This window comes from Frankia sp. CeD (genome assembly GCF_000732115.1).
GTDB classification, from domain to species: Bacteria; Actinomycetota; Actinomycetes; order Frankiales; family Frankiaceae; genus Frankia; species Frankia casuarinae.
Genome location: NZ_JPGU01000003.1, coordinates 192,901 through 250,571, shown reverse-complemented (window position 1 = coordinate 250,571; position 57,671 = coordinate 192,901). Strand labels below are relative to the sequence as shown.

49 protein-coding genes, 3 tRNA genes and 2 pseudogenes (1 of these 54 running past the window's edge) are annotated in these 57,671 nt (G+C 69.8%); 35 read left to right on the top strand and 19 right to left on the bottom strand.

Annotation, left to right across the window (positions count from 1 at the left end; all coding sequences use genetic code 11):
• Together CED_RS03955 and CED_RS25000 are read left to right on the top strand one after the other, a co-directional pair.
• On the top strand, nucleotides 1–373 hold the 3' portion of the coding sequence (locus CED_RS03955; protein WP_023840726.1) for a TadE family protein. Its footprint begins 89 nt before the window's first position; only the last 373 of its 462 coding nucleotides appear in the window; its start codon lies beyond the left edge, outside the window; the stop codon is at nucleotides 371–373.
• Nucleotides 349–756 (top strand): annotated as a pseudogene (locus tag CED_RS25000) (Rv3654c family TadE-like protein); the annotation flags it as partial. The gene CED_RS03955 and the pseudogene CED_RS25000, both read left to right, overlap by 25 nt.
• 32 nt (nucleotides 757–788) lie before the next feature.
• Here CED_RS25000 and CED_RS24995 read toward each other — a convergent pair.
• Nucleotides 789–1,367 carry a hypothetical protein gene (locus tag CED_RS24995; RefSeq protein ID WP_165758241.1) on the bottom strand — a complete coding sequence of 193 codons (579 nt, stop codon included), beginning with the start codon at nucleotides 1,365–1,367 and terminating at the stop codon, nucleotides 789–791.
• A gap of 112 nt (nucleotides 1,368–1,479) precedes the next feature.
• Complete coding sequence (locus CED_RS03945) at nucleotides 1,480–3,894, bottom strand: DEAD/DEAH box helicase (RefSeq protein WP_011438655.1); 2,415 nt, start codon at nucleotides 3,892–3,894, stop codon at nucleotides 1,480–1,482.
• A gap of 327 nt (nucleotides 3,895–4,221) precedes the next feature.
• Here CED_RS03945 and CED_RS03940 point away from each other — a divergent pair, with 327 nt between their 5' ends.
• From CED_RS03940 to CED_RS03910, 7 genes are all read left to right on the top strand, one after another.
• The gene (locus CED_RS03940) at nucleotides 4,222–4,563 is read left to right on the top strand and encodes an STAS domain-containing protein (protein ID WP_011438656.1); all 342 of its coding nucleotides are present in this window, start codon (nucleotides 4,222–4,224) and stop codon (nucleotides 4,561–4,563) included.
• A gap of 38 nt (nucleotides 4,564–4,601) precedes the next feature.
• Nucleotides 4,602–5,132 carry an ATP-binding protein gene (locus tag CED_RS03935; protein WP_011438657.1) on the top strand — a complete coding sequence of 177 codons (531 nt, stop codon included), beginning with the start codon at nucleotides 4,602–4,604 and terminating at the stop codon, nucleotides 5,130–5,132.
• 517 nt (nucleotides 5,133–5,649) lie between these two features.
• Nucleotides 5,650–7,989 (top strand): sodium-translocating pyrophosphatase, encoded by a 2,340-nt coding sequence (locus CED_RS03930; RefSeq protein ID WP_035908693.1) that lies wholly within the window; start codon nucleotides 5,650–5,652, stop codon nucleotides 7,987–7,989.
• A gap of 457 nt (nucleotides 7,990–8,446) precedes the next feature.
• A complete protein-coding gene (topA, locus tag CED_RS03925) occupies nucleotides 8,447–11,596 on the top strand; it encodes a type I DNA topoisomerase (RefSeq protein WP_035908650.1) in 3,150 nt (1,049 codons plus the stop codon).
• A gap of 299 nt (nucleotides 11,597–11,895) precedes the next feature.
• Nucleotides 11,896–13,974 carry a dTMP kinase gene (gene tmk / locus CED_RS03920; RefSeq protein WP_330218945.1) on the top strand — a complete coding sequence of 693 codons (2,079 nt, stop codon included), beginning with the start codon at nucleotides 11,896–11,898 and terminating at the stop codon, nucleotides 13,972–13,974.
• A 42-nt stretch (nucleotides 13,975–14,016) separates the two neighbouring features.
• Nucleotides 14,017–15,261 (top strand): DNA polymerase III subunit delta', encoded by a 1,245-nt coding sequence (locus tag CED_RS03915; RefSeq protein ID WP_035908649.1) that lies wholly within the window; start codon nucleotides 14,017–14,019, stop codon nucleotides 15,259–15,261.
• Between the two features lie 159 nt (nucleotides 15,262–15,420).
• Nucleotides 15,421–16,368, top strand: a complete 948-nt coding sequence (locus tag CED_RS03910) for a regulatory iron-sulfur-containing complex subunit RicT (protein ID WP_035908692.1) — start codon at nucleotides 15,421–15,423, stop codon at nucleotides 16,366–16,368.
• Here CED_RS03910 and CED_RS03905 read toward each other — a convergent pair.
• Complete coding sequence (locus CED_RS03905; protein ID WP_011438663.1) at nucleotides 16,350–17,084, bottom strand: response regulator transcription factor; 735 nt, start codon at nucleotides 17,082–17,084, stop codon at nucleotides 16,350–16,352. The genes CED_RS03910 and CED_RS03905 overlap by 19 nt on opposite strands.
• Before the next feature lie 331 nt (nucleotides 17,085–17,415).
• Here CED_RS03905 and CED_RS03900 point away from each other — a divergent pair.
• Nucleotides 17,416–17,487: transfer RNA gene (locus CED_RS03900), tRNA-Thr, on the top strand.
• A 178-nt stretch (nucleotides 17,488–17,665) separates the two neighbouring features.
• Here CED_RS03900 and CED_RS03895 read toward each other — a convergent pair.
• Nucleotides 17,666–18,205, bottom strand: a complete 540-nt coding sequence (locus tag CED_RS03895) for an inorganic diphosphatase (RefSeq protein ID WP_035908648.1) — start codon at nucleotides 18,203–18,205, stop codon at nucleotides 17,666–17,668.
• An 83-nt stretch (nucleotides 18,206–18,288) separates the two neighbouring features.
• On the opposite strand from CED_RS03895, the gene CED_RS03890 reads away from it, so the two are divergent.
• The 6 genes from CED_RS03890 to folE all read left to right on the top strand — a co-directional run bounded on the left by CED_RS03890 (nucleotide 18,289) and on the right by folE (nucleotide 26,516).
• Nucleotides 18,289–18,741 (top strand): hypothetical protein, encoded by a 453-nt coding sequence (locus CED_RS03890; RefSeq protein WP_035908647.1) that lies wholly within the window; start codon nucleotides 18,289–18,291, stop codon nucleotides 18,739–18,741.
• Nucleotides 18,742–18,750: 9 nt separating this feature from the next.
• Entirely contained in the window at nucleotides 18,751–20,202 is a 1,452-nt protein-coding gene (dacB, locus tag CED_RS03885) for a D-alanyl-D-alanine carboxypeptidase/D-alanyl-D-alanine-endopeptidase (RefSeq protein ID WP_035908646.1), read from the top strand.
• A 94-nt stretch (nucleotides 20,203–20,296) separates the two neighbouring features.
• Nucleotides 20,297–21,418 carry a zinc-dependent metalloprotease gene (locus tag CED_RS03880; protein WP_035908645.1) on the top strand — a complete coding sequence of 374 codons (1,122 nt, stop codon included), beginning with the start codon at nucleotides 20,297–20,299 and terminating at the stop codon, nucleotides 21,416–21,418.
• An 82-nt stretch (nucleotides 21,419–21,500) separates the two neighbouring features.
• Entirely contained in the window at nucleotides 21,501–23,288 is a 1,788-nt protein-coding gene (gene hpt, locus CED_RS03875) for a hypoxanthine phosphoribosyltransferase (RefSeq protein ID WP_035908644.1), read from the top strand.
• A gap of 235 nt (nucleotides 23,289–23,523) precedes the next feature.
• Nucleotides 23,524–25,785, top strand: coding sequence for an ATP-dependent zinc metalloprotease FtsH (ftsH, locus tag CED_RS03870; RefSeq protein WP_035908643.1), 2,262 nt, complete (start codon nucleotides 23,524–23,526; stop codon nucleotides 25,783–25,785).
• The gene (folE, locus tag CED_RS03865; protein WP_035908691.1) at nucleotides 25,782–26,516 is read left to right on the top strand and encodes a GTP cyclohydrolase I FolE; all 735 of its coding nucleotides are present in this window, start codon (nucleotides 25,782–25,784) and stop codon (nucleotides 26,514–26,516) included. Before ftsH ends, folE begins: the two co-directional genes overlap by 4 nt.
• A gap of 16 nt (nucleotides 26,517–26,532) precedes the next feature.
• Here the strand turns inward: folE and hisG are convergent, their stop codons facing one another.
• Nucleotides 26,533–27,381 (bottom strand): ATP phosphoribosyltransferase, encoded by an 849-nt coding sequence (hisG, locus tag CED_RS03860; protein WP_035729385.1) that lies wholly within the window; start codon nucleotides 27,379–27,381, stop codon nucleotides 26,533–26,535.
• Between the two features lie 40 nt (nucleotides 27,382–27,421).
• The gene (locus CED_RS03855) at nucleotides 27,422–27,751 is read right to left on the bottom strand and encodes a phosphoribosyl-ATP diphosphatase (RefSeq protein WP_241882770.1); all 330 of its coding nucleotides are present in this window, start codon (nucleotides 27,749–27,751) and stop codon (nucleotides 27,422–27,424) included.
• A gap of 212 nt (nucleotides 27,752–27,963) precedes the next feature.
• Here CED_RS03855 and CED_RS03850 point away from each other — a divergent pair, with 212 nt between their 5' ends.
• From CED_RS03850 to CED_RS03840, 3 genes are all read left to right on the top strand, one after another.
• Nucleotides 27,964–28,758 carry a Cof-type HAD-IIB family hydrolase gene (locus tag CED_RS03850; RefSeq protein WP_011438672.1) on the top strand — a complete coding sequence of 265 codons (795 nt, stop codon included), beginning with the start codon at nucleotides 27,964–27,966 and terminating at the stop codon, nucleotides 28,756–28,758.
• 292 nt (nucleotides 28,759–29,050) lie between these two features.
• Nucleotides 29,051–30,619, top strand: coding sequence for a TldD/PmbA family protein (locus CED_RS03845; RefSeq protein WP_084680680.1), 1,569 nt, complete (start codon nucleotides 29,051–29,053; stop codon nucleotides 30,617–30,619).
• Nucleotides 30,616–32,166 (top strand): metallopeptidase TldD-related protein, encoded by a 1,551-nt coding sequence (locus CED_RS03840; RefSeq protein WP_084680679.1) that lies wholly within the window; start codon nucleotides 30,616–30,618, stop codon nucleotides 32,164–32,166. The genes CED_RS03845 and CED_RS03840 overlap by 4 nt, the downstream gene beginning before the upstream one ends.
• A 128-nt stretch (nucleotides 32,167–32,294) precedes the next feature.
• Here CED_RS03840 and CED_RS03835 read toward each other — a convergent pair whose 3' ends face one another.
• On the bottom strand, nucleotides 32,295–32,867 hold the full coding sequence (locus tag CED_RS03835; protein ID WP_035908641.1) for a bacterial proteasome activator family protein: 573 nt from the start codon (nucleotides 32,865–32,867) through the stop codon (nucleotides 32,295–32,297).
• Between the two features lie 81 nt (nucleotides 32,868–32,948).
• Nucleotides 32,949–33,941, bottom strand: coding sequence for an NAD(P)H-quinone oxidoreductase (locus CED_RS03830; RefSeq protein ID WP_084588325.1), 993 nt, complete (start codon nucleotides 33,939–33,941; stop codon nucleotides 32,949–32,951).
• Nucleotides 33,942–34,855: 914 nt separating this feature from the next.
• Here CED_RS03830 and CED_RS03820 point away from each other — a divergent pair.
• The 4 genes from CED_RS03820 (at nucleotide 34,856) to CED_RS03805 (ending at nucleotide 38,485) form a co-directional block, all read left to right on the top strand.
• A complete protein-coding gene (locus CED_RS03820) occupies nucleotides 34,856–35,635 on the top strand; it encodes a SigE family RNA polymerase sigma factor (protein ID WP_235186874.1) in 780 nt (259 codons plus the stop codon).
• A 658-nt stretch (nucleotides 35,636–36,293) separates the two neighbouring features.
• On the top strand, nucleotides 36,294–37,226 hold the full coding sequence (locus tag CED_RS03815; RefSeq protein ID WP_023840741.1) for a hypothetical protein: 933 nt from the start codon (nucleotides 36,294–36,296) through the stop codon (nucleotides 37,224–37,226).
• Nucleotides 37,227–37,628: 402 nt separating this feature from the next.
• A complete protein-coding gene (locus CED_RS03810) occupies nucleotides 37,629–38,063 on the top strand; it encodes a hypothetical protein (RefSeq protein ID WP_049761022.1) in 435 nt (144 codons plus the stop codon).
• Complete coding sequence (locus tag CED_RS03805; protein ID WP_084680678.1) at nucleotides 38,063–38,485, top strand: DUF3817 domain-containing protein; 423 nt, start codon at nucleotides 38,063–38,065, stop codon at nucleotides 38,483–38,485. The genes CED_RS03810 and CED_RS03805 overlap by 1 nt, the downstream gene beginning before the upstream one ends.
• A gap of 46 nt (nucleotides 38,486–38,531) precedes the next feature.
• On the opposite strand, the gene CED_RS03800 is transcribed toward CED_RS03805, so the two are convergent.
• Entirely contained in the window at nucleotides 38,532–39,122 is a 591-nt protein-coding gene (locus tag CED_RS03800) for a hypothetical protein (RefSeq protein ID WP_035908688.1), read from the bottom strand.
• 958 nt (nucleotides 39,123–40,080) lie between these two features.
• Here CED_RS03800 and CED_RS23370 point away from each other — a divergent pair.
• Nucleotides 40,081–40,227, top strand: a complete 147-nt coding sequence (locus CED_RS23370; RefSeq protein ID WP_198030930.1) for a hypothetical protein — start codon at nucleotides 40,081–40,083, stop codon at nucleotides 40,225–40,227.
• Between the two features lie 568 nt (nucleotides 40,228–40,795).
• Here CED_RS23370 and CED_RS03795 read toward each other — a convergent pair.
• A tRNA-Ser gene (locus CED_RS03795) sits at nucleotides 40,796–40,884 on the bottom strand.
• Nucleotides 40,885–40,989: 105 nt separating this feature from the next.
• Nucleotides 40,990–41,133, bottom strand: a complete 144-nt coding sequence (locus tag CED_RS24990) for a hypothetical protein (RefSeq protein ID WP_165758285.1) — start codon at nucleotides 41,131–41,133, stop codon at nucleotides 40,990–40,992.
• Between the two features lie 310 nt (nucleotides 41,134–41,443).
• Between CED_RS24990 and CED_RS03790 the strand changes: the two genes are divergently transcribed.
• The 5 genes from CED_RS03790 (at nucleotide 41,444) to CED_RS03770 (ending at nucleotide 45,861) form a co-directional block, all read left to right on the top strand.
• Nucleotides 41,444–42,994 carry an ATP-binding protein gene (locus CED_RS03790; RefSeq protein WP_035908640.1) on the top strand — a complete coding sequence of 517 codons (1,551 nt, stop codon included), beginning with the start codon at nucleotides 41,444–41,446 and terminating at the stop codon, nucleotides 42,992–42,994.
• Nucleotides 42,995–42,997: 3 nt separating this feature from the next.
• A complete protein-coding gene (locus CED_RS03785; RefSeq protein ID WP_035908639.1) occupies nucleotides 42,998–43,408 on the top strand; it encodes a roadblock/LC7 domain-containing protein in 411 nt (136 codons plus the stop codon).
• Entirely contained in the window at nucleotides 43,405–43,779 is a 375-nt protein-coding gene (locus CED_RS03780) for a DUF742 domain-containing protein (RefSeq protein WP_011438686.1), read from the top strand. Before CED_RS03785 ends, CED_RS03780 begins: the two co-directional genes overlap by 4 nt.
• Nucleotides 43,760–44,404, top strand: coding sequence for an ATP/GTP-binding protein (locus CED_RS03775; protein WP_011438687.1), 645 nt, complete (start codon nucleotides 43,760–43,762; stop codon nucleotides 44,402–44,404). Before CED_RS03780 ends, CED_RS03775 begins: the two co-directional genes overlap by 20 nt.
• 2 nt (nucleotides 44,405–44,406) lie before the next feature.
• Nucleotides 44,407–45,861: a cytochrome P450 gene (locus CED_RS03770; RefSeq protein ID WP_035908638.1), complete on the top strand. Its 1,455-nt coding sequence runs from the start codon at nucleotides 44,407–44,409 to the stop codon at nucleotides 45,859–45,861.
• An 81-nt stretch (nucleotides 45,862–45,942) separates the two neighbouring features.
• On the opposite strand, the gene CED_RS03765 is transcribed toward CED_RS03770, so the two are convergent.
• From CED_RS03765 to CED_RS03755, 3 genes are all read right to left on the bottom strand, one after another.
• Nucleotides 45,943–46,923: a terpene synthase family protein gene (locus CED_RS03765; RefSeq protein WP_023840686.1), complete on the bottom strand. Its 981-nt coding sequence runs from the start codon at nucleotides 46,921–46,923 to the stop codon at nucleotides 45,943–45,945.
• 298 nt (nucleotides 46,924–47,221) lie between these two features.
• Nucleotides 47,222–47,647, bottom strand: coding sequence for a type II toxin-antitoxin system VapC family toxin (locus CED_RS03760; RefSeq protein ID WP_011438690.1), 426 nt, complete (start codon nucleotides 47,645–47,647; stop codon nucleotides 47,222–47,224).
• Nucleotides 47,644–47,877: a type II toxin-antitoxin system Phd/YefM family antitoxin gene (locus tag CED_RS03755; protein ID WP_011438691.1), complete on the bottom strand. Its 234-nt coding sequence runs from the start codon at nucleotides 47,875–47,877 to the stop codon at nucleotides 47,644–47,646. The genes CED_RS03760 and CED_RS03755 overlap by 4 nt, the downstream gene beginning before the upstream one ends.
• A 312-nt stretch (nucleotides 47,878–48,189) precedes the next feature.
• Here CED_RS03755 and CED_RS03750 point away from each other — a divergent pair, with 312 nt between their 5' ends.
• The 5 genes and pseudogenes from CED_RS03750 (at nucleotide 48,190) to CED_RS03735 (ending at nucleotide 50,091) form a co-directional block, all read left to right on the top strand.
• Nucleotides 48,190–48,399 (top strand): negative regulator of replication initiation SeqA, encoded by a 210-nt coding sequence (locus CED_RS03750; RefSeq protein ID WP_023840683.1) that lies wholly within the window; start codon nucleotides 48,190–48,192, stop codon nucleotides 48,397–48,399.
• Between the two features lie 13 nt (nucleotides 48,400–48,412).
• Nucleotides 48,413–48,838, top strand: a pseudogene (locus tag CED_RS22120) (hypothetical protein); the annotation flags it as partial.
• Nucleotides 48,839–48,868: 30 nt separating this feature from the next.
• On the top strand, nucleotides 48,869–49,000 hold the full coding sequence (locus tag CED_RS25725) for a hypothetical protein (protein WP_255353866.1): 132 nt from the start codon (nucleotides 48,869–48,871) through the stop codon (nucleotides 48,998–49,000).
• 174 nt (nucleotides 49,001–49,174) lie between these two features.
• Nucleotides 49,175–49,247: transfer RNA gene (locus CED_RS03740), tRNA-Lys, on the top strand.
• 397 nt (nucleotides 49,248–49,644) lie between these two features.
• Nucleotides 49,645–50,091 carry a hypothetical protein gene (locus tag CED_RS03735; protein ID WP_023840681.1) on the top strand — a complete coding sequence of 149 codons (447 nt, stop codon included), beginning with the start codon at nucleotides 49,645–49,647 and terminating at the stop codon, nucleotides 50,089–50,091.
• Between the two features lie 159 nt (nucleotides 50,092–50,250).
• On the opposite strand, the gene CED_RS03730 is transcribed toward CED_RS03735, so the two are convergent.
• The 4 genes from CED_RS03730 to CED_RS03710 form a co-directional block, all read right to left on the bottom strand.
• A complete protein-coding gene (locus CED_RS03730) occupies nucleotides 50,251–51,012 on the bottom strand; it encodes an ABC transporter permease (RefSeq protein ID WP_035908636.1) in 762 nt (253 codons plus the stop codon).
• Nucleotides 51,009–52,115, bottom strand: a complete 1,107-nt coding sequence (locus CED_RS03725) for an ABC transporter ATP-binding protein (protein ID WP_035908635.1) — start codon at nucleotides 52,113–52,115, stop codon at nucleotides 51,009–51,011. The genes CED_RS03730 and CED_RS03725 overlap by 4 nt, the downstream gene beginning before the upstream one ends.
• 427 nt (nucleotides 52,116–52,542) lie before the next feature.
• The gene (locus CED_RS03715; RefSeq protein WP_035908633.1) at nucleotides 52,543–53,409 is read right to left on the bottom strand and encodes an LLM class F420-dependent oxidoreductase; all 867 of its coding nucleotides are present in this window, start codon (nucleotides 53,407–53,409) and stop codon (nucleotides 52,543–52,545) included.
• A 167-nt stretch (nucleotides 53,410–53,576) separates the two neighbouring features.
• The gene (locus tag CED_RS03710) at nucleotides 53,577–54,467 is read right to left on the bottom strand and encodes a class II glutamine amidotransferase (RefSeq protein ID WP_035908632.1); all 891 of its coding nucleotides are present in this window, start codon (nucleotides 54,465–54,467) and stop codon (nucleotides 53,577–53,579) included.
• 758 nt (nucleotides 54,468–55,225) lie between these two features.
• On the opposite strand from CED_RS03710, the gene CED_RS03705 reads away from it, so the two are divergent.
• Nucleotides 55,226–56,569 carry a glycosyltransferase family 4 protein gene (locus CED_RS03705; RefSeq protein WP_035908631.1) on the top strand — a complete coding sequence of 448 codons (1,344 nt, stop codon included), beginning with the start codon at nucleotides 55,226–55,228 and terminating at the stop codon, nucleotides 56,567–56,569.
• Between the two features lie 37 nt (nucleotides 56,570–56,606).
• On the opposite strand, the gene CED_RS03700 is transcribed toward CED_RS03705, so the two are convergent.
• Nucleotides 56,607–57,605 (bottom strand): PIG-L deacetylase family protein, encoded by a 999-nt coding sequence (locus CED_RS03700; protein ID WP_232234820.1) that lies wholly within the window; start codon nucleotides 57,603–57,605, stop codon nucleotides 56,607–56,609.
• Nucleotides 57,606–57,671: the final 66 nt, after the last annotated feature.

The following is a 57,671-nucleotide window of genomic DNA, read 5'->3' as shown; positions in this document are numbered from 1 at the left end:
CGCCGAGCTCGCGATTGGCCTGCCCTCACTGTTCGTCGTCTTCTTCCTGGCTGCCTGGATGCTCGGTGCCGTCGCGGCCCAGACCCGATGCGCCGACGCGGCACGCATCGGCGCCCGCCTGGCCGCCAGGGGGGAGCCGGATTCGGCCGTGCACACCATGGTGATCCAGGCGGCACCCGTCGGCTCCACCGTGACGCTGCACCGCGGCGCGGGTCGGCTCGAGGTACAGGTGTCGGTGCACGTCGGTGGCATCGGCGTCAGCCGGCTGGTTCCCGGCATCGAGGTGGCGGCGCGGGCCGTCACCCCCGTCGAGGCGACGGTCGATCTTCCGTCCGATGCCCCCACCGGATGCCCGGCCCGGATGGTGCCGTGAGCGGGGCGCGCCGGCTGAGGACGCTGCCGACCGTCAAGCCGGGGGTAGCGCCGTCCGTCGCGGCCCCCGATGCGGGGTCCGCGACGGTATGGCTGCTGGCCGTCCTGTTCGCGCTGCTCTCGCTGGTGAGCGTCGCGTTCACCGTGACGGTGATCAGCGCGGTCCGGCAGCGGGCCGCTGGAGCGGCGGATCTCGCCGCCCTCGCGGCCGCTGCGATGCCGCCCGCCGACCAGCGGACGGTGTGCGCGCGGGCCGACGAGGTCAGCGCAGCCAACGGGGCGCGGCTGGCAGCCTGCCGGGTCGACGGCAACGCCGTCGAGGTGACGGTCCTCGCGCGCCTACCGGCGGTACTCGGCCCGCTCCCGGAGCTGTCCGCCCGCGCCCGTGCCGGGCCGTGGGGAGGAGCGGAGGGTGTCTACTTCCCGGTCGGCGTGGACGACCCGGTTCCGGAACGGACGCCCTCGCGAGGTTGGGCGGCGCCGCTCGCCGCATCACCGCCACTGTCACGGCGCCGCAGATCAGCGACGCGGGCGACGATCCGGTCGCCCCGGTGGGGATGGGTGATGATCTGGCCCGAGGACGCCGCGGTGGGGACGGCCGCGGGCATCGGAGCGGCCGCCGGGCGCGCCTCGGGCGGGGCCGTCCGGGTTCGCGCCCCGCCGGTGGCGGCTTCGACGGACCGGGGGCCGCCGGTGGCGGGCGCGGGCGGAGCGGCCGGCGCGGCCGGCGCGGAACGCACCAGCGCCTCCATCTCCCGGGCGCGCTGGCGTTCCATCCGGTGGCGGCGGCGATCCCGCGCGAGGCCCTGCAGGAAGAGCTGCACGCCGGCCGCTACCAGCACTCCCGTGGCCAGGCCGAGGACGAACAGGCCCCAGGTGTCGAACGAGAGTATCTGTCCCATGATCAGGACTTCGGTGTGACCGCTGTTCTCCAACACGAGATCCGCGGTGAGAACTCCAGCCACCAGCAACAGCACGACACCGACGGTTACCACCGAGACCTCCAGAACCATGGACGTTGGTATAAACGACGGAGAAAAGCCGATCTGGTCGACATACCCGGGTCCGGTCGCGGGGGAACCACGCCGCGGCGAAGTGGTCACGGGGCTAGCCGATCATGGCGGTCACCGCGGCGAGGAGCCGCCAGGCAGCCGCCTTGTCGAGCGGCTCATTGCCATTTCCGCATTTGGGCGACTGGACGCACGACGGGCAGCCCGCCGGGCACTCACACGCTTCGATCGCGTCCCGGGTCGCAGCCAGCCAGGCACCGATTCGGAGGAATCCCCGTTCAGCGAAACCCGCCCCGCCGGCGTGTCCGTCGTAGACGAAGACGCTGGTGCGTTCGGTGTCCGGATGGAGCGCGGTCGAGACACCGCCGATATCCCAACGGTCACAGGTCGCGAACAGCGGGAGCAGACCGATCGCCGCGTGTTCGGCGGCGTGGACGGCACCGGGGACATCCGCAGGCTCGATCGCGGCTCGGGCAAGCAGGTCGTCGGACAGCGTGTACCAGACGGCCCGGGTCCGCAGCTGACGCGGCGGCAGATCGAGAGGCTCCTGCCCGAGTACCTCGCCCGTCGCGATCAGCCGCCGCTGGTATCCGACGACCTGGCTGGTGACCTCGACCACGCCGAGGTGCACCTCCACGTCGGGCAGCACCCGGGATCGCGACGACTCCACCACCCTGATGTCGGTGTGGTCACGCGCGGTGGTCGTCCATTCCGGCGCCGACTCGCATACGAACGCGACGGATTCCTCGAGGTCGAGGTCCTCGACCACGAAGCTCGATCCCTGGTGGAGATAGACCGCGCCAGCGTGCACCGTCGTGTGCGAGGTCGCGGCGTCCACGGTGCCCAGAAGCCGACCGGTCCGCGCTTCGACGATGCGAACCGGTGGTCCTCCCGCCCCTCGGATGTCCACATCCGGCCGGGCCCGTTGCGTCCAGAACCAGCCCGTGGGCCGGCGGCGCAGCCGGCCTCGGCGGACCAGGTCGTTGACGGCGAACGCAGCGGTCGGTCCGAACAACGCCAGATCCGCCTCGGTCAGCGCCAGCTCGGCCGCGGCGCACTCCAGGTGCGGAGCGAGCACGTAGGGATTGTCGGGGTCGAAGACGCTGGCCTCCACCGGCCGTCCGAAGACGGCTTCGGGATGATGCACCAGGTAGGTGTCAAGCGGATCGTCCCGGGCGACCAGCACGGCCAGCGATCGCCGGCCATCCCGCCCGGCGCGTCCGGCCTGCTGCCAGAGCGAGGCGAGCGTGCCGGGAAAACCGGCGGTGACGGTGGCGTCCAGCCCGCTGATGTCCACCCCGAGCTCGAGTGCCGACGTCGCGGCCGCCCCGAGCAGGGCGCCCGAGCGGAGATCCTCCTCCAGGGCCCGTCGCTCCTCCGGCAGGTAGCCGGCCCGATACGCCGCCACCCGGTCGGCGAGGTCTGCGGCGATCCGACCGAGTTCGCGGCGGGCGGTCACCGCCACCACCTCGGCGGCCCGTCGCGAGCGGACAAAGACCAGGGTGCGCACACCGTCCGCGACGAGGTCCGTCAGCAGGTCCGCGGACTCGGCGGTCACCGACCGGCGGACGGGGGCGCCGTTCTCGCCCGGGCCGGGCGCGGAGGTCGGGTCCTCCCGGTCCGGCGAGCTCTGCCCGGTCGTGAGCAGCGGAGGTTCGTAGAGCACGAAGTCCAGTGGCCCCCGCGGAGATCCGTCAACGTCGACCACCTCGACCTCCACGCCGGTGAGCCGTGCGGCCGAGACCCCGGGATCGGCGACGGTCGCGGACGCGAGCAGGAACACCGGATCGGTCCCGTAGCGCGCGCAGATCCGCCGCAGCCGGCGGATCACCGCGGCCACGTGTGCGCCGAACACCCCTCGGTAGCCGTGGCACTCGTCGACGACGACGTAACGCAGGCCGCGCAGGAACTGGGTCCACCGCCGGTGGAAGGGCAGGATGCCACGGTGGAGCATGTCGGGGTTGGTCAGGACCAGGCCGGCATGCGCCCGGACCCAGTCCCGTTCGGCCGCCGGCGTGTCCCCGTCGAACGCGGCGGCCCGGATACCGGTGAGCCGCAGCGACCGCACGGCTCTGAGCTGGTCGTGGGCCAGCGCCTTCGTGGGCGCCAGGTAGAGTGCCCGGGCACCGGGCTCGGCGAGCAGCCGGGACAGCACCGGCATCAGATAGCCAAGCGACTTACCCGAGGCCGTGCCGGTCGCCAGCACCACGCTGCGCCCGGCGTATGCGGCCTCGGCGGCAGCCGCCTGGTGGCTCCAGGGGCTCGCGATCCCGGCGGCCGTCCACCGTCCCCGCAGGACCGGATCGATCCAGTCCGGCCATGGCGCCGGGCAGCCGTCCCGAGCCGGGACACGCTCGATGTGCGTCATGCACCGCGCTCGTCGCACGTCGCGGCGCAGCCCGGCAAGGACCGTGTCCGCGCCGTCGACATCCACCGGCGAGCCCACGACGATCGAGGATATGCGTCTCGACGCGGTCACGGCGCCCCTCAGCCGGACGAACCCCCCGAACATCGCCCTCTCGGGCCCCCGGGCCCCCGGGCCGGGGATCATCTCGGCGTGGCTACGGACAGCGAGGCCGATGACAAGACGACAGGCGGACCACGGAGTGNCCCCGNGGGACCAGCTGCGCCNAAACCGCCGATGCAGTCGGTCGACCCCCACACGAGCGCCAAGATCGGGGATACATTTCATCAGACGTCATCAGCCGGCGATGCCGCAACACCGGACCCGCGATCTGTGTCGCGGCACACCGGATTGATCCTCCTCGTGGGAGGGTAATGGCGCCGTGATGTCGGTCGCCCGAAGCACGGGACGGCCGGAGGCACACAAGGAGGATCCGTGGACCTGTCCCTCACGACACGCCAGGAAGGCAACCACACGGTCGTGGTGGTGGGCGGCGAGATCGACGTCTACACCGCGCCGAAGCTTCGCGAGCAGCTCATCGATCTCGTGTCCGGGGGGTCATACCACCTCGTCGTCGACATGGAAGGCGTCGAGTTCCTCGATTCGACGGGCCTCGGGGTCCTCGTCGGCGGGCTCAAGCGGGTGCGTGCGCACGAGGGTTCGCTGCGTCTGGTCTGCACTCAGGAGCGCATCCTGAAGATTTTCCGGATCACCGGCCTGACCAAGGTCTTCCCCATCCACTCCTCCATCGAGGAAGCCCTTGCCGCCAGCGACTGAGCCGGACATCACTCTTTCGCGAAAGGCAGGCCCGCCGTATGCCCACCGTTGAGCTGCGGTTCGCTGCACTGAACGGGCACGTTCGTACCGCCAGGATGATCGCGACGGCGGTCAGCCGGCGCGCGGGAGTTCCGGTCAGCGCGGCCGACGAGATCAAACTTGCGGTGACGGAGGCATGCACCCGAGCGGTGCGCGTCAACCGCAGGCATGCGCCGCAGGCCCCGGTGCATGTCGCGCTCACCGATGGCGCCGATTCCTTCACCATCACGGTGGCCGACTGCGGCCGGACCGGAGACGAGGTCGCCCCCGGTCCGGACGGTGGCCTCGTCACCGCGACCACCCTGCTCGAACTCGGATCCGAGTCGACTCAGCCGCCGGGTTGGGCGGAACCGGCGGACGACGATCCCTCGGCGGACAACTCTGGTTTCCCACCGGGGCTCGGACTCGCCCTCATCGAGGGACTCGTCGACGAGATCGAGATCAGGCGTGGCCCCGACGGCGTGGGTACGGTTGTCGCGATGACCTGGCACACCGGCGCCACATCGGACCCCTGCGAATCCGCGGTGTAGGACCTCTCCGGTCTCCCTGCCTGGGCCCGGCGACTGTTCCAGCCTCCGACCGTGCCGCCATGTGCCCCGCGCCAGGTTCCGAAGGTGGGGCACATGGAACCTGACATGGAGGTGGAGCCACGGCGCCAGTCTGCCATGTCAGTAACAGCACGAGCGATCTTTTTATGCCGAATATTCCTGAATCGATCCGTTTCCGGATTATCGCCGGGGCGGTGAGAGGTACCCGAGAGCACGCGACCCGGGCCGCCGCTGCTGAAAAACGAGCGCACGTCACAGACGTGTGGATAGACTCCGCCGCATCTCATGGACGGCTGATCCAACCATCCGTGATTCCCTTGGTGCTCCCCGTGAGACCGGTCAGATGCTTGGAAATGGGAAGAACCGACCGATCTCGCCCAAAGCGCCGCCGGATGCGGCGCGTGGCCGTGACCGTCTCGATGCCGTGGCGACCGCCGAAAGGGCGCCCGAGAGCACCGGCACCCTCACGGAGGGCGCACAGAGCAGACCGGGAGGAGCCATGTCCTCGATCCAAGCCCTACAGGCCGAGGGCTCTGGAATTGACCTTAGCGGCAGAGCCCTCGGCCTGGTCGCCGGTGTGGCGATAGTCGCAGCCCTCGCATTGCTTGTTGCCGGTTATCTGGTTCGTGAGGTATTGGCGGCGAGTCCAGGCACCCCGAGGATGGTGGAGGTCGGCCGGGCGGTCCAGGAGGGCGCCGCCGCCTATCTCAGACGGCAGTTCACCACACTCGCGGGATTCGTCGTCGTCATCCCCTTCGTACTGCTGCTCCTGCCAGCCGAGAACACTGGAGCGAAGATCGGTCGGTCGATCTTCTTCGTGGTCGGTGCGATCTTCTCCGCGTTGGTCGGATTCGTCGGGATGTCGCTGGCGACCCGGGCCAACACCCGCACTGCCGCCGCCGCCATGACCCGAGGGGAACGAGCCGCCGTCCGCATCGCCTTCCGCACCGGGGGGGTGGTGGGGATGTTCACCGTCGGTCTCGGACTCCTGGGGGCGGCGGCCGTGGTCCTCGTCTTCCGGGACACCGCCCCCCAGGTCCTGGAGGGATTCGGATTCGGCGCCGCTCTGCTCGCGATGTTCATGCGAGTAGGCGGAGGGATCTTCACCAAGGCCGCCGATGTCGGGGCGGACCTGGTCGGCAAGGTGGAACAGGGGATTCCCGAGGATGATCCCCGCAACGCCGCGACGATCGCCGACAACGTCGGCGACAACGTCGGCGACTGCGCCGGCATGGCCGCCGACCTGTTCGAATCCTATGCGGTGACGCTCGTCGCGGCGCTGATTCTCGGGGTCGAGGCGTTCGGCGAACGCGGCCTGGTGTTCCCCCTGCTCATCCCGGCGGTCGGGGTTGTGACCGCGGTCATCGGAATCTTCGCGGTGTCGCCGCGGGCCGGTGACCGCACCGGAATGTCCGCCATCAACCGGGGTTTCTTCATCTCCGCGGTGGTGTCCGCGATCGGCGTCGTCGCCGTCTCACTGCTCTACCTCCCGACGAGCTTCGCCGATTTCCCCGGGATGCAGGGAAGCACCCAGTCCGGTAATCCACGAGTGATCGCGATCGGCGCGGTCCTGATCGGGATCGTGCTCGCCGCCGCCATTCAGCTGCTAACCGGGTATTTCACCGAGACCGGCCGCCGGCCGGTGCGGGACATCGCAAAGGCGTCGCTCACCGGACCAGCCACCAACATCCTCGCCGGAATCGGGGTGGGTCTGGAGTCGGCGGTCTATTCTTCGCTGCTCATCGGTGCCGCGATCTTTGGCGCCTACCTGCTCGGCTCCGGCAGCGTCACGATCGCGCTGTTCGCGGTGGCGCTGGCGGGGACCGGTCTGCTGACGACGGTGGGTGTCATCGTCTCGATGGACACCTTCGGGCCGGTGAGCGATAACGCACAGGGCATCGCCGAGATGTCCGGCGACATGGACGAGGCGGGNGCGGCCATCCTCACCTCGCTCGACGCCGTCGGCAACACCACCAANGCGATCACGAAGGGCATCGCGATCGCCACCGCGGTGCTCGCCGCCTCGGCGCTGTTCGGCTCGTTCACCGACACCGTCACGACGGCTCTCCGCGACGCCGGAGCGCTGCCCGAGGCGGGTCGGGGCATCGTTGGCGGCCTGAACATCGCCTACCCCGACGCGCTGGTCGGGCTCACCATAGGTGCGTCCGTGGTCTTCCTGTTCTCCGGGCTCGCGATCAATGCGGTGGGCCGCGCGGCCGGGCGGGTCGTCCTGGAGGTACGCAACCAGTTCCGGTCCAGGCCTGGAATCATGACCGGCGACGAGAAGCCGGATTACAGTGCGGTCGTCGACATCTGCACCCGCGATTCGCTCCGCGAACTGATTACACCGGGAACGCTGGCGGTTCTCGCCCCAATCGCGGTCGGTTTCGGCCTGGGATACCCGCCACTCGGTGCGTTCCTCGGCGGCGCCATCGCCGGCGGCGTGCTGATGGCCGTGTTCCTCGCGAACTCCGGCGGGGCCTGGGATAACGCGAAGAAGATGGTCGAGGACGGCCACCACGGCGGAAAAGGCTCGGAGGTCCACGCGGCCACGGTGATCGGCGATACCGTGGGAGATCCATTCAAGGACACCGCCGGCCCTTCGATCAACCCGCTGCTCAAGGTGATGAATCTGGTCAGCCTGCTGATCGCTCCGACGGTCGTAAAGTACTCGGTGGGCGCGGACGAGAACACGGGGCTGCGCANCGGTGTCGCCCTCGCCGCCCTCGCCGCCATCGCAGCCGTGATCATCATCTCCAGACGACGGAGCTCAATGATCAACGATGTGCCCGATATGACACAACCGACACCGGCTCCCAGCGAAAAGATCAACGCCTGACCCACATCGCTCCGCCACCGCCGACCCCCGCGGCTNGCACGAGGCCACGCGGGTCGGCGGCGCTGTTTCACACCGATGGAACCTCGAGAACCGATGGAACCTCGGAATCGGGATCGGGTACCGCCCGTGGGCCGGGTGATGCGCCAGCGGACCATCCGTGCCACCCACGTCGGATCGGGGAAGNAGTGGGTGAGCGTCGGGCTACGGTCGCCATACCCGGACGGGAGGATCCGCGAGACGGAATGGCGGCGTACGGTGCTGCGAGGCACCGCTCTCACTCCGACGGCCGCCGCCCGCACGACCACCGTCCGCCGGACACCCGCGCCGCCCCCGCCAGATCCAGTAACGCGCTCCGCCTCCGCAACATCCGCCATGTTCGAGACCTACGCTCCGTAGAAGCAACCTACGCTTTCGCCCCACAGAGCACTAAAACGAGCACGTCGCACCGAGGAGAGAAGTGCCAGCGCGCACGAAGACGACGACACGGGCGACCGCGCGGTCATCCGCACCGGTCGCCGAGCCCACCGAGGCCGGGCTCCCGCCGGAGACCGGCTCGAGCGAGGCATCGGCCGACGTACCCGCCGGCGCCACCAGCCGGACGGCGAACGGGCGAACGGAGGCTGGCCATTCGGCGAACGGCTCAGGCGGAGCCACCGGCGCCCACGGCAGCCGCGCCACCGGCTCCGGCCCGGGCAACCGCCTGGTGATCGTGGAATCGCCGGCGAAGGCGAAGACGATCGCCGGCTATCTCGGTCCGGGGTGGCAGGTCGAATCCAGTATCGGGCACATCCGTGACCTCCCGCGCAGTGCCGCCGATGTCCCGGCCGCGCACAAGGGCAAGCCGTGGGCTCGGCTCGGCGTCGACGTCGACAACGACTTCGAACCGCTCTACATCGTGACGCCGGACAAGAAACCGCAGGTCAGCAAGCTCAAGGCGCTCGTGAAAGACGCCAGCGAGCTCTACCTCGCGACGGACGAGGACCGCGAGGGCGAGGCCATCGCCTGGCATCTGCTCCAGACACTGAAGCCGACGGTGCCGGTCAAGCGGATGGTGTTCCACGAGATCACCCCCCAGGCGATCCAGCGGGCCGTCGACAATCCGCGCGATATCGACAAGAACCTGGTCAACGCTCAGGAAACGCGTCGCATCCTGGACCGTCTCTACGGCTACGAGGTCTCTCCCGTGCTGTGGAAGAAGGTCATGCCGAGGCTGTCGGCGGGCCGGGNCCAGAGCGTGGCGACCCGCATCCTGGTGGAGCGGGAACGTGCCCGGATGCGGTTCCACTCGGCGGAGTACTNGAACATCGAGGGCCTGTTCGGGGCGACCGTCGCCCGCCAGGCGTGGTCGGGCGCGGACGGCACACCGGGATCCGGGCCGGATGGACCCGGCGCCGGGTCCATCCGCGGCGACGGGGTCGAGAAGACCCCGCTCCCGGCAACCCTGATCGCCCTGAACGGCAACCGGATCGCGACGGGTCGTGACTTCTCCCCGACGGGGCAGCTCGTCTCCTCCGGGGTGACGCGGCTGGACGAGGCCACCGCCCGGTCGCTGGCCGAGCGGCTCGCCGACGCCGCATTCACGGTGCGCTCGGTGGAGACCAAGCCCTACCGCCGTTCGCCGTACCCACCGTTCATGACCTCGACGTTGCAGCAGGAGGCCGGCCGCAAACTGCGCTTCTCCAGCCAGCGCACGATGCAGGTGGCGCAGCGGCTGTACGAGAACGGCTACATCACCTACATGCGGACGGACTCGACGAACCTGTCCAAGACCGCCCTGACCGCGGCCCGCGCGCAGGCGGCGAGCCTGTACGGGCCGGAGTACGTGCCGGCACGCCCCCGCACGTACGCCAAGAAGGTCAAGAACGCGCAGGAGGCCCACGAGGCCATCCGACCCGCCGGGGACCACTTCCGGACCCCGGGTGAGGTTCGTGGCGAGCTCGACGTCGACTCCTACCGGCTCTACGAGCTGATCTGGCAGCGGACGGTGGCCAGCCAGATGGCGGACGCCCGCGGCACGAGCGCCACGATCCGGCTCGGCGCGACCTCGTCCGCTGGGGAGGACGCCGAGTTCTCGGCATCGGGGAAGGTCATCACCTTTCCCGGTTTCCTGCGCGCCTACGTCGAGGGCGCCGACGATCCAGACGCGGAACTGGAGGACCGGGAGCGGCGGCTGCCGGACGTACGGCAGGGCGACCCACTGACCACCCGCTCGCTGACCCCCCGCGGGCACACCACCAGTCCGCCGGCGCGCTTCACCGAGGCCAGCCTGGTCAAGACGCTCGAGGAGCTCGGGATCGGTCGGCCGTCCACCTACGCCTCGATCATCGGCACCATCCAGGACCGCGGCTACGTGTGGAAGAAGGGCTCGGCCCTGGTGCCGAGCTTCGTCGCGTTCGCCGTCGTCGGCCTGTTGGAGGACCACTTCACCCGGCTGGTCGACTACCGGTTCACCGCGACGATGGAGGACGACCTCGACGACATCGCCGCCGGCACGGCCGCCTCGACCGACTGGCTGACCCGCTTCTACTTCGGAACCGGCGACGGCACCGACCCGGCCGCCGACGGACTGAAGCACCTGGTNAATGAGCGGCTCGGAGAGATCGACGCCCGCGAGGTGAACTCGATCCCCCTCGGCGAGACCGACGACGGCACCCTGCTGGTCGTCCGGGTGGGCCGCTACGGCCCCTACGTCCAGCACGGGGAGCGCCGTGCCAGCGTGCCGGACGATCTCGCACCGGACGAACTCACCGTCGACAAAGCGCTGGGGCTGCTGGCCGCGCCCAGTGGCGACCGGATGCTGGGAATCGACCCGGCGTCGGGGGCGACCATCACGGCGAAGGCGGGTCGCTTCGGCCCCTACGTCACCACCGACACTGACCCGCCGCGCACGTCCAGTCTGCTGCGTGGCATGTCGTTGGAGACGCTGACCCTCGACGACGCCGTGCGGTTGCTCACCCTTCCGCGCATTCTGGGTGCGGGGGATGACGGGGAGGAGGTCACCGCCCAGAATGGCCGCTATGGCCCATACGTGAAGAAGGGTGCCGAAAGTCGGTCGTTGGAATCTGAGGATCAGTTGTTCACCGTGACCCTGGACGAGGCCTTGGCGCTGCTCTCCCAGCCCAAGGCCCGCGGTCGGCGCCAGGCCGCGCAGAGCCCGCCGCTGCGCGAGCTCGGGACCGACCCGGCCAGCGGCAAACCGATGGTGGTGCGGGAGGGCCGGTTCGGCCCCTACGTCACCGACGGTGAGACCAACGCCAGTCTGCGCAAGGGCGACACGGTCGAAACGATCACCGATGAGCGTGCCGCGGAGCTGCTGGCAGACCGTCGGGCCCGCGGACCGGCCACCGCGAAGCGTCCTGCCCGGGGCACCGCGAAAGCCGGCACCGCCAAGACCGGCCCGAAAACCACCAAGGCCAAGCCGGGTACGACGAAGTCCGGCACCGCGAAGTCCGGCACCGCGAAGTCCGGCACCGCGAAGTCCGGCACCGCGAAGACCGGCACCGCCAGGTCCAAGACCGCCCGGACGGTGACGGACGACGGCGGCGGCTCCGATGGCTCCGATGACTCCGGTAGCTCGTCGTCCAGTGGCACCCGCCGGACGGACTGATGGCGCTGCCGATCGGTAGGAGCCCTGGAGAACCTGGAGAAGCGGACGCGCCCCGGGTGGTTTCCGAGGTTACGGCGTTCACCATCGGCGACACGGAGACCACATCTGGTAACGCAGAGTCGTCCAATGTGACCGGCAGGTCCACCACCCCGGTCGAGACGTCCGGAGGAGACCCTGTGGCCACCGACCATGCAGCCGGATCTCGGGACGCCGGGCGGCGCCCACCCTGGCCCGTCCGGCGACCGCGGGTCCGCCGCTCGCCGAGCAGGCATCCGGTGACGACGGTTCCCTCGCCGCCAATGCCGTCCACCATCGCCGCCGGAGGCGACAGCGACATCCGGGCCGTCCTGCGGATCCCCGCGTTCCGCCGGATGTGGATTCAGCTCAGCCTGTCCAGCCTGGGTGACTGGATGGGTCTGCTGGCAACCACCGCACTGGTGACCCAGCTCCAGGAGAGCTTCTCCGGGCAGGCGTACGCCATCGGCTCGCTGCTGATCGTCCGGTTGATGCCGGCCCTGATCCTGGGCCCACTCGCCGGTGCCCTCGCCGACAGGCTGGACCGCCGGCTGACCATGGTCGTGACGGACGTCATGCGGTTCGGGCTGTTCATGTCGATCCCGATCATCGGGACGCTCAAGTGGCTGCTCATCGCATCGTTCCTGGTGGAGGCGGTCACCCTGGTGTGGGCGCCGGCGAAGGACGCGAGCGTCCCGCACCTGGTGCCCAAGGAGCGGCTCGCGGCCGCCAACACCCTCAGTCTGATCATGACCTACGGCACGGCCCCGATCGCCGCGACGATCTTCACGATGCTTGCGACGATCTCACGGACGCTCGGCTCCAGCGTGTCGTTCTTCCATGACTCCTCGGTCGACCTCGCGTTGTACTTCAACGCGGCGACGTTCCTCGGCTCGGCAATCGTGATCTGGGGACTGAAGGGCATCGGACGGGCCGCGCGGCCGGAGACCGGCCCCGAGCCCGGGTTCTTGGCCTCCATCACCGAGGGATGGCGCTACGTCGGCCAGGACAAACTGGTCCGCGGACTCGTCGTGGGCATCCTGGGCGGGTTCGCCGGCGCCGGCTGCGTCATCGCCCTCGGCCGGCTCTACGTCGAGATCCTGGGCGGCGGCGACTCCGCGTACGGGGTGCTCTTCGGCGCGGTGTTCGTCGGCCTCGCCGCCGGCATGGCCGCCGGTCCCAAGCTGCTCGGCGACTACAGTCGGACCCGCCTGTTCGGCGTCTGCGTGACCGGGGCGGGTATCACCCTGGTGATCGTCGCGATCATCCCGAACCTGGTCATCGCCTGCATCCTCGTGGTCGCGGTGGGGGCGTTCGCCGGCGTGGCCTGGGTGACCGGATACACCCTGCTCCAGGCCGAGGTCTCCGACGAGCTGCGGGGGCGCACCTTCGCCCTGGTGCAGTCGCTGGTCCGCATCGACCTGCTGCTCGTGCTCGCCGCCGCGCCCGGCCTGGTTGGCCTCATCGGCTCGCACAGGATCCATCTGTGGGGCGACATCAACGTCCGCGCGGACGGCGTCACCGCGGTCCTGCTCGCCGGCGGTCTGCTCGCCGTCGCGGTCGGCCTGTTCTCCTATCGGCAGATGGACGACCCGACCGGAGCCGCGGTCTGGCCCGAGCTGTGGAACGCGCTGCGCGGCCGGCGGCCGGCGGCCACACGNCCCCGCCGCACCGGCCTGTTCATCGCGATCGAGGGCATCGATGGCGCCGGCAAGAGCACACAGGTGGAGCTGCTACGAACGTGGCTCGCCTCCTCCGGCCGGGAGGTGGTGGTGACCTCCGAATCCGGCGGCACCGCGCTGGGAACGGGCCTGCGAGAACTGCTCCTCGACCCGACGGTACGGCTGCACCCCCGGACCGAGGCGCTGCTGACCGCGGCGGACCGCGCCGAACACGTCGCGCAGGTGATCGAACCCGCGCTGGCCCGGGGAGCGATCGTCATCACCGATCGTTACGTCGACTCGTTCATCGCCTTCCAGAGCGTGAGCCAGGCCCTCAGCACCGACGAGCTGTCCGTCCTCACCCAGTGGGCGACGCACGCGCTGCTTCCCGACGTCACGGTCCTGTTGGATCTGCCGGCCGAGATCGTCCTGCGCCGCGCGCGGATGACCGCGTATCCTGATCCGCCGCCGGGGCCGCCGGGGCCGCCGGGGCCGCCGGACGGCCCGGCCGAGGCGGACGACGCCGGGAAGTTGACCTTCCAGGGCCGGGTACGCGACACGTTCCGTCGGCTGGCGCAGAAGGAGCCCGATCGTTACCTTCCGCTAGACGCGACGCGGTCACCGGAGGAGATCCACGCCGAGATCCGCTCGTTCATGGCCAGCCGCATCGATCGGCCAGCCGTCCTGCTCGGTGTGCTCTGACCGACGCGCTCCGGACCGGCGTGGCTCGGGGATGATGGCCCGGTGACGGTCTGGGAGACGCTTGTCGGGCAGGACGCGGTGGTCGCGGCGCTGAGCGCCGCGGCGTCCGCCGCGAGTGCCGGGCTCGCGAGTGGAGGCGGCGCGCCGGCTGCCGCCCGTGCCGGGATGACGCACTCGTGGCTGTTCNCCGGACCCGCCGGGGCAGGTCACCAGGACGCGGCGCGCGCCTTCGCCGCAAGCCTCACCTGCGAGAACGAGCCGCCGGGCTGCGGCGAGTGCACCGGCTGCCACACCGTGCTCACCGACACGGCCACCGATCTGCGAACCGTGCAACCGGAGGGGCTCTCGCTCGGTGTGAAGGACGTGCGCGCGCTGGTACGCGACGCCGCCAGCGCCCCGACGGCCGGCCGCTGGCGCATCCTGCTGATCACCGATGCGGACCGGCTCACCGAGGCCGCGGCGAACGCCCTGCTGAAGGCCCTCGAGGAGCCGGCGGATCGGGCGGTGTTCCTGCTCTGCGCCCCCTCCGTGGAGGACGTGCTGCCCACCATCCGTTCCCGCTGCCGGACGGTCGCGCTACGGCTGCCCTCGGCCACGGACGTCCGCGACGCGCTGGTTCGCGAGGGAGTCAACGAGCAGGTCGCCGAGACGGCGGCGCGGGCTTCCCAGGGTCATCTGGCCCTGGCGCGCCGGCTCGCCTCGGATGAGCGGGTCCGGGCCAACCGGGCGGCGGTGTTGCGTATCCCGGCCCGGCTCGGCCGGGTCGGTGACTGCCTGGCCGCGGCGGCCGATCTGGTGAGCGCGGCGAACGCCGACGCGGAGGCCGCGAATGCGGAACGCGACGAGGTGGAGACCGAGGCGCTGAAAACCGCGCTCGGCGTCGGTGCCACGGCGGTCGGCGGGAAGTCCAGGTCCGCGCGGGCCCCGAAGGCGGGGGCCAAGGGCCGGACGATGGTGGTGCGGGGTGCCGCGGGGGCGCTCAAGGAGCTGGAGCGGACCCAGAAGAGCCGAGGTCGCCGCACCGTCCTCGATGCGCTGGATCGGGCCCTGGTGGACCTCGCGGGGCTGTACCGGGATGTCCTGGTCCAACAGCTCGGCGCCGGTGTCGACGCGATTCATCCTGATCACTGCGTCGAGGCCGCCGGATACGCCGCGGCCTGCACTCCGGAACAGACACTGCGCCGGCTGGAGGCTGTCCTCGCGACCCGGGCGTCACTGGCCAGAAATCCCGGCCTCGTCCCACTGCTCGCGGTGGAGTCGCTCACCCTCGCGCTGCGCGACACCTGACAACCGGCGACCGGCGACCGGCGACCGGCGGTGGGGACGAACCGGCGTAATGGCCTGTCTGGGCGGAAGGCCGGGCATATCCTGATCGCGACGCGGACATGCCCTTCGACCAGGTCCGCCCGGGCGGGACCCGGCGGGCGCAGGGAGGTGACCGGTCGGATGCCGATGATGTGCGCGGTGGCGTTCTCCCCACGGGGCAAGCTCTACTATGCCGATCCTGGTTCCTGCNGCCCCCGGGTCGGCGACCGGGTGCTCGTCCCCACCGAGGAGGGCCCCGAGGTCGCCACCTGCATGTGGGCGCCCCAGTGGGTCAGCGACGACATCGGCGACCTGCCGGTGCTCGTCGGGATGGCCGACGCGTCCGACATCCAGCGCGAGCAGGTCTCCCGGCGCCGACGCGCCCGGGCGCGTGTCGCGGCCCGCCGCCTGGCCCGTGAGCATGACCTGCCGATGAAGATCGTCGGTGTTGACCACGTGATGGCCACCGGCGGCTACACGGTCTACTTCAGCGCGGAAGGCCGCGTCGACTTCCGTGAACTGGTGCGGGATCTCAACCGGACGCTGGTGGCGCGGGTCCAGCTGCGGCAACTGTCCGCCCGCGACAGCGCCCGGGTCCAGGGCGGGATCGGTTCCTGCGGCCGCGACCTGTGCTGCGCCACTTTTCTCAACGACTTTGAGCCGGTGAGCCTGCGGATGGCCAAGGAGCAGAACCTCGCCCTCAATCCGATGCGCATCAGCGGGGCATGCGGCCGGCTGATGTGCTGCCTGCGTTACGAACATCCCCTCTACGAGGAGTTCGCCGAAGCCGTGCCCGCGGTCGGAGACCGGGCGACGACCCCACACGGTGCGGGCCGGGTCGTGCGGCACGATGTTCCGCGTCAGCAGGTGGTCGTGGTTCTCGACGGCGGGGGCCGGACCTCGTGCGACCGCGCGGATGTCTGCGCCTCCCGGCGGGTCCACGACACCGCCCACCCCGGTGGCTTGGCGGGNTGCTCCCCCCCGGGCAGCACCTCTACAGCCGGCGGGGAAACGACGGCAGGAGGGGAAACGACGACAGGAGGGGAAACGACGGCCCTGCGGGAAGGACGTCACGGGTCGAAGCGGTAGCCCATCCCGCGCAGGGTCGTGACCAGCCGGCGCTGCGGTGGACGACCCTCGACCTTGGTTCGTACCCGCCGGACGTGCTCGGTGACGGTGGCGGGGTCCTGGAACCGCGTGCCCCACACCTGCTCGAGGAGTTCCTCCCGGCTGAAGACCCGCCGAGGATGCCGGGCGAGGAAGGCCAGCAGCTCGTACTCGCGCGCGGTCAGATCGATGCGCTCCCCGGCGACGGCGACCTCGCGGGCCCGCAGGTCGATGGAGACGTCTCCGTAGACGAGCGGGTCGCTGCCGTCCCCGGTGCGCTGCGGCGGCGGTTCCGCCGGCCGTCGGCGAAGCCGGGCGCGCACCCTGGCCACCAGTTCTCGCAGCGAGTAGGGCTTCACGACGTAGTCGTCCGCGCCCAACTCGAGGCCGACCACCCGGTCGACCTCCTCGGCCCGCCCGGTGAGCATGATCACCGGAACCTCGCTGGTCTGGCGGAGGCGGCTCAGGACGGCGAAGCCGTCCATCCTGGGCATCGCGACATCCAGCACCACCAGATCGATCTCGGTGGTCTGGAAGAGCCGAAGAGCGGCCTCGCCGTCNGCGGCCTCCAGCACCCGATAACCGAATCTCTCCAGGCTGCGCGCAAGTGCTATGCGAGATGCCTCATCGTCCTCAGCGACGAGGAGCGAGGCTCCTCGCGTCGTCGCTGCTGGTGCAGCGTCTCCGGCCCCGGTCATGGTGCGAAACCCTACGCATCCTCATCGGAACCACTGCGACCGGGGGTGGCGATTTACGGTGTTGCAGCNCCCAAAACTAACTAAATGTGACATAAAGAAGATAATTTGCCGACTCAGGGCCATTTTGACGACATAGCACATCCCTCGCCATGACAGCCTGAGACGGAGGCATNCCAGNCCGTGCCCGCCACTGGTGGCATCACCGTGGACGGCTGGGATCCGGGGCGACGGCGGGCATCTCGGCCCGCGAACAGCCACCGAACCACCGCCGGGTCGAGCCCGCCCACGCATCTGGCATACTCGACCCGGGCCAGTGCGGTCCTGGCCGTTCGCCGGAGTAGCTCAGTGGCAGAGCAATCGCCTCGTAAGCGATAGGTCGCGGGTTCAATCCCCGCCTCCGGCTCACTCCCCGATTCCGCTCGCACGATCATTACGCGCCAGGTANCCGTCATAGCCGGCACGTCCGGCCCGGCGGCGGGCCGGCTCCCGCCCCGGGCCCATCCCGTGGGTTCCTGAACCTGTCCCACCCCGCTTGGGACGTGGGACAGGTCGTCACGGATACCACAAGCCGGACGGAGGGATCAGGCCGACCTGGGTTCGGCCTCCTGGTCGTGCCCGTCCGCCTCCGCGGCCTCCGCCTCGCGCAGCCGCTTGATGGACGCCAGGATCTCCCGCTCAGCCTCCTTGCGGTCCACCCAGGATGCGCCCTCCACCGACTTACCGGGCTCGAGGTCCTTGTAGACCTCGAAGAAGTGCTGGATCTCCAACCGGTCGAACTCCGGCAGGTGCNGCAGATCCCGCAGGTGCTCCTGCCGGACGTCGGCCACCGGCACGCAGAGAACCTTGTCNTCCGGCCCCTTCTCGTCGGTCATCTCGAACATGCCGATCGTCCGGCACCGCACCAGGCAGCCCGGGAACGNCGGCTCCTCCAGCAGGACGAGGGCGTCCAGCGGATCACCGTCGCGCCCGAGGGTTCCCTCGATGAACCCGTAGTCCGACGGGTAGTGGGTGGAGGTGAACAGCATCCGGTCAAGCCGGATACGGCCGGTGTGGTGATCCATCTCGTACTTGTTGCGCTGCCCCTTGGGGATCTCGATGGTCACATCGAACTCAAGGTCCACTCCGCTCCCTGTCTCCTTCGTCTTCGCCCGGTCCGCACCGGAGCGATCGCCGTTTGTCACATGGTGCTCGTTCGAGCCGTACCGTGCTCGTGGCGCAGTACGTCGTGCTCGTGCCGTACGTCGTGCTCGTGGCGCAGTACGTCGTGCTCGTGCCGTACGTCGTGCTCTGCCAGGCGGTGGACGTGCTCCGCCCGGGGCGCGGGCCACCCACCCCAGTGACCACAACGAGGCGTCACACCCACGACGGCGCACCTAGTGTCGCGGACGCCGCCTCCCACCCGAACCACTCCCACCCGAACCGCACCGGCACCACCACGTTTCCACCGCCGGATCTCCCGGGCACCGAAACCATGCTGGGCACCGGCGACACGCCCGGTGGGGCCTTCTTCGTACCAGTGCCGCCCGCCGACACGACACCTCCGGTGTCCCGTCGCACCCTCGGTGTCCCGTCGCGGCGGGACACCGCCGGGCAGGCCGGCGGCGACGGATCCGGGTTCACCCGCCGCGCCGTCGCCGACCGCCCGCTGGTTGCGTAGTGTCGGTGAGTGACGTCAGCCGCACCGGTCGCCCGGGTAGGGGGGCTCACCGCCCTGGCCGGCGCGCTGCTCGCCGGGTCCCTGTCCGTCGGTCCCACCACCGGATCAGCCGCGGAACTCGCCGGCAGCGGGTCCGACCGCGCGGGCGCTGCGGTGCTCGGCGGTCTCGATTCGGCCGCGCCGATCCCGCAGCCCGCGGCGGTGGCGGCCCGCCTCGCCGGCCCGCTGGGTGATCCCGTTCTGGCGCGGCCCGCGGCCTTCGTCATAGACGCACAGTCGGGTCGGGTGCTCCTCGACGTCCGGTCCCGCATCCCCGTGGCACCGGCCTCCACGTTGAAAACCGCGGTCGCCACGGCCGCGTTGACCACCTTCCCCGACGACCGGCTGCGGACCACCGTGGTCTACAGCCCGCCCGCGGGCGGGAACGCCCGCACATCAGGCGGAACACTGTGGCTCGTCGGCGGCGGAGATCCGACCCTGACCGNCTCCACCGCGCCCGGCGGCTATCCGGCTCTGGCCCGGCTGAGCGATCTCGCCGCTCAGGTCCGGGCCGCGGGTATCACCTCGGCGGCTCGGGTGATCGGCGATGGAGGGCTGTTCGTCGGTCCGGACCGGGCACCGGGATGGCGCGACAACTACGTGACCGACGGGGACGTCGCCCCGGTCTCGGCGCTGGAGGTCGACGCCGGACGGTCGGCACCGGAAGCCGTCGGACCGCGCAGCCCCACCCCGGCCGCCGCCGCGACCACGGCCTTCGCCGCGGCGCTCATGACCGCCGGAGTATCCGTCGGATCGGTGGCCACCGGCCCGGCGGACCCGGCCGCACAACGGGTCGCGGCGGTCTACAGCCCGCCGGTGCGGGTCTTGGTCGAACGCATGCTCACCCAGTCAGACAACGATCTCGCCGAGAGCCTGGGACGGCTCGTCGCCCATCGGCGGGGCCTGCCCNCCTCGTTCACCNGCGCCNCCCGCGCGGTGAGGGACGTCCTCGCCGAGGCGGGCCTCCCCGTCGCAGGGATGGCACTGGCCGACGTGAGCGGCCTGTCCATCGCAAACCTGATCATGCCCATGACCCTTGTGGCCATCCTGCGCGCCGCCGTCCTCCCCGGTCGGCCGGCGCTGCGCACCATTCTCACGGGGCTGCCGGTAGCCGGGTTCTCCGGTACGCTAGGTGACCGCTACACCACTGGCGACACCGCCATCGGAGCGGGTGACGTCCGGGCGAAGACCGGCACTCTGCACAACGTCAGCAGCCTCGCGGGCCAGCTCGTCGACGCGGACGGCAGGCTGCTCCTCTTCGCGTTCCTCTCGCCCGCCGAGGAGGCGGGCAGCACCAAGGCCGCCCTCGACCGGGCCGCCGCGGCGCTCACCGGCTGCGGATGCACCCCGGCCCGGTCGACGACCGTGGCGATCCCACCGGCAGCATCGCGCCCACCGGCAGCATCGCGCCCACCGACCTGAGCAGGACCGTCGGCGCCCCGGCGCGTCCCATCCCGTTCTCGGCACGGTTCATGATCGGACCCAGACGACGGGCGAGCCCGGTACGCTCGGATTCGTGGACGCCGAGCTGGTCGACTGGGAACTCGCCGTGACGACGGCGAGGAAACTGGTTCGCCCCGGCCCGCAGATCTCGCGGGAGCAGGCCGGCGAGGTCGTCTCGGAGCTGCGGCGACTGGCCGTCGAGGCCGAGCGGCACGTCGAGGACTACACCCGGCTCACTCCCGCCGGGCCGGCCACCCCCATCACCGTGGTGGACCGGCTGGAGTGGGTCCGCTCCAACGTCGCCGGTCTGCGGGTGCTGACCTCCCCGTTGCTGGGCAAACTGTCCGAACAGCAGCGCGGCAACCTCGCCGCGGCGGTCGGTCGGCGGGTCACCGGGGTCCAGATCGGCACAGCCTTGGCCTATCTGGCCGGCAAGGTGCTGGGCCAGTACGAGGTCTTCCTCCCGCCGGAGGAGTACCAGGCCGGGAGGGACGATCCGGGTCCGCCCGACGTGCCGGGGTCGGTCGGGCGCCTCAGCCTGGTCGCGCCGAACATCGCGCACGCCGAGGCGGCCATGGGGGTCGTGCCGCGAGACTTCCGGATGTGGGTATGCCTGCACGAGCAGACCCATCGCAGTCAGTTCACCGCCGTGCCGTGGCTGCGGACCCACCTGGAGTCCGAGATCACCGCGTTCATTGAGGCCACGGACCTCGATCCGGACGTCCTCGCGGACCGCGTCCGCTCGGCGATGAGCGCGCTGCGCGGGGCGGTGTTCGACCGGGAGGCCGACAGCCCGAGCGTCGTGGAGGCGCTGCAGACCCCGGCCCAGCGAGCGGTTCTCGACCGCCTCCAGGCCATCATGACGTTGTTGGAGGGCCACGCCGACCAGGTGATGGACGCGGTGGGGCCGAAGATCGTACCCACCGTCGCCGACATCCGGACGAAGTTCGAGGGTCGCCGCGGCGGGGGATCGCCGATCGACCGGTTCGTCCGCCGGCTCCTCGGTCTCGATCTCAAGCTGCAGCAGTACCGCCAGGGCGGGGCGTTCGTGCGTGCGGTGGTCGCGCAGGCCGGGGTAACGGGTTTCAACACCGTCTGGGAGTCACCGGCGGCGCTGCCGACCCGCGCCGAGCTGGTCGANCCCNCCGCNTGGATGCAANGGGTCCNGGGCAGCCGCCCGCCGATCTCGGCGTGAGCACCATGGTCGTCGGGGCCGCGGGGGTCGTCGGGGCCGCCGACTCCCCGGGCTGTTCCACATCCGCCTTCCGGCCGACGCTGTGACCCCACCGATCGCCGGTGAGGACCACACCGGCCATGCCGGCGACGTCCGACCGGGCGATCCGGCTCCGCGCACGGTTCTCTCGTCGAGATCTCCCACTCCCGCGGTCGCGGCAGTCAGGCTGGCGGTTCGCCGCGCGGTCACCGACCTGCCACCCGGCGGACTAGTGCTGGTCGCCTGCTCCGGCGGCCCGGACTCCCTGGCGCTCGCCGCGGCCCTCGCGTTCGTCGCCCCCCGCCGCGCCCTGCGGGCCGGCATGGTCACGGTCGATCATGGCTGGGACACCGGCTCGACCGAACGGGCGGAGCGCGTCGCCCGCCAGGGTCGGGCCCTCGGCCTGGATCCGGTGGAGGTCCTGACCGAGCACACCGCTCGCTCCGAGGGGATCGCCCGACAGGCACGGCGGGCCGCGATCGCGGCGGCCGCCGACCGGCTCGGCGCCCNGGCGGNGCTTCTCGGCCNCACGCTGGACGACCAGGCCGAGACGGTGCTGCTGAGGCTCGCGCGGGGCGCGGGCGCCCGCTCCCTCGGGGGGATGTCGGCTGACGACGGCCTGCTTAGCCGGCCACTGCTCGGGATCCGCCGCGCGGACACCAGGGCCGCTTGCCTCGCCGAGGGGCTCGAGGTGNGGGATGACCCGACGAACCGGGACCCAGCGTTCACCCGGTCCCGGGTGCGTCACACGGTCCTGCCAGTGATGGAGACGGAGCTCGGCCCGGGCATCGCCGAGTCGCTGGCGCGCAGTGCCGATCTGCTGCGGGCCGACGCGGACGCCTTGGACGCCATGGCCGCCGAGGTCTACGGCAAGGTCGTCAGGGCTCGTGGCCGGCCGTGCACCGGCGAGGTCGCCTTCGACGTCGCCGCGCTGGCCGGGCTCACCGCGGCGGTCCGCGGTCGGCTGCTGCGCCGGGCGGCCATCGACGTCGGAGCGTCGGCCTCCGCGCTGCGCGCGGAGCACATCTGGGCGGTGGAGGAGCTGGTGACGCGGTGGCGCGGGCAGAAGCCGGTACCGCTTCCCACCGGCGTGCTTGCCCGGCGATGGGAGAACAGGGTCACGCTGACCGGGCCGGTGGTTCCTCCACCGCCGCCAGCCGGCCCCGCCGCCCGACGGTCGGATGCCGCCNGACGGTCGGATGCCGTCACCGCGCCACACATCAAGGAGGACGACCAGGTGAGTCAGACCGCGACGACGACCCCCGACACCGGAGGCGCCCATGACGGCCCCCGGCACAGCCCGCATCCCGACATCGCCGAGGTCCTGGTCAGCTCGGACGAGATCGCCGCGAAGATCGTTGAGCTCGCGGCCAGGGTGGACGCCGACTACGCCGGCCGGGAGATCCTGCTCGTGGGCGTGCTCAAGGGCGCCGTCATGGTCATGGCGGACCTGTCCCGCGCGCTGACGGTCCCGCTGACCATGGAGTTCATGGCGGTCTCCTCGTACGGGTCGTCAACCTCCTCGTCTGGGGTGGTGCGCATCCTCAAGGATCTGGACCGGTCGATCGAGGGCCGGGACGTCCTGGTGGTCGAGGACATCATCGACTCCGGGCTGACCCTGTCCTGGCTGCTGAAGAACCTGCGCTCACGCGGCCCCGCCTCGCTTGAGGTCCTGGCGCTCTTCCGTAAGCCCGAGGCTGTCACCGTGGATGTGGATGTCCGATATGTCGGCTTCGATCTTCCCGGCGCGTTCGTCGTCGGGTACGGCCTTGACTACTCGGAGTACTATCGAACCCTGCCGTTTGTCGGGACCCTCACGCCCGCGGCGATCGAGAGGGGCGCCCCGGCCTGAGCCCGCTGGCCTTCNGCCCGCTCGGATNCNCCCTCGGTCNCCGCATCCGCCACGAGCGAAACACCGAACACCATCAGACCGCCACGATCGGAACAGCGCGGGCCGCCGATCCGTTGGTCGGATGTACGCGCGGTGAGATGCGCGCACCGGCGGTACCCTCGGCACAAGGGAATCCCGATCGAGGGCAGCACACACGTCAGGAGGGTGGAGCGCTCGTGTCCGGNGCTCCAGACAGATGACTCCAAGAAGAATCTTCCGCGGCTGGGTGCCACTGCTGCTCCTGGTCCTGTTCGTGATCATTCTCACGACGGGCGTCCTCTCGGGTCCCAGTGAGTACGGCAAGCGAGACCTGAACTTCGTCCAGCAGCAGATCGACGAAGGCCAGGTGGCGAAGGCCAAGATCCAGGATTCGAAGCAGCTCATCCAGATCCAGACGAAGGACGGCCAGAAGTTCGAGTCGTCCTATGTCACCGAACAGGGTGTCGTCCTGGCGAACGAGCTCCGCAACAAGCGGGTCGCCTACGACGTCTCGGTCGACCGTGGAAACATCCTGGTCTCGCTCCTGCTGAACCTGCTGCCCGTACTGCTGGTCGTCCTTCTGCTGTTCTTTTTCATGAACCAGATGCAGGGCGGCGGTAACCGGGTCATGAACTTCGGCAAGTCCAAGGCGAAGCTGGTGAGCAAGGACACGCCGAAGACGACGTTCGCCGACGTGGCCGGTGCGGACGAGGCCATCGAGGAGCTCGAGGAGATCAAGGAGTTCCTCGAAAACCCGGGCAAGTTCCAGGCGATCGGAGCCAAGATTCCCAAGGGGGTCCTGCTCTACGGCCCGCCGGGAACCGGCAAGACGCTGCTGGCCCGGGCCGTCGCGGGTGAGGCCGGGGTGCCCTTCTACTCCATCTCGGGTTCCGACTTCGTCGAGATGTTCGTCGGTGTCGGCGCCAGCCGGGTTCGCGACCTGTTCGAACAGGCCAAGGCCAACGCGCCCGCCATCATCTTCGTTGACGAGATCGACGCCGTGGGCCGCCACCGCGGAGCGGGACTCGGCGGTGGCCACGACGAGCGGGAGCAGACGCTCAACCAGCTCCTGGTCGAGATGGACGGGTTCGACGTCAAGGGCGGGGTCATCCTCATCGCCGCGACGAACCGGCCCGACATCCTCGACCCGGCCCTGCTGCGGCCCGGCCGCTTCGACCGGCAGATCGTCGTGGATCGGCCGGACCTGCTCGGCCGCGAGGCCATCCTGCGGGTGCACGCCAAGGGCAAGCCGATCGGCCCGGACGCCGACATGATGGTCATCGCCCGGCGGACCCCCGGGTTCACCGGTGCCGATCTGGCCAACGTACTGAACGAGGCAGCCCTGCTGGCCGCCCGCTCCAACCTGAAATTCATCTCGTCGGCGCTGCTCGAGGAGTCCATCGACCGCGTGATGGCGGGACCGGAGCGCAAGACCCGCGCGATGAGCGACAAGGAGAAGAAGCGCATCGCTTACCACGAGGGCGGCCACGCCCTCGTGGCGCACGCGCTGCCCAACTCCGACCCGGTGCACAAGGTGACCATCCTGCCCCGGGGGCGCGCGCTCGGGTACACGATGCAGCTTCCCCTGGAGGACAAGTACCTCTCGACCCGCTCGGAGATGCTCGACCGCCTCGCCGTCCTGCTCGGCGGGCGCACCGCCGAGGAGCTGGTGTTCCACGACCCGACCACGGGGGCGAGCGACGACATCGAGAAGGCCACCCAGATCTCGCGAGCAATGATCACCCAGTACGGGATGAGCGACAAGCTCGGCGCGATCAAGTTCGGCACCGAGAACAGCGAGGTCTTCCTCGGCAAGGAGGTCGGCCACCAACGCGACTACTCCGAAGAGGTCGCCAGTGAGATCGACATCGAGGTGCGCCGGCTGATCGAGGCCGCACACGACGAGGCCTGGGAGATCCTGGTNACCTACCGGGACGTACTGGACAACCTCGTGTTGCGGCTGATGGACACCGAGACGCTGAGCAAGGACGAGGTCGCCGAGGTCTTCGCGACGGTCCAGAAACGCCCCGTGCGTGGCATCTACACCGGGGTGGGGCGTCGCGTCCCCTCCGACCGGCCACCGGTGCAGACCCCGGCCGAGCTCGGCCTGCTGACGGCGGATGTCGCCGACCTGGTGAACGACCCGGGCCACGGTAATGGTGCCGCCGGACGCGGACCGGGCGGCAACGGAACCGGGGGCAACAGGGCCGGCGGTCACGGTCAGCCCGCCGGCGTGCCGGGGGCACCAGCGGGCTCGGGCCCCGGGGTCGACCCGTCCGGTCCGGGCGGGGGCGTACCGCACGGCACGGATGTCGGTGGTCCGGGTGGGAATGGCAGCCCCGGGGGGCACGGTTATCCCCAGGGCCAGGGCACGCCGGCGCCCCCCGGAGGGGNGGGTCCGGCCCATGACGGGCCGAGGATCGCCAACCCGTGGGCCCCGCCAAGCTGGCCGAGCGACGACGAGAGGAGACGCCGTTGACGTCTTATTCCGACGAGGCGTCCACTGCCGCGGGCGAACGACGAAGTGAATCATCTCCCGCGGCGGAGGCCCCAGGAATGGACGGTTTCGGCATCCCGGACCCCGACGGCGACGGACCGGCTGCGTCANCCCTGGCGCCGGGCAATGGCAGGCCGCGGCAGGTCCGTCCCTTCGACCACGACCGAGTCGCACGCGCGGTTCGTGAGCTACTGATCGGGATCGGCGAGGACCCGGACCGCGAGGGTCTTCGCAAGACCCCGGACCGGGTCGCGCGGGCGTACCGGGAAGCCGTCGAGGGTCTTGGCCGGGATCCCTCCGAGGTCCTGACCACCGTCTTCGATGAGGGTCACGACGAGATGGTGCTGGTCCGCGACATCGATTTCTCATCGCTGTGCGAACATCATNTGGTCGTGTTCTCCGGCAAGGCGCACGTCGCCTACATCCCCAACAGCAAGGGCCAGATCACGGGCCTGTCGAAGCTTGCCCGGCTGGTCGACCTCTACTCCCGTCGTCCGCAGGTCCAGGAACGGCTGACCTCGCAGATCGCGGACGCCCTCGTCGAGGTGCTCGACCCGCGCGGAGTGATGGTCGTCATCGAGGCGGAGCACCTGTGCATGTCGATGCGCGGTGTGCGCAAGCCCGGGGCCACCACGGTGACATCCGCGGTGCGTGGCCAGTTCCTCAGCACCGCTACCCGCAACGAGGGCATGTCGCTCATCCTGCACAGGTAGCTCCGGGTGGCAGGGATTACAGGCGGCAGGCCTGAATCCCGGAGACGAGGATGCCCCGGGCACCCAGCTCCCAGAGGTCGTCCATCATGCGGTTGACCTCGGCGCGCAGCACCATCGCCCGCACCGCGACCCAGTCCTCGCGCTGCAACGGAGAGATCGTCGGGGACTCGTAGCCCGGCGTGATCTCGCATGCCTTGTCGAGCACGGCCGTCGGAACGTCGTAGTCCATCATCACGTACCGCCGGGCGACCAGAACCCCCTGGATCCGGCGCAGCAGACGCTCATGCGAAGGGGACAGGTCCGCGCCTCTCTTGGCGATCACGATGGCCTCCGAGCGCAGGACCGGCTCGCCGAGCAGCTCCAGACCCGCGGCCTTGAGCGTACGGCCGGTCTCGACCACGTCGGCGACCGCGTCCGCGACACCGAGCCGCACCGCCGTCTCGACCGCACCATCCAGAGTCACGATGTCACCCGGGGTGACCCCCCGGCCGGCAAGGTCGGCTCGGACCAGCGCGGGGAACGACGTCGCGATCCGCTTGCCGGCGAGCTCCGTGATGTCCGCGAGCGTCCCCTCCGGAGAGGCGTAACGAAACGTGGCGAACCCGTATCCAAGCGGAACGAGCTCCTCGGCGGCGGCACTGCTGTCGAGGAGGAGATCACGCCCGGTGATGCCAAGATCGAGACGACCCGACCCGACGTAGACAGCGATATCCCGAGGGCGCAGGAAGAAGAACTCGATGTCGTTCTCGACGTCGGCGATCACCAGCTCGCTCCCCTCGCGCCGCGCGAGGTAGCCGGCATCGGAGAGCAACTGACCGGAGGCGGCCGACAACGCCCCCTTGTTCGGAACCGCGATACGAAGCATCGTCACTACTCAGCGTCTACGAGAAAGGGCAGGACATCGATCACAGATGGGAGTATACGTCGTCCAGCGAAAGGCCTAGAGAAATCATCAGCAGCTGACTCCAGTAGAGCAACTGGGAGATCTCCTCGGCGGCCCTTCCCCGGCCTTCGTGCTCGGCCGCCATCCACGCTTCAGCGGCCTCCTCGACCAGTTTCTTGCCCAGATGGTGGACGCCCTGATCGAGCGCGGCGACAGTTCCCGAGCCGGGTGTCCGACGCCGCCATTTCTCGGCAAGCTCGACGAAGAGTTCGTCGAATGTTTTCAGGTTGGATACATTCGACGAATCGGATGCGCCGACGGATGGCACGGCGGACCGATCGGCAGGGAGCATGCTCGGCATGCTACCCGTCACCGGGCGGACAACCTCCGCGCCGCGGGCCCGCGGTGCGGAGCGGCACACGACGACCACAGACACGCGCTCCGCGGCCAGCCGGCAAGCCGATGCGACGGAGTCCCTGCACCGGAGTCCCTGCACCGGAGTCCCTGCACCGGAGTCCCTGCACCGGAGTCCCTGCACCGGCCGCCATGTTGCTGGTTGACTTGATGACTGTGCTTCCGCCCGCGATCGTCGCCACCGACCTGGACGGGACGCTGATCCGCAGCGACGGCACGGTGTCCGAACGCACCCGCGGGGCGTTGCGCCGGGTGGAACGCGCCGGGGCGACCGTGGTGTTCGTGACGGGACGACCCAGTCGGGTGATGGCCGGCGTCGTCGCCCAGACCGAGGTCTCCGGGCTCGCGATCTGCGCGAACGGCGCGCTGGTCTTCGATCTCGACTCCGGCGAGCCGGTCAGCCAGCGCTGTCTGGAATCGGCCACGGCCCTGCGGCTGGCGGCGGCGATCCGCGCCGCGGTTCCCGACGCGGTGTTCGCGGTCGAGAGCGGCGTGCGCTTCGGCCGGGAACCCGCCTTCGAGGCGATGTGGCCGGATCCCAAGGAGATCGTCGCGGAGTTCTCGGAGCTGCTGGGCGTCCTGCCGGCGACGAAACTGCTTGTCCGGCGGGGGGGCGCTCCGTTCACGGAAGTGTACGACGCCATCGTCGAACTCGCCGGGGTGGACGCCGTCGTCACAACCTCCAGCGCGGACCTTCTCGAGATCGCGGGGCCGGGGGTGTCGAAGGCGGTGGCACTGGCTGAACTCGCCGCCGGGCGGGGGGTGGTCGCCGCCGACGTCATCGCGTTCGGAGATATGCCGAACGATCTACCGATGTTCGCCTGGGCCGGATACGCGGTCGCCGTCGCGAATGCCCATCCCGAAGTACTGGCCGCCGCCGACGAGATCACCGTGTCGAATGATGAGGACGGGGTCGCGATCGTCCTGGAGCGGCTTTTCCCATAACCACGATGATCTTCCTGGGCATTCCGGTCCGTCCCGATCACGATCGGGCCGCATACCGGGCCGGATACTCTCCACGAATACCCTCCGGACGGTTCCCGGTCGACGACGGGGATTCCCGGTGGACCGCCGCGTTGATACCTGCCCGGCCGGATCCGGACACGCATCGCCTCCCGGTCTCGCGCTCCCAGCGCGTCCGCATGCACAGCGTCCGCATGCACAGCGTCCGCATGCCGCCCCGACACCCGGGCATGCCGCCCCGACACCCGTCGCACAGACGGGCCAGGATAGGGACATGGCACCCCTCGTCCAGGACTCGGCCTCATCCGGGCTGCCGGCTCACGAGATCGACGGCGAGTTCCTCGCGCTGCCGCGCACCGCACTCGCCGACGCGGCTCTGCAGACCGCACGTGATCTCGGCGCGACGCACGCCGACATCCGCGTCGAACGGCTCAAGGACTCCTCGCTGTCGTTCCGCGACGCCTCGCTGGAAAGTCGCCATGAAGGCGCGACGCTGGGCTTGGCTGTCCGGGTGGTGCACGGCGGCACCTGGGGTTTCGCCGCCGGCGTCGACCTGACGNCGGACGAGGCGGCGCGGCTGGCCCGCGAAGCCGTCGAGATGGNCCGAGTCGCCGCCCCGCTCAACTCCGAACCAGTCGAACTCGCCGCGGAACCGACCCACACCGACGCGGTCTGGGTCTCGGCCTACGCGACCGATCCGTTCGCGGTCGACGCCCGGGACCGGGTCGAACGGGTCGGCGGCCTGTGTCGGACGCTGTTCGCGGCGCACGATGTCGACCATGTCGACGGCCGGTTCAGCGCGGTGATGGAGAACAAGTACTACGCCGACCTGACCGGGACCACGACGACACAGCAACGGGTGCGGGTGATCTGCCAGATCGAGGCGACCCGGGTCGATCCCGCGGGCGGCTTCGAGTCGATGCGCNCGATCGCCCCGCCCGTCGGTCGAGGCTGGGAGTGGCTGGTGGCGGGCCCCGCGGCCGGCTGCTGGGACTGGGAGAGCGAGATCGATCTGATCCCGGGTCTGCTCGCCGAGAAGTCCAGGGCCTCCTCAGTCGAACCAGGGCCGTACGACCTGGTCATCGACCCGTCGAACCTGTGGCTGACGATCCACGNGTCGATCGGGCACGCCACCGAGCTCGACCGGGCGCTCGGCTACGAGGCCGCCTACGCCGGTACCTCCTTCGTCACCCTCGACCAGCTGGGCACGCTGCGGTACGGCTCCCCGGCGATGACCGTCACCGGGGACCGCACCGCCCTGCACGGGCTCGCGACCATCGGCTACGACGACGNGGGCGTGCAGACCCGCCGGTTCGACATCGTCCGCGACGGCCAGTTCGTCGGCTATCAGCTCGACCGGGCGATGGCGGCCCGCAATGCCGCCGTGCTCGGGGTCGACCGCTCCAATGGCTGCGCGTTCGCCGACTCCCCCGCCCATGTGCCGATCCAGCGGATGGCGAACGTCTCCCTGCTCCCGGCGCCCGGCGGCCCGTCGACCGAGGAGCTGATCAGCCGGGTCGACCGCGGCATCTACGTCGTCGGGGACAAGAGCTGGTCGATCGACATGCAGCGGTACAACTTCCAGTTCACCGGCCAGCGGTTTTACGAGATCCGCGCTGGTCGCATCGTCGGCCAGCTCCGCGACGTCNCCTACCAGGCGACGACGACCGACTTCTGGGGATCCCTGGAGGCCGTGGGAGGCCCCGAGACCTACGTGCTGGGCGGTGCGTTCAACTGCGGCAAGGGCCAACCCGGCCAGGTCGCGGCCGTCAGCCACGGCTGCCCGTCGGCTCTGTTCCGCGCCACCAACATTCTCAATGCTCGCCGAGAGGCCGGTCGATGAGCCGGCCGGCCGGACCGCAACCAGCCTCAGCCGACGGAGGAAGCACGGTGCGCGAGACCGCCCATGAGATCGTCGAACGCGCCCTGGGCCTGTCGAAGGCGGACGGCTGCGTAGTGATCGCCACCGAGTCCAGCGCGGTGAACCTGCGCTGGGCCAACAACACGTTGACGACCAACGGCGCCAGCCGGGATCGGTCGATCACCGTCATCAGCGTCATCGGCCGCTCGTTCGGGGTGCGGACGGCCTCCACCATCGACTCCCCCGGTTCCGGCGGCCACCCCACCGCGCGTCCCACCGACCTGCCGCATCCCACCGATGCCGACGGCCTCGCGGAACTCGTCCGCGCCGCCGAGGACGCGGCCCGGGACGCCGAGGATGCCGAGGACTACACGGACCTGCTCGGGCTGGACACGACGGACGTCGGCGCGGGTGCGGGGTCGGCGGGTGCGGGGTCGGCGGGTGCGGGGTCGGCGGGTGACGCGGCCGAGGCCTTCACCGATCCGGCCGCCCGGACCAGCACCACGGTGTTCGCCTCCTTCGCCCGGGACCTCGCGGAGGCGTTCGCCGCGGCGCGGGCGGGCGGGCGGCGGTTGTTCGGCTTCGCCGAGCACAATCTGACCACCACGTGGCTCGGGACGTCGACGGGGCTGCGGCTGCGGTACAGCCAGCCGACCGGCAGCGTGGAGTGGAACGCCAAGAGCGGCGTTCCCGGCGGCTCGGTCTGGCACGGCCAGTCGACCCGTGACTTCACCGACGTCGACGTCGCGGGTACCGACGCGGCGCTGCGCGACCGGCTGGCCTGGTGCGAACGGTCGCTGGAACTGCCGGCCGGCCGGTACGAGACGCTGCTGCCGCCCTCCGCGGTGGCGGATTTGATGATCTACATGTACTGGACGGCTGCCGGTCGGGACGCGGCCGAGGGCCGGACGGTCTTCAGCCGGGCCGGCGGCGGCACGCGTCTCGGCGAGGCGATCGGACCGGCGGGACTGCGGCTGGCCAGCGATCCGCACGACCCGGAACTCGCGACGACCCCCTTCGTGACCGCGCAGTCCTCCTCGTCGATGTCCAGCGTCTTCGACAACGGACTGGCGCTGAGGCCCACCGACTGGATCTCGGATGGCACCCTCGCCGCCCTCGTGGAGACCCGCGCGTCCGCCCGTGCCACCGGGGTCCCGACCACCCCGATGATCGACAATCTGATCCTGGACGGCGGAGGCTCCGCGTCGTTGCAGGAGATGATCGCCTCGACGAAACGCGGGCTCCTGCTCACCAGCCTGTGGTATATCCGCGAAGTCGATCCCGAGGTGCTCCTGCTCACCGGCCTCACCCGGGACGGGGTCTACCTGGTGGAGAACGGTGAGGTCACCGGGGCCGTCAACAACTTCCGCTTCAACGAGTCACCGGTCGACCTGCTCGGCCGCCTGGCCGAGATCGGCGCCACCACCCGCACCATGGCGCGGGAATGGGCGGACTGGTTCACGCTCACCCGCATGCCCGCGGTACGGATCCCCGACTTCAACATGTCCTCGGTCAGCCCGGCGAACTGACCGCCGGCCGGGCCGGGGGCATCGAACCATCGATGGTGAACCGCGAGCAGCCATGGCTCCCGGTTCACCATCGCGGGTCGATTCGGGGACGGGTCGATTCGGGGACGGGTCAATGAAAAACGGGTCAGTCAGAGGTAGGCCCCGCGGCCGANCGTCTCGCTGCCGGGCTGCTGCCCGCTCGGCAGGGCCCGTCGGCGCATCTCCTCGAGTTGAGCCTTGGCGGCCATCTGTTGGGCGAACAGCGCGGTCTGCAGGCCGTGGAACAGACCCTCGAGCCAGCCGACCAGTTGTGCCTGGGCGATTCGCAGCTCGGCGTCCGACGGCGTGCGCTCCTCGTCGAACGGCAGCGACAGCCGATCGAGTTCCGAGCGCAGGTCCGGGGCAAGCCCGTCGGAGAGCTCCTGGATGGAACTGCGGTGGATCTCGCGCAGCCGGACTCGGCTCGCGTCGTCCAGCGGGGCGGCCCGGACCTCCTCGAGCAGCTGTTTGATCATGGTACCGATGCGCATCACCTTGTCGGGCTGGGAGACCAGCGCGGCGATGGGGTTGCCGCCGTCCAGCTCCTCCGCGGCCTGCGGCGCCTGGCCACCGTCCGGGGCCAGCGGCCGCACCGGCCGGTCGGGTACCCCCGAGTCCGCGGTCTCGTGCAGCGCGCCGTCAGGCCCGACGACCACGACGCGGGGTTCCGGTTGATCCGTCATGCCCCCTATCCTGCCCCGTGATCCGCCTCCCACGGCACTGGCTTCGCCTCCACGGTCACGCCGGGTGTCACCCATCGAGGGTCATTCCGGGATCGTGAGTACCACCTTTCCGACATGTCCGAAATCAGCCACATGCTGGTGCGCCCGCGCGACCTCGGTGATCGACAGCNCCCGATCGATGNCCGGCCGGATCGCCCCCGCCTCGATCGCCGGCCAGAAGTCGCCGCGGACACCGGTCACGATGTCGGCCTTCTCCTCGACCGGCCGCCCGCGCAGCGACGCGGCGTGGACCGCCGCCCGCTTGGTGAGCAGGGCGCCGAGGTTGAGCTCCCCTTTCACCCCGCCCTGCAGGCCGATGACGACCAGACGGCCTCCCACGGCCAGCACGGCGACGTTGCGGGCGAGATACGCCGCACCCATGTTGTCGAGGATGACGTCCGCCCCATGGCCGTCGGTGGCCTCGCGGATCCTGGCGACGAAGTCGTCGTCACGGTAGGAGACCGCGATGTGGGCGCCGAGCTCCCGCACCCTGGCCAGTTTGGCCGCGGTGCCGGCGGTGGTCGCGACCAGCGCGTTCGGACGCAGCGCGCGGACCGCCTGGAGCGCGAAGGTCCCGATGCCGGACGCCCCGCCGTGCACGAGGAAGACCTCGCGGTCACGCAGACCGGCGATGCCGAACACCGTGGAGTACACCGTGCAGGCGACCTCGGGCAGAGCGGCCGCCGTGATGAGGTCGACCCCGGCCGGGACCGGCAGCACCTGGCCGACCGGCACGTTCACCCGACTCGCGTAGCCGCCCCCACTGAGCAGCGCGCACACCTCGGCCCCGACCTCAACCCGGTCCACGCCNGCGCCGAGAACCGCCACCCGCCCGGAGCACTCCATCCCGATGATCTCAGAGGCACCGGGCGGCGGCGGGTAGAAACCTTGCCGCTGGAGCAGGTCCGCGCGGTTCACCGCCGTCGCGACCACCTCCAGGGTAACCTCGCCCGGCCCCGGGGCAGGAGGGTCCGCCACCGTCGACCACGTCATGACCTCGGGCCCACCGGGCGCTTTCACCGTCACAGCATGCATCCGTCACACGCTACGGCTCCTCGGCACGCGATGCCGCGGCATCATCCGGCGTGCGGGCATGTTCATGCCGCGGCCGTACGGATGTTCCGGTGGGGTGGACGGACGCCGGCTCGGGCCTCAGACCGGCTCGGGCTCCGGTTGGGGTGCGCCGGGAACCGGCTCGGTGTACGGGGAGGGCTCGTGCGGAGCCGGCGGCAGGTCAGGAGCGTCGGGCAGGAGCGGGCCGGGATCATCCGGGATCGGGGTGTCCGGATCGAGCGGGGGCGGGGGACTCGGGCGATGGGGNCGGACGGCCTCGGGCATCACGACAGACGGGGCAACCAGACCAGACCGGGTAAACAGACCAGACCGGGCGGACAGGGCAGCCGGACCAGACAGGGCAGACATAGATTTCGCCGTACCCGGCGGGCGTCGCGGCGGAAACATCGTCCTAGCATCCCATGTCGGCGGCTCGTCCCTCGCCGCGGCCTGGTCGCCGGTCACCCCGCTGGACCGGCGTCGCGCATCCGTGCGCCGCCCCGTCATCGCGGCTGTCCCGTCCGGATCTCGGTTCATCGGCTCGCATCTCCGATCCTATGCCGTCAAGTCCTATGCCCCTATGTCCTATAATGTGGCTGCCTCGGCCGGTCCGAGACGGGTTTGCCCCCGTGGCCGATGTCAACGCGCGCCAGGACCATCACCATGTGTGGCCAGCCCGACATCATCGGACCGAGGGTAAAGCCACTGCTTCGAGCGTATTAACAGTGACCGCCCCACTCGGCATCCAGGTACCACGACGCATACCCGATCGAGTCGCTACCGTCATATGCATATCGCCCTGAACTCATGGTTCTCTGCAACCAGTGACAGACGACCACAGCATCGGCTGTCCGGCCGGCGCCGCGGACGCGCCGGCCTCGACGGGCCCGGGGAGCGTGCCAGTGGAAGCGGTCGCGGCCGACGACGAGCCCGAACATCCCCATACCCAGGCGGAGTTTCATGCCTTCTTCGAGAGACATCACCGCGAGCTGAGCCGGTTTGCGTATCTCCTGACCGGCGATCACGACGTCGCGGACGACATCACCGCGGACGCCCTGACGGCCGCCTGGTCCGCCTGGGACCGGGTCCGCTCCGCGGACCTTCCACTGGCGTATGTCCGGCGGATCGTCGCCAACCTGGCGGCCGACCGGGTCCGGAAGGTCGTCCGCGAGCGACGCGGGCTGCTCTTCCTTGGTCAGCGAGCCGACCAGTCGGCGCGGATACCCGATCTCCCCGCGGTCATGGATCTGCGCTCCGCGCTGATGACACTGCCGCCAGGCAAACGTGCCTGTGTCGTGCTCCGCTACGCCTTCGACCTGTCGGAGATCGAGACGGCNCGCACGCTGGGTATCTCTGTCGGCACGGTGAAGAGCCAGACCGCCAAGGGAGTCGCCGAACTGGAGCGGATTCTCCAGAACACCGAGCTGCCGCCGGCCGGTGCCGCGGAGGTGGCGAGGCCACAGGTATCGTCCGGTCGGCCGGGCACATCACGCGGCGCCACATCCCGATCGGGCAGTTCCCGGATGAATGGCTCCCGGTCGGGCTCGGGTCGCCTGGGACGGCGGCGGGGCAGTGGTCAGTCCGGCAANCCGGCGGGNCCGAGCCCGTCGGCGTTCGCCCGCCTCGGCCGCGTCAAGCTATGGCCCTGGTGGCAGCAGCGAGTCGGCGAGGCATAGATGACGCAGAAGGCGCCCGGGGTTCCAGGAGCTCGATCATGATGCGCAGGGTGGCGCGGCAGCGCGGCGCGGCGAGCCTCCGGCCGATTGCCGTCCCTCCACTCCGGAGACGGGTGACCGCGTGATCAGCGACCACGGAACAGGCGACCGCGAAACCAGCAGCCCGAGCGCGGATGGTCGAGGGTCAGCCGATCGCGTCGGCGAGTTCCGCGGCGGCGACGGTCATGGCGGCGGCCTGGGGGAGCTTCCGTTCCCCGACCGACTCCGCGGCATGCTGAGCGCCGAGATGGGCCGGCACCACCCCGACTCCGATCGCATCCGCGGACGTGTCGCGGCAGCGGTCGATGCTCCCCTGAGCAGCACGATCATCCGCCCCCTCGGCCCGATCGGACCTGTCGGCCCGAGCGGTCCACTCAGCGCTAACGGACCACTCAGACCGCTTGGTTCGATCGGCTCCGGCACCCGGACCGGGGATGGGCGGATCATCACCCGGCAGCACCGCCTGGGCCGTACCGTCGCGAAGACCCCATCGAGCCGACGGCGCCGATCCAGCCGGNCCACCAGCCCCGACCGGCTCCCCCGGTCCCACCACTGGCCCCGTTCCCGGCGGCGCTCGGTCGCCCGACGCGGCACGATCACGGGGGCACTACTCGCCATCATGAGCATCACGGCCCTGACGGCCCTGGCCCTGCTGGGGCCGTCGGGATCGAACTCCCCGGCTCCGCCCACAACGACCGTCACGGCAAAGCCGCGGCCGTCCGCCACGCTGGTCACGACGTCTCCGGTCGTACGGACGCCGGTCACGTCGCCCCAGGCCACTGCGGCGGTTCCACCGGAACCGGCCAGGTCGAGCCCCGCCGGAACATCCGGGGTCAGCGCCGCCGTCCCGGACGCGACGAGCGATGCGAGCGCCGCACGGAGGTCCGCCGGCCCGGACCCGGCGGACCCGGGGTCCGCGAGCGGTGGCGGCGGCGCACCGTCACCGTCCGCGGGACCGTCCACAGGACCGTCCGCGAACCATGGTGACAGCAGATCCTCCCTGCCCGGCGGAACGTTCGCGGGCCTCGGCGGCGGGATCTACACCAGCACCGTCGCCCCCTTCCCCAGTGGATCACGGGTACGGCTTCCGGGCCCCGGCACTCTCGACTGGGTGCTGTTCGGGGGCTCGTGGGACGGTGTGCAGAACCGGGCCGCCATCGTGATGCCGCTGATCGACACCGGCACCCTGCTGGGCACGTCCGTGCCGTCATCCTCGGGATTCGACTGGACGGAGGGCACACCGGTCGCGACCGGTGTGGATGACACCGACCGGCTGTCCCTGCAGGGCTCGGCCCGGCTGACGGTCTTCGTCTCGCAGTCTCCGCTCACCCTGGACGTCCTCCTCGGATCCGGTTCCGGGCGGGTGCAGATCATCGTCACCTCCATCGGCGGCACGCAGACCTTCACCCAGACCCTGCCTTCACCGATCGCCGACGGCTCGGCCGATGGAGTGGTGAGCATCGGGCTGCCTGCCGGAATCGGCACGACGTCGGTCACCATCTCCAGCGGGGGCACATCGGGTTGGACGCTGGCGGCCGCAGTCCTGCGCTGACGGCGCGGGTCTGCGCCGGTTACGGGGGTCTGCACTTGACCATGCGGAACCACAGGCAACCATGCGGAAGAAAAATCTTCACAACGACGGCAACCAATCAACCTCCGTCGGACGACTGACAGATGAACGCCATACCGGCCCCCCGCGCCAGGAGGTCCGGCGGTGTTTCGGCCCGTTCGCTCCCCGGCTAACCCCCCCAGCCCGGCGGACGGGTCGCCAAGCGGCCGTCGACGGCGGCACGCGGGCTGGCCGGCCCGGCCAAGGTCGGCCAGCCCCTCGCGACCTCTCCCACGCCACCCGGCGCCCCGGTCCGAGTGTGAGTCCGGTCCGAGTGTGAGTCCGGTCGCGGGAAGGTGCCACGCGCCCTACGCCGACCGGCCGGGGAGAGGTAGCGTCAACCTCGTGCGTCGGCTGCTGTTGTCACCCTCGTGGATCGCGCGTCATCTCCTCGCGCTCCTCTTGATCGCATTCTTCATCCGCATGGGCATCTGGCAGCTGACGAAGGGCGAATCCCCGCAGGGATCGCTGCAAAACCTCTTCTACGGGGTCGAGTGGCCTGTCTTCGCCGCCTTCGTCGTGTACTGGTGGGTGAAGATGATGAAGGAGGATCTGGCACCCAAGGACACCACCGGGCCGCGGTGGGGTGCCCACGGCCGGATCGCCCCCGAGGCGCCCTGGCGACCGGATCTCGACAGGGGCCCCAAAATGCTGACGACCGGCGGCGCCGAGCAGTCCGCCGAGGACGACGAACTCGACGCCTACAACCGCTATCTCGCCTCACTGTACGAGCGTGACGCCCTTCGGGACGCCCTCAAGCACATCAACGGAGCCCGCTGATGACGGCATTGCCCGACCCCACCCGTACGGCCACCACAGGACGTGCCTCCGCGACAGCGATTCGCGCGTCCCTGCTGCGGTACCGGGCCATCGCCTACATCGTCGGCGTAGGGCTAATCGTGCTGGTGTGCATCGGTATGCCGGTGAAGTACATCGGCGGCAGCGACACGATCGTCGCGGCCGTCGGCCCGATCCACGGTGTGCTGTACATGGTGTACCTTGCCGCTTCCTTCGATCTGGCGAACCGTTGCCGGCTGTCCTCGACCCGGACAATCCTGATCATGCTTGCCGGCACCATCCCGTTCCTGTCGTTCTTCGCCGAGCGGCGGGTCACGTTCCTTNTGCGGGNGAGCCAGCTGTCCGCCGCCGCGGCTCCGGTCGGCCCNGCCACCNGGCCCACGAAGTCCGCGAAGCCCGCGTAGCACGCGCAGTCCACGCAGCACGCGCAGAGCGCCGGGAGACGTCGCCTCAGGACACGTCCGAGTCGACTCCGGCCAGGCGGAGCGCCGCCGGTGCGGGTCGGCGGAGACGGGCGGGCACGGCGATCGTCAGGACCTCACCGGCGGTGAGCCGCCGGAGCCGGGCCAACCGGGAGGGCGGAGCGAGTATCTCCGCGGACAGCACCTGGTCAGCCTCGGTACCGAAGGCAAACAGGCGCCCGTCCGACCAGGTGATCAGTTCGTCGGCCGTACTGGCGGGTCGCACGAGGACCAGCTGGGCGCGCCGCGGGNCCCNGACGATCGTCACCGTCCGCGTGGTGGACCGGAGCAACGCCCACTTGCCGCCGCTGCGGTAGGCGGCCGCCAGCATCCGGGCCGTCTCGTTTCCCTCGGGACGGCGAGGTGGACGATCCGCGATCACCACGAGCCCCGCGTCGTCGACCGCGATCGGCGGAGTCGGGTCCGCCCGCAGGTCCGCGGCGGTCACCGCCCCGAATGCTCTGTCGAGGTGGACACCGCGTGCGGCGGGCAGCCCAAACGACGATGAGGCCAGCATGGCGGTCAGGGACGCCCGCCGGACCTCCGCCCCGTCCAGCCGGACCAATCCGCAGACCGTCATCCGTTCCTCCGTCCTCAGCCCGCGATCCGCGATCCGCGATCCGATGACGCACGGCACGGACGGACTCCCGGCCGGATGATCGACACGGTGCGGCGGCGTTCACGGGTACTCCAGCGCTGGAACGTAGCAGTTTCTCGCCCGCCTCACCGGTCCGTTGCACGGAATCGCCGAGTGGTTCCGACCTTCGGTGCCGGGCCTCACCGTCATGATCCGGGCTCGGCCGGGACGGCGGCTCGAAAACACCTCGGCCGCCTACCGGCCGNCGATCGCCCGTGACCAAGACGTCCGGCGGAAACCGGCCGCATGCGGAGGAAGACCGCGGTCACGGGGGAGGACGGACTTAGGCCACGTTGGCGCCCGACGGCTCACGCTCCCGCTTGACCCGACGAGTCGCGATCACCGGATGAGCCGGGCAATCAACCAGATGCTCATCGAAGCCCTGCACCGTCGGCCAGGACTGGTGGCAGGACCCGCAATGGGTCGTGGCCGGATCGGTCCACCGCTCTTCGCAGCCGGCACAACTGGCCGTGACCGGGATATGCGCTGTCTTGTCGGGCTGCCGGCGACGAGAGACCTGGATCGGCAACGCCTGCTGGATGGCTTGTTCATCTGGGGAACGGAGTGTGACGGAAACCGCGCGTGGACGCCGAGGTGGGGTGATGGCGGCCGGGATCGCGCGAGGGGATGTCGACCGACGGGGAGGCACCCGGCCATCCTGTCGCAGACCTGCACAAGCGTCACGCAACCGGCTGTCGAGTGTTCAGGGTGATTGTCCTGCGGCAACGCTTCCGGAGCTCGCGAACCAGAGCGTTCCGCCCGGACGGGTCGTCATCGGCGAAGGCCGACCGCCGGCAGGAACCCGCGCCGGNAACAACCGTGCCGGGCCGAGCGACACCTGGAACATCGCCGGACAGGCAAAAAATAACTACTGACACACAGTAATATCACTAGACTGGCTATGGTCGAACGCAGGACGGACGCCATCGCCAGGGCCGGCGGTGAGGGGATCCCGGGCGTGAGTGCCGGCGCACTGCTGCGAGGGTGGCGGGAGCGACGCCGGATCAGTCAGCTCGGACTGGCGTTGCGAGCCGACAGTTCCGCCTGACGCATCAGTTTCATCGAGACCGGCCGCTCCATTCCGAGTCGCCCGATGGTGCTGCGCGGGCCACGTGCCCGTCGGTGCGGAACCGGATGAGCAGTTCCTGCCTGTCGCCGAGGCCGATGGTGCAGGATCCGTACATCGGATCGGAGTCGACCAGGCCCAGTCCCGCGAAGCAGGCCCAGTCCCGCTCAGAAGGGTTCGGCCTGCGGGCGACTGCGGCCCCCGCGCGACGAGCTTCTCCTGGAGAGAGATTCCCGCTCCTACACGCCCACCCACAAAGTGCGCTTCGTGAGGCGGCTGAAGCGTGGAGGGTCAGTCACGGTTCACGGTCTCCACNCCGTCGCTCNCCCTCCACATTTCCCGCCGGGCCCGCATCCGCCGGGCCCGCTCGACAGCCATTACAGGGACGCTATATGTCCACCTGCTGCGCTCAGCGAGGCAGAAGGCAGCGGGGACGGTGGCTGTGATCCCCGGTCACGTCCCAGCGTGCCCATTTCGTGCCCACAAGGATCTTCAGGTGTTCCAGGCTGATCGTCGCCAGCTGTCTCCGGCGACAAAAAGCCTGGCAAAGCGGAGGGCGTGGGATTCGAACCCACGACGAGGATCACTCCCCGTAGCGGTTTTCAAGACCGCCGCCATCGGCCACTAGGCGAGCCCTCCCAGCCTGCGACTTTAACCTTATCGTAACATTTTTCCTCCGGCTCGATACAGGCACGGTACAGAAACGCCGAAGGACGCCCGGTAGGCGCCCTCACGCCTCCCATTCTAGCCGTCCGCCCGCCGTGCGGCAGCGAGCCGACGCACCGCATCCTGCTCCCCTCCGTCGAGCAACCGCGCATACGTCCGCCAGATCACGGCAGGGCTGTTACCCGCCCGCTCCGCAGCCTGCTGCACGCTGACCCCGTCCATCAGCCAGCCCGAGATGCAGCTGTGACACAGGGAACTGTCTTACCTCATGCTGTCAGACAGGGTGGCCGGCTACTCAAGGTCACTGATAGCGGCGCGGTGCGATCTCGCCGAAGCCCTGGATATAACGTCAGACCTATCCGGAGAGACATCAGAACCGCGAACACTGAGCAAGGTAGCCGCGTGCCCAGTCAGAACATCGCCGTCGGGCCCTCGTCGGCGCGCGAGTCTCTCCGCGGGCCGCGCCCGTGACTGTTCTCCCCGTCCCCGTCGGTCACCGACACACGCCCACAATCAGACCAAGGTTCTGNGAATGAAGCGCAAGCGACCGTCACCTCGTGGCTCGGAAGGCGACTTCTCCGTCGTCTACAGTGCTCTGGTAGCGGCAGCCCTGACCGCACTCTGTACAGTGGCNGCCATCCTTCTCGTCGCCCCGCACGCCCGGCGCGCTGTTGCCGTGTGCNGCCTCGTCGCGGCGGTCACGGTCGGCCTGGCCTGCGCCGAGATCCGCCGCCGCGGGCACGAGATCGTCCATCTGCGCCGTCGGCAGGCCGCCACCGAGCAGGAACTCATGCACCGCCTGGAGATACAGGAGGCCGAGACCAGCCGCCTCGCCGTCGAGGTGCTGCCCGCCGCGATCAGTCGGCTGCACCGCGGCGACTCGGTCGAGGAGGCGCTGTCCGGCTCGAGCCAGTCGCCCGCCCTCGGCGCCGCGTTCATCAAGGCGCACGACGACGTGGTCCGCTCGGTCCTCGAAGCGGTCAAGGCGGAAGAGGACCTGCGCGACTCCTCGCAGCGCGCGTTCGTCAACGTCGCCCGTCGCGTCCAGGCCATCGTGCACCAGCAGTTCCAGGATCTGCGCGAGATGGAGGAGCGGCACGGCGGGAACCCCGATGTCTTCGACGACCTGCTCCGCCTCGACCACGGCACCGCGCTGATCGGCCGGCTCGCCGACTCGCTCGCCGTGCTCGGCGGATCCCGCCCCGGCCGGCAGTGGCAGCATCCGGTGCCGCTGTTCAACGTGCTGCGCGGCGCGATGTCCCGGATCATCGGCTACCAACGCGTCGAACTGCACTCGGTGGTCGAGGTCGCCATCTCAGGACCCACCGTCGAACCGCTCATCCACGCGCTCGCCGAGCTGCTGGACAACGCCACCCGGTACTCGCCGCCGCAGACCCGCGTGCACATGACCGCGGTCGAGGTGCAGTCCGGGATCGCGGTCGAGATCGAAGACGGCGGCGTCGGCCTCGGCGAGGAGGCCCGGCTGCGCGCCGAGCGGGTGCTCGCCGAGGTCAAGTCGGGCCTCGACCTCGCTGACCTCGGCGGGAACCCGCGCCTCGGCCTGTCCGTGGTCGGTCGGCTCGCGCAGACCCACCGCTTTCAGGTCTCGCTGCGGCCCTCGGCGTACGGCGGCGTGCGCGCCGTGCTGATCATCCCACGTGNCCTGGCCNCCGCCGTGCCGCTGTCCGCGGCCAGCCCGGGCGCCGCGGTCCGGCCGAACCCGAACACGCCGATGCCCGCCATCGCCCTGGAGTCGGAGGAGCCGCAGCGCATAAAGATCAACAACAACGGCCTGCCGCAGCGCAGGCGCGGCGTCACCGCCCCGCTCAACGGGAGCGGCAGCCAGCGGAGCCTGACCGCGCCGCGCGGGCCGCAGTCCGCCGCCCCGCCCCCGCCTGTGTCGAGTAACGCATCCGCTCCCGCCGCCCCGCCCCCGCCCGTGTCGAGTAACGCATCCGCTCCCGCCGCCCCGCCCCCGCCGCCCGGGCTGTGGCTTGCCGCGTTCCAGAACGCGGTCTCCGGCGAAAGCACGAGCACCCAGCACGCTTTGACTGACGATGCGTCGAGTAAGGAAAGCGAGTAGCCGATGGACCACCTGCGGCCCAGCATGGACTGGATGCTCAAGGACCTTGCGGAGAGCGTGCCAGGCACCCGGCATATCATCGTCCTGACCGCGGACGGCCTGCGCATGGCCCAGTACAACACGGATGTGGACACCGCCGACCGCCTCGCGGCCGCGTGCGCCGGACTGCAGAGCCTGTCCGCCGCCGTCGGCGCCGAGTTCCCGCAGGGGGACAAGCGGATGCGGCTCGTGGTGATCGAGGTGGGCGGGGGATTCTTCTACCTCATGGCGGCCGGCGCGCGCGCATACCTCGCGGTGCTGGCCGACGAAGGGGNGGACGCGGGGNTGATGGGACAGCAGATGCGCAACCTGGTCGCACGTATCGGTGAGCATCTCACCAGTCCGCCGCGGATGGAGGAGAGGACGGCCGGGTGACCCCGTCCCCGATCAACGACGCGTCCTGCGCCTGGGAGCAGGGCGGTCCCGAGCGCCTGTACGTCCTCACCGGCGGGCGCGGCGCCTCGGGCCGCCGGGCCGACATCGACCTGGTCACCCTCGTGGTGGCGCGGGCCGCGGGCCGGCCCGAGATGCAGCCGGAACACGCGTCCATCCTGCGCATGTGTTACTGGCCCCTGTCCATGGCGGAGATCTCGGCCTACCTCAAGCTGCCGTTCAGCGTGGTCGCCATCCTGGTCTCCGACCTGCTCAGGGACTCGCTCGTCGAGGTGCGCGCCTCGGTGCGCATGGAAGGAATCGGCGATCCTGAACTGCTCAAGGCGGTGATGAATGGACTCCAGAGGCTCTGAGTTGGCCGTCGGACCGGCGCGCGAGGACGCGCTGCCCGCCTCGGCCGCCACCGCGGTCAAGATTGTCGTGGTCGGCGGGTTCGGCGTCGGCAAGACGACCCTGGTCGGCTCCGTCAGCGAGATCAGACCGCTGACGACCGAGGAGACGATGACCGAGGTCAGCATCGGGGTAGACGACGTCCGCGGGGTCGAGCAGAAGGATGCGACCACCGTGGCCATGGACTTCGGCCGGATCACCATCAACGAGCAACTGGTGCTCTACCTGTTCGGCACGCCCGGACAGCAGCGCTTCTGGTTTCTGTGGACAGGCCTGTTCGAGGGAGCCCTTGGCGCGGTCGTGCTGGTCGACACCCGGCGGCTCGAGGCCAGCTTCGACGTCATCGGGCGGCTCGAGGACGGCGGCGTGCCGTTCATCGTGGCCGTCAACGTCTTCCCGGACGCCCCGAACCACCCGCTGGACGAGGTCCGTGCCGCGTTGGATCTGCCGGCCGCCGTGCCGATCGTCGCGTGCGACGCGCGCAGCCGGGCCTCGAGCCGGGACACCCTGCTGGCCCTCATGCGCTACCTGTACTGGCTGTCCACCCAACCCGCGGCCCCGGTGGCCGCCTCGGCCGCCACGGAGTAAGTGTGTCAACACCCATTCCCGAAGCAGGCGCGGAATCAGGCGCTGCGATCCCGCCGCCGGGGTGTCCGGNGCACGCGGCCTTCGCGCAGGATGCCGTACGGACCGCGCTCTACGGCCCGGAAGCGCAGCACGATCCCGGCGCGGTCTACGAGAAGCTCCGCGCGGAACACGGCGGGATCGCCCCGGTGGAACTCGAGGGTGGCGTCCCGGCCTGGCTGGTGCTCGGCTACCGGGAGAACATGGAGGTCGCTCGCACCCCGAGCCGGTTCACCCGGGACGCCCGGCTCTGGCGGGACTGGAACGAGGGCAGGATCGCCGCGGACGACCCGCTGCTCCCGCTCATCGGATGGCGTCCCGACGTCGTGTCCTACGATGGCGAGGAACATGCGCGGCTGCGCGCCGCGGTCAACGAGTGCCTGACCAGGTTCGACCGGCACGGCACCCGGCGGCACGTCCAGCGCTACGCGAACCAGCTGATCGACGGCTTTGTCGAGGACGGCCGCGCGGACCTGGTGACCCAGTTCGCCGTTTACCTTCCGATGCTCGTGCTGAGCCGGCTGGTCGGCCTGAGCGAGGGGTACGGCCGGAAACTGGTCGAGGCCATCGTCGGCATGGTCAGCGGCGGCGAGGATGCATACGCGCACAACCAGTACATCATCGGCACCCTGCGGTCGCTGACCGAGGAGCGGCGCAGGGCCCCCGCGCACGACCTGGCGTCCTGGTTCGTTCAGCACCCCTCGGGGCTGAACGACGAGGAGGTACTCAACCACCTGCGCCTCGTGATCGTGCTGGGCTACGAGGCCACGGCGAACCTGGTCTCGAACACGCTGCGGATGGTGCTGACCGACCCCCGCTTCCGCGCGTCGCTCGCTGGCGGGCTCATGACGCTGCCGGACGCGGTCGAGCAGATGCTGTGGGACGATCCGCCGCTACTGGTCTGCCCGGCGCGGTTCGCCACGCACGACATGCATTTCGCCGACAAGGAGATCCGCGAGGGCGACATGCTGCTGCTCGGCATCGCGGCAGGCAACGCGGATCCGGAGATCCGTCCGGATCTCGGCGCGCCGATGCACGGCAACCGCTCGCACCTGGCGTTCAGCCGGGGCCCGCACGAGTGCTCGGGACAGGAGATCGCCCGCGCCATCACCGACACCGGCGTCGACGTGCTGCTCAACCGGCTACCCGACCTGCACCTCACGGTGCCGGAGGAGCAGCTGACCTGGACCGCCTCGACCTGGTCCCGGCACCTTGACGCGCTCCCGGTCAAGTTCGCCCCGCAGTGCCGCCCCGTCCCGCAGTCTGCGCCAGCCGCCCCGGCGTTCTCCGCCCCGGTGGTCGAGCCGAGCGCCGCGAAGGACGCGCTGGCGGCGGTGGCCGAGGCCGACGCACAGGCCAGAGCGGACACCCGCCGCGGCTTCTGGGCTTCGCTGGGCGGCATGTTCCGCGGTCGACGCTAAGGGTTCACGGTCGGCTGACGTACCGCCGAGTGGCGCCCGGGAATCGCTCCCGGGCGCCGCTCTTTTGTTTCCGACACGCCGTCAGACCGCCTGCGGCGAGGTCAGCATGCGAGAGATCTCCTCGCGCGGCGGATCCGTGTCCATCAACAGTTCGTTGACCGCCGCCCACGCCTGGTAACCCCAGTTCCAGTCGTCGACGATCCTCGCACCCATCCGGGCCTGGGCGCGTTCTGTGTCGGTGAAATGCAGCACGTCGAAGGCCGTGTCAAGGCGCTGCTTTGTGGTGTGTATCGACTGGTCGAGCGTCCGCATCTCCTGCTCGCAACGGGCTCTTGCCTCCTGCCAATCGCAGCCGTCCTGGTCTCGGATGATCGAGATCAGATTGCGCGGGTCGTCGCGCTTCGCGTCGCGGACCGAGGAGTAGACGTCGTTGCAGTACACGATGATGTCGCTGGCTAACCTGCGCAGCAGTCGCAGCTGGGTACAGTGGTGGATGTGCGGCGCCAGATAGGTGAAATTCATCTTCTCGCCGAACACCAGGCACAGCGGCACCGCGCCGTTTCCCAGGCGTAGTTCCAAGTACTCTTCGACCGTCGTGTCCATCCGCCGGTCCCGCATCGCCGCGTAAGTGGCCTGCGTGTTGAAGTACCATTCCCAGTGCTCGCTGACCCGAGCCACCCACTGGTCCGGCGAGCTGACGATCTGCCGCGCCCACAGGTCATGGAAGATCATCCCCATGAGGGACTTCGCGGGTCTCCCGTAGAGAATCCCGGTGAGCTCCGCGCTGATGACGTTGATGCGGCTGATGTCCGCCGCAAGGTCGTCGGTGAAGTCGTCGTAGATCCGGAAGAAGGCGTGGATGTCGTAAGCGAGTTCCAGCTCCGGCAGCGGGGCCAGAGGGTACACCCAGGCCGAAAGCGTGGCGTACCTCTCGGCCCGGGGCGTGCAGACCTGGAAGCGGGTGAGCCATTCGACGGTGTGCGCCAGGGCTTCGGCAGCGTTCTCGTTCGGCTGCCAGGAGCGCGCAGCTTCGTGCACTGTGAGGATCTGCTCGCCATTCATCGCGTCTCGGCCTGTCTCCTGGCAAAGATGGTGATCATGGATCGCGAGCATCTGGCAGTTTCGGACACTTCTGCGCCTCCAGGTCAGGGGAACCACGTCCTATCAGATCCAGGTACCACGATGATCCCAGAAGTGCGAAGTATCATGTCGCGGATTCGGGCCGTTATGGAGGGCACCTCGGTCGTGGTCCGTTGGAGGGTCCTCAGGTGGTGCCGTTGCGACCGATCACGCTGCCGAAGACATGAGTGTGCCCGATCCTACCGCCAGAGGTTCTGTGCCGCCCAGCTTCGGGACCTGCTTACAGCTGGGAGGTCCAAGGGTTGACGAGTGGGACGTCCATGGCGGCGAAGTCGGCCTCGTTGCGGGTGACGAGCGTGAGGCTGTGCACCTGGGCCGTGGCGGCGATGAGCGCATCGTGGGCTGGGCGCCGGTCGGGCACGTGAAGTCGCGCCGCCGAGCCGGCGACGATCTGATCGACGTCGAGCAGCCGGCCTGCGTATGCCGGGAGCACGTTCTGATCGAGCCATGAGTCCAGGACGGCCGCCTGGCGGGCATCGCGCCATCGCTTGTTCTCAATGCCAGCCCGCAGCTCTAGCAGGGTGATGACGGAGAGGAAGGTATCCGATGGTGACAGGCTCGCGGCCCAGCCGTTGAAGCGGTCATCGCGGCGTTTCGCGGGCTTACGGAGCTCGGAGATGACGTTGGTGTCGAGTAGGAAGCTCACAGGTCGACCTCGCGCAGCGAGTCCCGCGGCCGTAGGGGCTCGAAGTCGATCTCCTCCTCCAGAACGAACGCGTCTCCCAGGCTGCCCGCGGTTCCGGTGAGCCGCTGGTAGTCGGCGAACGACAGCAGGACGTGTGACGGCCGACCGTGATCCGTGATGATCACCGGACCGCTGGCGGCGGCCCGCTTGACCGCGCTCACGTCACGGTTGAACTCTCGCGATGAGACCATGGTCACCACGACCACCCCCCTGGTAGGTACGTACCTACAATATGCGCCGAACGTCGTTCGCGCGGCCAACCGCTGAAGCCAGCTCGCGCCCTTCGATGTGGCCAGGGTCGCGTGGCCAGGGTCGCGTGGCCAGGGTCGCGTGGCCGGGCGACCGGCTTGCTCACCAGACCTGGTGACCATCCAGGATGAACCCTCGTCGCCGGCAAGGTCGGCCTGAGCAGTCGTCCCTTGAATTTCTCACTCCAGATATCACAGACTTCAAGTGGTACCGTATTTGAAGGCTGGAGCCAGGCATGGCCCCTGGAGTCAGGCATGGTCCCGCGGATCGAGATCGACGACGAGGTCTTCAAGTGCCTGCAGGATCAGACTGCGCCCTTCGTCGACACCCCGAATGATGTCCTGCGTCGCGTCTTGGGGCTCTCCGCTCCAGCGGTGGCCAAAGAGCCGGGCGCGGCCCGTCCGCCTGGCAATCTCGCGAAGCTTGTGAACGCCGGGCTCGTGAAGCCCGGGGGGACGGACTGACGCATGTCCGCAAGTGAAGCGGCGCGACCTACCAGGGGCTCCGACGCGGTGCATCCGTCGCCGTCCACCTGGACGACATCGACTTCACCAACGCAACTCTCACCCTCCGCTGGCAGTTCGTCCAGATCGGCTACGCCACCCAACTCGCCAAGCCGAAATCCGACGCCGGGGACCGTGTCATCNCCCTCGNCCCCGACNCCCTCGCCGTCCTGAAAGCCTGCCGCACCCGCCAACACGCCAACCGGCTCGCCGCCGGAACCACCCGGCCGAACAACGGCCTCGCGTTCACCCACCCCGACGGCACTCCCATCCACCCCGAACACCTCACCAACCGCTTCCACACCCTCATCCAGGAAGCCGACCTACCCCCATCACCATCCGCGGCCTCCGCCACGGCGCCGCCACCCTCGCCCTCGCCGCCGGCGCCGACCTCAAAGCAGTCCAAGAACTCCTCGGCCACTCCACGATCATGATCACCACCGACACCTACACCCACATCCTCCCCGACCTCGCCGCCGAGATCGCCCGCAACACCGCCCGCCTCATCCCCCGCACCCGCAGCCCCCAGGAGTACCCCCGACACACCACCACGATCGACTAACCCGGCACCGCCCGTCCGCCCCATCGGGGCGGACGGGCAGCCACGAGCCACGAGCCACGAGCCACCACAACCCGCCCACCCCACCAGCCGACGCCCCATCCACACCCCCACAAACCGCACCGACACCCCGACCACCACCCCGAGGACACACAGTTCGGTATCATGACTCTCGCAGGGCCGTTAGCTCAATTGGCAGAGCAGCCGGCTTTTAACCGGCGAGTTCAGGGTTCGAGTCCCTGACGGCCCACACTGGTGGATTTTTCGTACATTTCTGAAGAGCTTATCAGACTCACATTGTCGAGCTTTTGAAGCTCCGGTAATTCGTGGATCCTGTACCAGCTCGATCTCTNGATGTATCCATTCAGGGTACAGGTTCCAGCACCCCTGAATGGATACCTGCCCGTCAGAGTCACGGAGGCGGCCCGGTGGTTCTCGTGGTCGTTCCCGGCGTGCGCGCGCACGCCTGTCGTGGTCGTTCCCGGCGCGAGGCGGCAGGTCGGTGTGACCCGACACCGCCGGGGCATCCCGTCAGGGTGAGCAGACACACCCGCCGGGGTCGAACCGACAGCAGTCAAACCGACGGCAGTCGGGCTGACGGCAGTCGGGCTGACGGCAGTCGGGCTGACGGCAGTCGAACTGACCGGATGAGCGGGAATCGTCCGGCCGGGGGCCGCCGAGAGGACGACCGCACGCAGCCCGACCTCGACGACACGACCGCTGACGCGGTTGGCAAGCTCAGCGAGGCGCTGGAGTGGGTTGAACGGGCCCGCGGGGCGCTCTACGAATTCCATCAACTCTCCGGACGGGCCGATCTGATCCTCGCGGAGGCGATTAGCGGTCTGGAAGACGCCGGCCACCCCCAGCTGGCCGCCTATGTGCGCCGGGAGCTGCACGGACGCAACGTCCTCGACGGGCGGTGGACCTTCCAGATCATCGAGGAGTACGACGACATCTACTACCGCCCCTTCGTTGCCGTGGACGAACAGGTCCGGCTGCGGCTCACCGGTGGGAGGCGCCACGTCCACGAGGCTCGCATGAAGGCTCAGGAGCGGGCCCGCGCCGGTCGGGACCTGTGGGGCCCGGGCGCCTGACCTACGGTCCACCGAGCGTCCACATCAGGACGACCGGTGGACCGCGGCTCCGGGCCTGAAGGCAACCTGCCGGTGAGTTCAGGCATTCCGATGATCACAGATAGTCAGATGATCACGGCTTCAGAGCTCACGCCGACGGAGATCGCACCGCCGGCGGGCTCAGGCGTCCCGACGCTTGGCCAGGACGAGCCCGATGGCGAACAGGCCGAGGCAGATCGCGGCGAAGTACACCAGGGAGCCCCAGGGGCCGAAGGGCATCCCCTTCACCACGGGCGGCCCGTCGGAATGCTCCACCTGCCCGGCGACGATGAAGTTGTCGCCGTTGACAAACGGCAGCCAGTGCTGGATGTGGCGACCGACCCGGGGGATCGCCGGCAACAGGCTCTCCGCCAGNAACAGGTAGACGAGCATGATCACGATCGCGCCCGCCGACTGCCGGATGATCAGACCCAGAGCCAAGGCAAAGATCGCCGCGAACAGGTAGACCAGACCGACACCGAAGACGTTGCGGTACTCCTGAGCCGTGTCCAGGGCCAGGGGGGCATCCGGCCTGATCAGCTTGGCGACGCCCCAGGAAGCGAAGGCGGTGAGCTCGCCGACGGTCCCCGCGAGCAGGGCGACGACGACGGCCTTCGCGAGCAGTGCCGGCGTCCGGGTGGGCACCGCGAGGAACGTGGACCGGATCGTGCTGAAGCGGTACTCGGTGGTGACCGCCAGCGCGGCCATCACCATCATCACCACGAGGCCGAAGTTGTAGGCGAACTGGGTGACGTTCGGGGTGAGGTCGGCGAGGTCGTTATCGCTGGTCGCCGCCGCGAAGATCGAGGTCAGCCCCACGGTGAGCGCGGTCGCCAGGATCATGCACCACCACGGTGAGCGGGTCGAGAACAGCTTGATCCGCTCGACGGTGAGCAGTGTCATCGTCCAGTCCCTCCTCGTGCCGCCTCGGCCGAGGCCGACGAACCGCCCCCGACNCCCACGCCACCGGCATCCACGCCACCGTCAACCGACTGGCGGGGNGTCCCGGCCAGTGGACCGGCGGCAGTTCCCGCCGGCACGGGCCCCGGCGGAGCACCTGTCGCCGACCGGCTGTCGCCAGGCCCCGGCGTCCCGGCGTGGTACTCCACCTCGCCGCCGGTCAGTTGGATGAACGCCTGCTCCAACGAGCCGCGCTGCGCCGCCAGCTCGTGCAGGACGAGCCCGATCCGACCGGCCAGCTCGCCGACCTGCTCGGTGCTGCTGTTCGACACGAGGAACGCCGCCGGACCACCGTCGCCGGCGGCGACGTCTCGAACCGCGAGGCCCTGACCGGTCAGCACGCCACGCAGCCGCTCCATCTCCGGCCCGCGGACCCGGACCGCCGACTCGGACGCCATGTCGATGAACGCATGGGTACTGGTCTGGGCGATCAGCCGCCCGCGACCGATGACGACGAGCTCCTGGGCGGTCAGCGCCATCTCGGACAGCAGATGACTAGAGACGAAGATCGTCCGCCCCTCGNCCGCAAGTCGATGCATGAACTGACGAATCCAGAGGATTCCTTCCGGGTCCAGCCCATTCACGGGCTCGTCGAAGAGAAGGACCTGCGGGTCACCCAGCAGGGCCGTCGCGATCCCGAGACGCTGTGCCATCCCGAGCGAGAAGCCACCCGCCCGCTTGCCGGCGACCGAGGTGAGCCCGACGATCTCCAGGACCTCGTCGACCCGCTTCCCGGGAATTCGGTTCGCCGCGGCCATCCACCGCAGGTGCGAGCGGGCGGAGCGGTTGGGATGCACCCATTTCGCTTCCAGCAGCGCTCCGACCTGGCGGAGTGGTTCCTTCAGCTCGGCATATCGCTTACCGTCGATACGGACCTGGCCTGCGCTCGGATTGTCGAGCCCCAGGATCATCCGCATTGTAGTGGACTTTCCCGCACCATTCGGCCCCAGGAAACCGGTCACCTTGCCTGGCTGCACCGTGAAGGACAGGTCGTTGACGGCGACCGTACGTCCGTACCGCTTGGTGAGCCCTTGCGCCTCGATCATTCCCCTCCTTTCCGTGGAACATCACTATGTCGGGATGACGGACCGGACCCGGGCTGCTGCCCGCTCGGTAGGACCCGCCGACGGCAGGCAGGTAGGTAGGTAGGTAGGTAGGTAGTTGCACCGACCGGCCGCGCCTCCCCCGGTTGGCATCATCGTCGCGGAGTACCCACCATCGAGCCAGCCGCTATCGGCCAGCGGAGTGTCATCCTGCCGACAGGAAACAGGCCGTGAACCCGCAGCAGATTTTCCAGCACCGCGCCGAAATGCACGGTGACGTCACGCTCACCGTCGGTCCAGGCCCGCGGCTTGCCCGAGGCGACGTTCAGTATGCTAACCGATCGCCCAGGGCGGACCGTCGGCGATGGACCGGCTACCAGCCGAGGTGGCACCCGCTCGGCTCGCCGGCGGATCAGCCGGATCAGCCGGATCAGCCGACGATGACCGGCNCCAGCCGGGCCCACTGCTCGCGCGGGAGCCGGGTGGGAGTGGAGGTCAGCACCTGGATGGCCACGTGATCGGCACCGGCCTCATGGTGCTCGGCGACCCTGGCTAGCACGGAGTCCACATCGCCCCAGGCCACCACGGCATCGACGAGGCGCTGCGAGCCGGCACCCGTCAGATCGTCCTCGGTGAAGCCGAGACGGCGCAGGTTGTTCACGTAGTTCGGCAGCTTCAGGTAGAACGCGAGGGTGTCGTGCGCGACCGCCCGGGCCTGAGCCGGATCGGTGTCGAGGATGACCATCTGCTCGGGCGCGAGTAGTGCGTCCGGGCCAAGCAGCTCCCGGGCGCGCCGGGTGTGCTCGGGGGTGGTGAGGTAGGGCAGGGCACCCGCGGTGCGCTGCGCGGCGATCCCCAGCACGCGGGGACCGAGAGCGGCCAGCGCCCGGCCGGCCCGCGGGACGCCCAGCTCGTCGAGGGTGTCGAGATAGTCGACGAGGACGTCAACGGGACGCTCGTAGCGACGGTCGATCCTCTTCTCCACCAGCTCCTTGTGGCCGGCACCGAGCCCGAGCAGGATCCGGTCGGGGTGCGCCTTCGCCAGCATGGCGTAATGATCGGCGACGACGTCCGCCGGTTCGGTCCAGATGTTGAGGATGCTGGTACCGACCACCAACCGATCCGTGTTGTCCAGGATCGCGGCCGCGAGCTCAAGATCGCCACTGGCCGCGCCGATCCATACCGTCGGGACGCCAAGGGCCTCCACCTCGGCCGCGATCTCCGCCCGGGCCGGGACATCCTTCGGCCACTGCCGCTCGGTTGCCCACAACCCGATCCTGCCGACCTCTGCTACCACGACGAGCCCCTTCCGCGCAGGGAACTGCCACTGTCCGTGCCATTACCCCATCACGTCTGCTACCCCGTACGCACGCCCGGCATGTCGGCCGGTTCGTTGAATCTGTGGATCGGTAGTTCAGTGGATGGGCGGATCAGGGGATACAGGGGATTCAGGAACCGGAATGATCACGCGGACAGAGGGAGGTCGGGCACCGCGGTGGTCTGCGACACGGCGGCCTGCGGCCGCAGCTCGTCGAGGGACAGCTGGTGAACCGGCGGCCCGTCCAACACGATCCGAGAGGTCACGGTGAGATCGGCGGCCACATGCAGCAGCTCCCCGCTCTCCATCAACCGCCNCCGAGGGTCCTCGTCCATCCGCTCGCTCTCGACCACGACCGCGGGCTTGGTGAGCAGGTCGAGAGAGCGGACCCGGATCTCGCTGAACGGACTCGCGTGATCAAGGTGGCGTTCGTTGCGCCCACCCGGGCCACGCCGAAGGACGTACAGGCCATTGGTGTCCGGATACCGCAGAGCCCAGAGGTCCCGCTCCGTGATGAGAATCATGTTGATGGAGTACAGCGGCAGGTTCTCGGCGGCCCAACGAGCGGCGGATGCGATTCCCTCGCCGACGTCCCCGTCACAGGCGTCGATCTCGCGGGTGACGAGGGCGAAGAAGCGTTCCGAGTCGGTGTCACCGAGGACCGGGAGACCGCCCGTGCCGAGCTCGGCGTCCAGCTTGTCCAGCCCCTCGATCACGCCGTTGTGCGCGAAGATCCGCCCGTTTCGAACGAACGGATGGGTGTTGTCCTCGCAGGCCCGGCCGGTGGAGGCGTGCCGGACATGCGCGACGAACGTCGAGGAGGTGACGTGCTGCGGCTCCTGGGCGAATGCCGTGTCGGCCCGGTTCCGAATGGCCTGTTTGACCACCCACGCGGTGCCATCGGCGTCGAATCCGCCGAGACCAGCCCCCTCCGGGGTCCGCAACGTCGCCGCCCGGGGACTGTCCGGCGCATCCAACAGCCAGAAAGTCGCCTGCACCCTCGTCGGCCCGCTGCTCATCGCGAACAGATGACACATCTACGCCCTCCCTCGCCGATCTCAACGGCTCCGGTACTGTGCCGGCCAGGACGCTACTGGTTCCCGCGTCCCAGACGCGGGTCCACCGAGCGGTGGCCGGGTCGATTCCCCGAAGCGAAAGGGGCAACGTTNCCCCCGCCCCGGCGCCCGCGACATGCCGACGAATCTGCACGCGAATCCGCTTTCGTCAACCCGTCAAGGGCCTGCTGGCGCATCGGTCCCGCCGTGAGGGCTGCCGTGAGGGCTGCCGTGAGGGCTGCCGAGCAGAGGTCGCACGGCACCCGGACCCCGTCCGGGCACTGGCCGGGTGCCCGCCGGGACGCTGCATGGTGCCGACGGGCAAGGCGGTGTTCCCCGCGCCCCGCCGGCCCCGCCGTGATCAACCTTCCGAGTCGTCACCCGACAACCGCCTGGGACCACTAACGGTGACACATCCGGATCGAAGCGACCATTGCATCCCGTTTTTTCCGTAAATTTGCATCACATCACGTGATCAGAAGGGCTGTCAGACCGCACGATGATCAACCCTTACCTGACCGTCGGATCCTGCTCGGGCGACAACCGCAACCGTGTCCGGCCACCCGTACGACCGCCGCCCCGGGCACCGACCGGGATGCCCGTACCAATTCGTTACCTTAAGTTTCCCTCGATCCCCCCGGAACCGCGGGACCATGAAGACGTCACTCCCCCTCCCTGGAGTAACGTATTTACGCTATTAGTCTTACTCTCCCGTTACGGCACGGCAGAATCGGGGACACGTGGCGGAGTCATTGGGATCTTTCCAGGCGCTGTGCATTCTCTTCTTCTGCGAGCAGTACCCGCCCGTCGTCTGGGACGGCGCGGGCACCTACACCGCGGCGCTGGCCACGGCACTCGCGAAGCTCGGCCNCGACGTCCACGTCCTGTGCGCCCAAGGGCGTCATGTCGTCGACTCGGTGGAGGACGGGGTGCACGTCCACCGGCGCCCGTTACTACGGGTGCCGGTCAGCCGCGGGCTGGGAAAGCTCGGCGCCCAACTCCGGGGACCCCTGTACCCGCGTGACTCGCTGGCGCTGCGGGCCAGCCTCCCGCTGTCCTATAGCTTGTGGATGCGTCAACTCGGACTCAGACCAGACGTGATCGAGACCCAGGACGGGGAAACCCGCGGCCTGATCCAGGCCATACGTCGCTCCACGCCGCTCGCCATCCACCTCCACTGCCCGACCATGCTCACGGTCAGGCTTTCCGGCCAGCCGGTCGGGTTGAAGGGCCTGGTCGCCGACCGGCTGGACCGGACATCGGCGAGCCTGGCCGCCGTGGTCACCTCACCGTCGCAGCTGCTCGTCGACACGCTGCGGGAGCAAGGCTGGTTGGGTGACCGTGAGGTGGAGGTGATTCCCAATCCGTTCGACGCCGAGCCGTGGCTCGACATACCCGACGTCGCCGACACCACGCCGACAGTCGCCGTCGTGGGTCGACTCGAGGCCTACAAGGGCGTGGACGTGCTGCTCGACGCGTCGGCCCGCCTTCGTGGCGCGGGGGTGGCGCACCGGCTGGTGCTCGCGGGACGCTCGGCGGGTGAGATCAACGGGGTGCCCTCGGGCGAGTGGCTGGCCCGCCGGGCCCGCCAGCTTGAGCTGGACGTCGAGTTCACCGGGCACCTGTCCGGTTCTCAGATCCGCGACGTCTACCGGCGGGCCCGTGTCGTCGCCGTGCCGAGCCGCTTCGAGAGCTTCTCGATCGCGGCCGTCGAGGCGATGGCGGCCGGCCGGCCGGTGGTGACCACGACCCGGGCCGGAGTCGCGCCCTTCGTCGAGCGGTGGGAGGCCGGATCCTCGGTACCGGCCGGCGATCCGGTGGCGCTGGCGGATGCGCTGGCGCCGTTCCTGCTTGACCCCGCGCGGGCGAGCGCGTTCGGGGCACGGGGGCGCCTCGGCGTGGTCGAGATCGAGCCCTCGGCCATCGCTCGCCGCAAGGTCGAGGCGTACCAGCGCGGCATCGCCCACTTCGACACCCGCAACCGGCAGCAACACCCCCGGCCGAGCCACGCGGCCGCCGATTTATACCCCGACCTGTCCCGGGAACGGCGCCGCCACCGGCACTGGCCCGCAGCCCGGCCCTGAGGTGGCACCCGGCCCTGAGGTGGCGCTCGCAGGCTGACTACCGGCTGCCCCGTACCTGGTGACCGGCCCGCCACGGCCGCTCGAAGTCGAGGTGCCGCAGCGCCCCCGCGGCGACGTAGACCTCGTACGGACTCCCCAGGGTCGCGAGCAGGGAGCCGGTCACCGGGGTGGCGGCGTCGGACGCCGCGTCGTCCTCCCCCACCTGGGTGGCGTGCTCCGCGAGGGCCCTGCGCTGCCGCGCCCGGAAACCGCGGGCGTCCACGAGCAGCGGGCGGCGTTCCCGCAACCGGCGGACCGGCTGGACGAACAGACGCTCAGCCGACCAGCCCGCCGTCCCGTAACCCAAGGTCCAGGGCCAGTGCGTCCAGAACCAGACGGTGTATTCGAGCACCTGGCCGCGATAACCGGTGGTGGCGACCGCTCGGCGCACCGCCTCGTTGGTCGCGTCGTGGTCCGGGTGCCCCTCGCACGAGGTCGGCGCCAAGATCTGCTCGGGCGCGAGGGTCTCGATGAGCTCGGTGAGCCGCGCGGCGATGGCGTCGATCCGGTCGGAGAGCTCGGCGTCGGGGAAACCAAGAAAGCGCACGTCGGACTCGTCAACGTCCAGCAGGGTGCAGGCCCGGCGAGTCTCCGCCTTGCGCACCTCGATCAACTCCGCTGGCGGGAGCGTCACCGGCTCCGCGCGGGAGCCGTCGCTGACAATCACCACCGTGACCGGGGTGCCGGCGGCCCGCTTACGCATGATGGCCACCGCGCAGCCCAGCGTCTCGTCGTCGGGGTGTGGTGCGACGACGAGACACGACCTCGTCGTCATGGACGAGGTGATGTCGATGCCTCGCCGGGTCCAGGCCCGGCGCCACAGCGACCGCGCCGGCACCATCACCCGGTCGCGCACCGTCTCCGGATCACCCGGGATCACCCGCCGGACCACCTTCGCCACGTTCATCCCGTCGACCTCCCGTATGGCGGCGAACACCGGCCAGCGGACGCGATCCGAGATCGACGCCGTGGCCGCGCTCACTGTAGCGACCGCCACCGACATTCCGCCCTCGGGTGGTGTTCCCGCAGGTCCTCGCCATGTTCGTTCACGAGACGCCGATGG

What these genes read in the sequence shown, in the direction of transcription:
- CED_RS03945 (WP_011438655.1), bottom strand. Translation starts at nt 3,894, where the DNA reads ATGTTCGGGGGGTTCGTCCGGCTGAGGGGCGCCGTGACCGCGTCGAGA.
- CED_RS03935 (WP_011438657.1), top strand. Translation starts at nt 4,602, where the DNA reads ATGCCCACCGTTGAGCTGCGGTTCGCTGCACTGAACGGGCACGTTCGT.
- hisG (WP_035729385.1), bottom strand. Translation starts at nt 27,381, where the DNA reads ATGCTTCGTATCGCGGTTCCGAACAAGGGGGCGTTGTCGGCCGCCTCC.
- CED_RS03855 (WP_241882770.1), bottom strand. Translation starts at nt 27,751, where the DNA reads ATGCTCCCTGCCGATCGGTCCGCCGTGCCATCCGTCGGCGCATCCGAT.
- CED_RS03850 (WP_011438672.1), top strand. Translation starts at nt 27,964, where the DNA reads ATGACTGTGCTTCCGCCCGCGATCGTCGCCACCGACCTGGACGGGACG.
- CED_RS03840 (WP_084680679.1), top strand. Translation starts at nt 30,616, where the DNA reads ATGAGCCGGCCGGCCGGACCGCAACCAGCCTCAGCCGACGGAGGAAGC.
- CED_RS03815 (WP_023840741.1), top strand. Translation starts at nt 36,294, where the DNA reads ATGAGCATCACGGCCCTGACGGCCCTGGCCCTGCTGGGGCCGTCGGGA.
- CED_RS23370 (WP_198030930.1), top strand. Translation starts at nt 40,081, where the DNA reads ATGGTCGAACGCAGGACGGACGCCATCGCCAGGGCCGGCGGTGAGGGG.
- CED_RS24990 (WP_165758285.1), bottom strand. Translation starts at nt 41,133, where the DNA reads ATGGACGGGGTCAGCGTGCAGCAGGCTGCGGAGCGGGCGGGTAACAGC.
- CED_RS03775 (WP_011438687.1), top strand. Translation starts at nt 43,760, where the DNA reads ATGGACTCCAGAGGCTCTGAGTTGGCCGTCGGACCGGCGCGCGAGGAC.
- CED_RS03765 (WP_023840686.1), bottom strand. Translation starts at nt 46,923, where the DNA reads ATGAATGGCGAGCAGATCCTCACAGTGCACGAAGCTGCGCGCTCCTGG.
- CED_RS03755 (WP_011438691.1), bottom strand. Translation starts at nt 47,877, where the DNA reads ATGGTCTCATCGCGAGAGTTCAACCGTGACGTGAGCGCGGTCAAGCGG.
- CED_RS03750 (WP_023840683.1), top strand. Translation starts at nt 48,190, where the DNA reads ATGGTCCCGCGGATCGAGATCGACGACGAGGTCTTCAAGTGCCTGCAG.
- CED_RS25725 (WP_255353866.1), top strand. Translation starts at nt 48,869, where the DNA reads ATGATCACCACCGACACCTACACCCACATCCTCCCCGACCTCGCCGCC.
- CED_RS03735 (WP_023840681.1), top strand. Translation starts at nt 49,645, where the DNA reads ATGAGCGGGAATCGTCCGGCCGGGGGCCGCCGAGAGGACGACCGCACG.